This is a genomic window from Mycobacterium sp. KBS0706, from assembly GCF_005938675.2.
Lineage (GTDB): Bacteria > Pseudomonadota > Alphaproteobacteria > DSM-16000 > Inquilinaceae > Inquilinus.
On record NZ_VCCH02000054.1, the window covers coordinates 1 to 54,403 of the forward strand.

57 protein-coding genes (1 of these 57 cut by a window edge) are annotated in these 54,403 nt (G+C 70.2%); 25 read left to right on the forward strand and 32 right to left on the reverse strand.

Annotated features, from left to right (window positions below):
• The 8 genes from FFK22_RS25630 to FFK22_RS25665 form a co-directional block, all read left to right on the forward strand.
• The coding region (locus tag FFK22_RS25630; protein WP_143956872.1) for an AtpZ/AtpI family protein at positions 1-213 on the forward strand (213 nt) is incomplete at its 5' end.
• Positions 210-506 (forward strand): ATP synthase subunit I, encoded by a 297-nt coding sequence (locus FFK22_RS25635; protein ID WP_186002641.1) that lies wholly within the window; start codon positions 210-212, stop codon positions 504-506. The genes FFK22_RS25630 and FFK22_RS25635, both read left to right, overlap by 4 nt.
• Positions 503-1,207, forward strand: a complete 705-nt coding sequence (locus FFK22_RS25640; RefSeq protein ID WP_186002642.1) for a F0F1 ATP synthase subunit A — start codon at positions 503-505, stop codon at positions 1,205-1,207. The genes FFK22_RS25635 and FFK22_RS25640 overlap by 4 nt, the downstream gene beginning before the upstream one ends.
• Positions 1,194-1,439 (forward strand): F0F1 ATP synthase subunit C, encoded by a 246-nt coding sequence (locus FFK22_RS25645; RefSeq protein WP_138888293.1) that lies wholly within the window; start codon positions 1,194-1,196, stop codon positions 1,437-1,439. The genes FFK22_RS25640 and FFK22_RS25645 overlap by 14 nt, the downstream gene beginning before the upstream one ends.
• A gap of 4 nt (positions 1,440-1,443) precedes the next feature.
• Positions 1,444-2,202: a F0F1 ATP synthase subunit delta gene (locus FFK22_RS25650; RefSeq protein WP_138888292.1), complete on the forward strand. Its 759-nt coding sequence runs from the start codon at positions 1,444-1,446 to the stop codon at positions 2,200-2,202.
• The gene (locus FFK22_RS25655) at positions 2,177-3,724 is read left to right on the forward strand and encodes a F0F1 ATP synthase subunit alpha (RefSeq protein ID WP_138888291.1); all 1,548 of its coding nucleotides are present in this window, start codon (positions 2,177-2,179) and stop codon (positions 3,722-3,724) included. The genes FFK22_RS25650 and FFK22_RS25655 overlap by 26 nt, the downstream gene beginning before the upstream one ends.
• Complete coding sequence (locus FFK22_RS25660) at positions 3,724-4,575, forward strand: F0F1 ATP synthase subunit gamma (protein ID WP_138888290.1); 852 nt, start codon at positions 3,724-3,726, stop codon at positions 4,573-4,575. The genes FFK22_RS25655 and FFK22_RS25660 overlap by 1 nt, the downstream gene beginning before the upstream one ends.
• A 149-nt stretch (positions 4,576-4,724) precedes the next feature.
• Entirely contained in the window at positions 4,725-5,087 is a 363-nt protein-coding gene (locus FFK22_RS25665) for an SHOCT domain-containing protein (RefSeq protein ID WP_138888289.1), read from the forward strand.
• A 267-nt stretch (positions 5,088-5,354) separates the two neighbouring features.
• On the opposite strand, the gene FFK22_RS25670 is transcribed toward FFK22_RS25665, so the two are convergent.
• The 13 genes from FFK22_RS25670 to FFK22_RS25730 are packed head-to-tail and all read right to left on the reverse strand — an operon-like array spanning position 5,355 to position 14,766.
• A complete protein-coding gene (locus tag FFK22_RS25670; RefSeq protein WP_138888288.1) occupies positions 5,355-5,771 on the reverse strand; it encodes a DOPA 4,5-dioxygenase family protein in 417 nt (138 codons plus the stop codon).
• Between the two features lie 58 nt (positions 5,772-5,829).
• Positions 5,830-6,840, reverse strand: a complete 1,011-nt coding sequence (locus tag FFK22_RS25675) for an EscU/YscU/HrcU family type III secretion system export apparatus switch protein (protein WP_138888287.1) — start codon at positions 6,838-6,840, stop codon at positions 5,830-5,832.
• Positions 6,837-7,640, reverse strand: coding sequence for a type III secretion system export apparatus subunit SctT (gene sctT, locus FFK22_RS25680; protein WP_138888286.1), 804 nt, complete (start codon positions 7,638-7,640; stop codon positions 6,837-6,839). Before sctT ends, FFK22_RS25675 begins: the two co-directional genes overlap by 4 nt.
• Complete coding sequence (gene sctS / locus FFK22_RS25685; RefSeq protein ID WP_138888285.1) at positions 7,640-7,939, reverse strand: type III secretion system export apparatus subunit SctS; 300 nt, start codon at positions 7,937-7,939, stop codon at positions 7,640-7,642. The genes sctT and sctS overlap by 1 nt, the downstream gene beginning before the upstream one ends.
• Positions 7,940-7,946: 7 nt before the next feature.
• Positions 7,947-8,603, reverse strand: a complete 657-nt coding sequence (gene sctR / locus FFK22_RS25690) for a type III secretion system export apparatus subunit SctR (protein WP_138888284.1) — start codon at positions 8,601-8,603, stop codon at positions 7,947-7,949.
• Positions 8,596-9,666, reverse strand: a complete 1,071-nt coding sequence (gene sctQ, locus FFK22_RS25695) for a type III secretion system cytoplasmic ring protein SctQ (protein WP_138888283.1) — start codon at positions 9,664-9,666, stop codon at positions 8,596-8,598. The genes sctR and sctQ overlap by 8 nt, the downstream gene beginning before the upstream one ends.
• On the reverse strand, positions 9,663-10,151 hold the full coding sequence (locus FFK22_RS25700; RefSeq protein ID WP_138888282.1) for a YscO family type III secretion system apparatus protein: 489 nt from the start codon (positions 10,149-10,151) through the stop codon (positions 9,663-9,665). Before FFK22_RS25700 ends, sctQ begins: the two co-directional genes overlap by 4 nt.
• On the reverse strand, positions 10,148-11,509 hold the full coding sequence (locus FFK22_RS25705; RefSeq protein ID WP_306770166.1) for a FliI/YscN family ATPase: 1,362 nt from the start codon (positions 11,507-11,509) through the stop codon (positions 10,148-10,150). Before FFK22_RS25705 ends, FFK22_RS25700 begins: the two co-directional genes overlap by 4 nt.
• A complete protein-coding gene (gene sctL, locus FFK22_RS25710) occupies positions 11,506-12,111 on the reverse strand; it encodes a type III secretion system stator protein SctL (RefSeq protein WP_138888281.1) in 606 nt (201 codons plus the stop codon). Before sctL ends, FFK22_RS25705 begins: the two co-directional genes overlap by 4 nt.
• Positions 12,104-12,733, reverse strand: coding sequence for a SctK family type III secretion system sorting platform protein (locus FFK22_RS25715; protein ID WP_138888280.1), 630 nt, complete (start codon positions 12,731-12,733; stop codon positions 12,104-12,106). The genes sctL and FFK22_RS25715 overlap by 8 nt, the downstream gene beginning before the upstream one ends.
• Complete coding sequence (gene sctJ / locus FFK22_RS25720) at positions 12,730-13,488, reverse strand: type III secretion system inner membrane ring lipoprotein SctJ (protein ID WP_138888279.1); 759 nt, start codon at positions 13,486-13,488, stop codon at positions 12,730-12,732. The genes FFK22_RS25715 and sctJ overlap by 4 nt, the downstream gene beginning before the upstream one ends.
• Positions 13,489-13,542: 54 nt before the next feature.
• On the reverse strand, positions 13,543-14,064 hold the full coding sequence (locus tag FFK22_RS25725) for a hypothetical protein (RefSeq protein WP_138888278.1): 522 nt from the start codon (positions 14,062-14,064) through the stop codon (positions 13,543-13,545).
• Between the two features lie 57 nt (positions 14,065-14,121).
• A complete protein-coding gene (locus FFK22_RS25730) occupies positions 14,122-14,766 on the reverse strand; it encodes a secretin N-terminal domain-containing protein (protein WP_138888277.1) in 645 nt (214 codons plus the stop codon).
• A 542-nt stretch (positions 14,767-15,308) separates the two neighbouring features.
• Between FFK22_RS25730 and FFK22_RS43195 the strand changes: the two genes are divergently transcribed.
• The 7 genes from FFK22_RS43195 (at position 15,309) to FFK22_RS25760 (ending at position 21,731) form a co-directional block, all read left to right on the forward strand.
• Positions 15,309-15,476 carry a hypothetical protein gene (locus tag FFK22_RS43195; RefSeq protein WP_186002643.1) on the forward strand — a complete coding sequence of 56 codons (168 nt, stop codon included), beginning with the start codon at positions 15,309-15,311 and terminating at the stop codon, positions 15,474-15,476.
• Between the two features lie 111 nt (positions 15,477-15,587).
• Positions 15,588-16,574, forward strand: coding sequence for an FHA domain-containing protein (locus FFK22_RS25735; RefSeq protein WP_138888276.1), 987 nt, complete (start codon positions 15,588-15,590; stop codon positions 16,572-16,574).
• A gap of 25 nt (positions 16,575-16,599) precedes the next feature.
• Positions 16,600-16,971 carry a hypothetical protein gene (locus tag FFK22_RS25740; protein WP_138888275.1) on the forward strand — a complete coding sequence of 124 codons (372 nt, stop codon included), beginning with the start codon at positions 16,600-16,602 and terminating at the stop codon, positions 16,969-16,971.
• Between the two features lie 5 nt (positions 16,972-16,976).
• On the forward strand, positions 16,977-17,312 hold the full coding sequence (locus tag FFK22_RS25745) for a tetratricopeptide repeat protein (protein WP_186002644.1): 336 nt from the start codon (positions 16,977-16,979) through the stop codon (positions 17,310-17,312).
• Positions 17,309-19,426: a type III secretion system export apparatus subunit SctV gene (gene sctV / locus FFK22_RS25750; RefSeq protein WP_138888273.1), complete on the forward strand. Its 2,118-nt coding sequence runs from the start codon at positions 17,309-17,311 to the stop codon at positions 19,424-19,426. The genes FFK22_RS25745 and sctV overlap by 4 nt, the downstream gene beginning before the upstream one ends.
• Before the next feature lie 8 nt (positions 19,427-19,434).
• Positions 19,435-21,039 carry a type II and III secretion system protein family protein gene (locus FFK22_RS25755; protein WP_138888272.1) on the forward strand — a complete coding sequence of 535 codons (1,605 nt, stop codon included), beginning with the start codon at positions 19,435-19,437 and terminating at the stop codon, positions 21,037-21,039.
• An 8-nt stretch (positions 21,040-21,047) separates the two neighbouring features.
• Positions 21,048-21,731, forward strand: a complete 684-nt coding sequence (locus FFK22_RS25760) for a CpaD family pilus assembly lipoprotein (protein ID WP_138888271.1) — start codon at positions 21,048-21,050, stop codon at positions 21,729-21,731.
• Positions 21,732-21,762: 31 nt separating this feature from the next.
• On the opposite strand, the gene FFK22_RS25765 is transcribed toward FFK22_RS25760, so the two are convergent.
• Together FFK22_RS25765 and FFK22_RS25770 are read right to left on the reverse strand one after the other, a co-directional pair.
• Positions 21,763-22,530, reverse strand: coding sequence for a tetratricopeptide repeat protein (locus tag FFK22_RS25765; RefSeq protein ID WP_138888270.1), 768 nt, complete (start codon positions 22,528-22,530; stop codon positions 21,763-21,765).
• A gap of 139 nt (positions 22,531-22,669) precedes the next feature.
• Positions 22,670-23,266 (reverse strand): DUF882 domain-containing protein, encoded by a 597-nt coding sequence (locus FFK22_RS25770; RefSeq protein ID WP_186002645.1) that lies wholly within the window; start codon positions 23,264-23,266, stop codon positions 22,670-22,672.
• A gap of 211 nt (positions 23,267-23,477) precedes the next feature.
• Here FFK22_RS25770 and FFK22_RS25775 point away from each other — a divergent pair, with 211 nt between their 5' ends.
• Positions 23,478-24,080, forward strand: a complete 603-nt coding sequence (locus tag FFK22_RS25775) for a CDP-alcohol phosphatidyltransferase family protein (protein WP_138888268.1) — start codon at positions 23,478-23,480, stop codon at positions 24,078-24,080.
• Here FFK22_RS25775 and FFK22_RS25780 read toward each other — a convergent pair.
• From FFK22_RS25780 to aepX, 5 genes are all read right to left on the reverse strand, one after another.
• Positions 24,071-24,493, reverse strand: a complete 423-nt coding sequence (locus FFK22_RS25780; RefSeq protein ID WP_138888267.1) for a DUF2141 domain-containing protein — start codon at positions 24,491-24,493, stop codon at positions 24,071-24,073. The genes FFK22_RS25775 and FFK22_RS25780 overlap by 10 nt on opposite strands.
• Positions 24,490-25,596: a 2-aminoethylphosphonate--pyruvate transaminase gene (locus FFK22_RS25785; RefSeq protein ID WP_138888266.1), complete on the reverse strand. Its 1,107-nt coding sequence runs from the start codon at positions 25,594-25,596 to the stop codon at positions 24,490-24,492. Before FFK22_RS25785 ends, FFK22_RS25780 begins: the two co-directional genes overlap by 4 nt.
• On the reverse strand, positions 25,596-26,591 hold the full coding sequence (locus tag FFK22_RS25790) for a lysylphosphatidylglycerol synthase domain-containing protein (protein WP_138888265.1): 996 nt from the start codon (positions 26,589-26,591) through the stop codon (positions 25,596-25,598). The genes FFK22_RS25785 and FFK22_RS25790 overlap by 1 nt, the downstream gene beginning before the upstream one ends.
• Positions 26,588-27,760 (reverse strand): phosphonopyruvate decarboxylase, encoded by a 1,173-nt coding sequence (gene aepY / locus FFK22_RS25795; RefSeq protein ID WP_138888264.1) that lies wholly within the window; start codon positions 27,758-27,760, stop codon positions 26,588-26,590. Before aepY ends, FFK22_RS25790 begins: the two co-directional genes overlap by 4 nt.
• Before the next feature lie 78 nt (positions 27,761-27,838).
• The gene (gene aepX, locus FFK22_RS25800; RefSeq protein WP_306770167.1) at positions 27,839-29,509 is read right to left on the reverse strand and encodes a phosphoenolpyruvate mutase; all 1,671 of its coding nucleotides are present in this window, start codon (positions 29,507-29,509) and stop codon (positions 27,839-27,841) included.
• Between aepX and FFK22_RS25805 the strand changes: the two genes are divergently transcribed.
• The 4 genes from FFK22_RS25805 to FFK22_RS25820 all read left to right on the forward strand — a co-directional run bounded on the left by FFK22_RS25805 (position 29,469) and on the right by FFK22_RS25820 (position 32,807).
• Positions 29,469-30,404: a phosphocholine cytidylyltransferase family protein gene (locus FFK22_RS25805; protein WP_306770168.1), complete on the forward strand. Its 936-nt coding sequence runs from the start codon at positions 29,469-29,471 to the stop codon at positions 30,402-30,404. The two genes, aepX and FFK22_RS25805, sit on opposite strands and share 41 nt — an antisense overlap.
• A gap of 2 nt (positions 30,405-30,406) precedes the next feature.
• Entirely contained in the window at positions 30,407-31,198 is a 792-nt protein-coding gene (locus tag FFK22_RS25810; protein WP_138888262.1) for a phytanoyl-CoA dioxygenase family protein, read from the forward strand.
• Between the two features lie 168 nt (positions 31,199-31,366).
• Positions 31,367-31,669 (forward strand): pyrophosphatase, encoded by a 303-nt coding sequence (locus tag FFK22_RS25815; protein ID WP_138888261.1) that lies wholly within the window; start codon positions 31,367-31,369, stop codon positions 31,667-31,669.
• Positions 31,670-31,772: 103 nt separating this feature from the next.
• The gene (locus tag FFK22_RS25820) at positions 31,773-32,807 is read left to right on the forward strand and encodes an LLM class flavin-dependent oxidoreductase (protein WP_138888260.1); all 1,035 of its coding nucleotides are present in this window, start codon (positions 31,773-31,775) and stop codon (positions 32,805-32,807) included.
• On the opposite strand, the gene hpnE is transcribed toward FFK22_RS25820, so the two are convergent.
• Both hpnE and FFK22_RS25830 read right to left on the reverse strand, forming a co-directional pair.
• Entirely contained in the window at positions 32,776-34,077 is a 1,302-nt protein-coding gene (gene hpnE / locus FFK22_RS25825; protein WP_138888259.1) for a hydroxysqualene dehydroxylase HpnE, read from the reverse strand. The two genes, FFK22_RS25820 and hpnE, sit on opposite strands and share 32 nt — an antisense overlap.
• Positions 34,074-35,819, reverse strand: coding sequence for a squalene/phytoene synthase family protein (locus tag FFK22_RS25830; RefSeq protein ID WP_138888258.1), 1,746 nt, complete (start codon positions 35,817-35,819; stop codon positions 34,074-34,076). The genes hpnE and FFK22_RS25830 overlap by 4 nt, the downstream gene beginning before the upstream one ends.
• 253 nt (positions 35,820-36,072) lie before the next feature.
• Between FFK22_RS25830 and hpnA the strand changes: the two genes are divergently transcribed.
• From hpnA to FFK22_RS25850, 4 genes are all read left to right on the forward strand, one after another.
• Positions 36,073-37,068, forward strand: coding sequence for a hopanoid-associated sugar epimerase (gene hpnA, locus FFK22_RS25835; RefSeq protein ID WP_138888257.1), 996 nt, complete (start codon positions 36,073-36,075; stop codon positions 37,066-37,068).
• Positions 37,065-38,246, forward strand: coding sequence for a glycosyltransferase (locus tag FFK22_RS25840; protein ID WP_138888256.1), 1,182 nt, complete (start codon positions 37,065-37,067; stop codon positions 38,244-38,246). Before hpnA ends, FFK22_RS25840 begins: the two co-directional genes overlap by 4 nt.
• Positions 38,243-40,198, forward strand: a complete 1,956-nt coding sequence (gene shc, locus FFK22_RS25845) for a squalene--hopene cyclase (protein WP_138888255.1) — start codon at positions 38,243-38,245, stop codon at positions 40,196-40,198. The genes FFK22_RS25840 and shc overlap by 4 nt, the downstream gene beginning before the upstream one ends.
• Before the next feature lie 271 nt (positions 40,199-40,469).
• Complete coding sequence (locus tag FFK22_RS25850; RefSeq protein WP_186002646.1) at positions 40,470-41,129, forward strand: nucleoside phosphorylase; 660 nt, start codon at positions 40,470-40,472, stop codon at positions 41,127-41,129.
• Here FFK22_RS25850 and hpnH read toward each other — a convergent pair.
• Both hpnH and ispH read right to left on the reverse strand, forming a co-directional pair.
• On the reverse strand, positions 41,079-42,230 hold the full coding sequence (hpnH, locus tag FFK22_RS25855) for an adenosyl-hopene transferase HpnH (protein WP_138888253.1): 1,152 nt from the start codon (positions 42,228-42,230) through the stop codon (positions 41,079-41,081). The genes FFK22_RS25850 and hpnH overlap by 51 nt on opposite strands.
• Before the next feature lie 49 nt (positions 42,231-42,279).
• The gene (gene ispH, locus FFK22_RS25860) at positions 42,280-43,218 is read right to left on the reverse strand and encodes a 4-hydroxy-3-methylbut-2-enyl diphosphate reductase (protein ID WP_138888252.1); all 939 of its coding nucleotides are present in this window, start codon (positions 43,216-43,218) and stop codon (positions 42,280-42,282) included.
• 307 nt (positions 43,219-43,525) lie between these two features.
• Here ispH and FFK22_RS25865 point away from each other — a divergent pair, with 307 nt between their 5' ends.
• Positions 43,526-44,143 (forward strand): ABC transporter substrate-binding protein, encoded by a 618-nt coding sequence (locus FFK22_RS25865; protein ID WP_186002647.1) that lies wholly within the window; start codon positions 43,526-43,528, stop codon positions 44,141-44,143.
• A 42-nt stretch (positions 44,144-44,185) separates the two neighbouring features.
• Here FFK22_RS25865 and FFK22_RS25870 read toward each other — a convergent pair whose 3' ends face one another.
• The 8 genes from FFK22_RS25870 to FFK22_RS25905 all read right to left on the reverse strand — a co-directional run.
• Positions 44,186-44,995, reverse strand: coding sequence for a VacJ family lipoprotein (locus FFK22_RS25870; RefSeq protein ID WP_221938853.1), 810 nt, complete (start codon positions 44,993-44,995; stop codon positions 44,186-44,188).
• A gap of 341 nt (positions 44,996-45,336) precedes the next feature.
• Complete coding sequence (locus tag FFK22_RS25875; protein ID WP_186002648.1) at positions 45,337-47,958, reverse strand: MMPL family transporter; 2,622 nt, start codon at positions 47,956-47,958, stop codon at positions 45,337-45,339.
• Positions 47,959-48,054: 96 nt separating this feature from the next.
• Complete coding sequence (locus FFK22_RS25880) at positions 48,055-49,224, reverse strand: MFS transporter (RefSeq protein WP_186002649.1); 1,170 nt, start codon at positions 49,222-49,224, stop codon at positions 48,055-48,057.
• 10 nt (positions 49,225-49,234) lie between these two features.
• Complete coding sequence (locus FFK22_RS25885; protein ID WP_138888247.1) at positions 49,235-50,509, reverse strand: Gfo/Idh/MocA family protein; 1,275 nt, start codon at positions 50,507-50,509, stop codon at positions 49,235-49,237.
• A gap of 41 nt (positions 50,510-50,550) precedes the next feature.
• Entirely contained in the window at positions 50,551-51,387 is an 837-nt protein-coding gene (locus FFK22_RS25890) for a carbohydrate ABC transporter permease (RefSeq protein WP_138888246.1), read from the reverse strand.
• Positions 51,384-52,307, reverse strand: coding sequence for a carbohydrate ABC transporter permease (locus FFK22_RS25895; protein WP_138888245.1), 924 nt, complete (start codon positions 52,305-52,307; stop codon positions 51,384-51,386). The genes FFK22_RS25890 and FFK22_RS25895 overlap by 4 nt, the downstream gene beginning before the upstream one ends.
• Positions 52,308-52,311: 4 nt before the next feature.
• The gene (locus FFK22_RS25900; RefSeq protein ID WP_138888244.1) at positions 52,312-53,556 is read right to left on the reverse strand and encodes a sugar ABC transporter substrate-binding protein; all 1,245 of its coding nucleotides are present in this window, start codon (positions 53,554-53,556) and stop codon (positions 52,312-52,314) included.
• Between the two features lie 59 nt (positions 53,557-53,615).
• On the reverse strand, positions 53,616-54,403 hold the 3' portion of the coding sequence (locus FFK22_RS25905; RefSeq protein WP_186002650.1) for an ROK family transcriptional regulator. Its footprint extends 358 nt past the window's final position; 788 of the gene's 1,146 nt are visible here — the last part of the coding sequence; the start codon falls outside the window, past its right edge — the gene reads right to left on this strand; it ends in the stop codon at positions 53,616-53,618.

The following is a 54,403-nucleotide window of genomic DNA, read 5'->3' on the forward strand; positions in this document are numbered from 1 at the left end:
TGGCGCAGGGAGGGCGAACCGTCGGTGATGCGGTTCGTCGGCCAGATCGGAGTGCTCGGCTGGATCATCGTCGCGCCGACCCTGGTCGGCCTCTTCCTTGGGCGATGGCTCGACCATCGGTTCGGGACCGGCCTCTTCTGGAGCGCGCCGCTCCTGATCGTCGGCGTGGCGGTGGGCTTCTGGTCCGGATGGCGATGGATGCACCGACAATGAACATTCCCCTGACCGCCCACGGCATGTTGGCCTTTGCCCTTCACGCTGGCCTGTGGCTTCTGGCCGGAGCCTCGCTCGGCTCGCTTTACTTCCTGTCGCTGCGCTGGACCGTCCGGATGGTGGCGGGGGGGCGGGCCCTCCCGGCGCTGGCGCTCCAAGTTCTTCGCCTCGCCCTGATGGCGGCTGCGCTGACGACCGTCGTGCGCTCGCTCGGCGCCATGGCGCTGCTGGCCGCAACCCTCGGGCTGCTCGCGGCCCGGTCGGCCGTGCTCCGCCGGGAGGCGCGGCCATGATCGACTCCCCGCTCCTCGCCAAGGTCGTCTTCACGATAGGGCCGGTCCCCATCACCGAGCCCGTCGTGGTAACCTGGGGCCTGATCGCCGTGCTTTCGCTCGTCGGCTGGCTCGCCACCCGCCGCCTGTCGCTGAAACCGACGCCACGACAGACGGTGCTCGAACTGATCGTCGGCGTCATCGAAGACCAGGTCCAGGGGACGATGCGCGTCGCGCCGGCCCCCTACGTTCCGATGATCGGCACGCTGTTCCTCTTCATCCTGGCGGCGAACTGGTCGTCGTTGGTGCCGGGGATCGAGCCTCCGACGGCCCATATCGAGACCGATGCGGCGCTCGGCCTGATCGTGCTCGTCGCGATCCTCTATTTCGGCATCCGCGCGCGGGGGCTTGGCGGCTACCTCAGAACCTTTGCCGAACCGAGCCTGATCATGATCCCGCTGAACGTCGTGGAGACGTTCACCCGCACTTTTTCGCTGATCGTGCGCCTGTTCGGCAATGTGATGAGCGGCGTCTTCGTTATCGGCATCGTCCTGTCACTGGCCGGTCTCCTTGTGCCCGTTCCGCTGATGGCGCTCGACCTGCTCACTGGCGCGGTCCAGGCCTACATCTTCACGATTCTGGCCATGGTTTTCATCGGCAACGGGCTGACCGAGGGCCGCCCGGCGGAGCCCCGAAAAGGAAAAGACCATGAACTGGACTGAGATCGTCAGCATCCTCGCCGCCGCGGTGGCCGTCTCCTTCGGCGCGGTCGGGCCGGCGCTCGGCGAAGGTCGTGCCGTCGCCGCCGCCATGGACGCCATCGCCCGCCAGCCCGAAGCTGCCGGCACCATTTCGCGCACGCTGTTCGTCGGCCTCGCGATGATCGAGACCATGGCGATCTACTGCCTGGTCATCGCGCTCCTGGTGCTGTTCGCCAATCCGTTCCTCCGCTGAGCCGATGCGCATCGACTGGTGGACGCTGGCACTCCAGACAGTCAACGTCCTGATCCTCGTCTGGATCCTGGGCCGGTTCTTCTTCCGTCCGGTGGCCGGCATCGTGGCCAGGCGGCGGGAGGAGATAGACAAGCTTCTGGCCGACGCGGCAGCCGCCCGCCAGGATGCCGCGACGCTGAAGACCGAGGCGGAGGCGGCGCGCAGCGCGATCGATGCGGAACGCGACCGGCTGATGGCCGAAGCCCGCCAGGAGGCTCAGGCTGAGAAAGCCGGCCTGCTCGCGCAATCCGCCGACGATATTGCGAGACGGCGCAGCGAAGCCCAATCGATGATCGCCCGGGATCGGGCCACCGCGGCACGTGCGATCCTCGACCACGCCAGCGACCTCTCCGTCCAGATCGCGCGCCGGCTGCTGCTTCGACTTCCCGCCGACGCTTCCTCTGCCGCCTTTCTCGAAGGGCTTTGCGGCGAGTTGCGCGCGCTGTCGCCCGATCTGCGGCAGGCTCTGGCGTCCGCGGATCCGGACCATCCCGTGACGATGGTGTCGGCCGTCCCCTTGACCGAGGATCAGGCGAATCTGGTGCGCGAGACGCTGCGCGCGGCGATCGGTGTCGAGCCGCCCCTCTCCTTTCACACCGACCAGGACCTGATCGCCGGCTTCGAGATCCATGCCCGCAACACGGTCCTGCACAACGACTGGCGTTCGGATCTCGCCAGGATCCGAGAGGAACTGGACCATGACCGACTTCTCGGCCGATCTTGACCGGTGGCTCCGCGACGCCAGGGCCCGCATCGGCGCGGCTCCTCTGGCGCCGTCCGCCGAAACAATCGGCCGCGTGGAGTCGGTCGCGGACGGCATCGCGCTGGTCTCGGGCCTGGCCGATGTCCGCCTGGACGAGCTCCTTCGCTTCGAGCGTGGCCAGGTCGGCTTCGCCGCGACGCTCGACCGGGACCTGATCGGATGCGTGCTCCTGGACGACTCGGACAAGGTTGAAGCCGGTCATCGGGTGCACGGCACGGGCGAGGTCGTGCGCGTGCCGGTGGGGTCCTCGCTGCTCGGCCGCATCGTCGATCCGCTGGGTCGTCCGCTGGATCGCGACGGCGAGATCGAAGCGGCGGACCACCAGCCCATCGAGCGGCCCGCCCCCGCGATCATCGATCGCGATTTCGTCACGGAACCTGTGCAGACGGGGCTTCTCGTCCTCGATTCGATGTTCGCGCTCGGCCGCGGCCAGCGCGAGCTGATCATCGGCGACCGCGCCATCGGCAAGACCGCGTTGGCGGTCGACTGCATCATCAATCAGAAAGCCAGCGACATCGTCTGCGTCTATGTCGCCGTCGGGCAGAAGTCGTCGACGGTCAGGCGCGTGATCGATGCGGTGCGCCGCCACGGCGCGCCCGAGCGCTGCATCTTCGTGATTGCCAGTGCATCGGCCTCGCCCGGCCTGCAATGGATCGCACCCTTCGCCGGCTTCACCATGGCCGAGTACTTTCGCGACCGCGGCCGGCACGCGCTGGTCGTGATCGACGACATGACGAAGCATGCCGCCACCCATCGGGAGATCGCGTTGCTGACACGCCAGCCGCCGGGCCGCGAGGCCTATCCCGGCGACGTGTTCTACGTTCATGCGCGGCTCCTCGAACGCGCGGCCAAGTTGTCCGAGGTGGCCGGCGGGGGATCCCTGACCGCGCTGCCGATCGCCGAACTCGATGCCGGCAACCTGAGCGCCTATATCCCTACCAACCTCATCTCCATCACCGACGGCCAGATCGTCCTCGACTCCCGGCTGTTCCATGAAGGCCACAAGCCGGCGGTCGATGTCGGCACCAGCGTCAGCCGCGTCGGAGGCAAGACGCAGGCGCCGGCCCTGCGCGAGGCCGCGCACTCGCTGCGTCTCGATTACGCGCAGTTCCTGGAGCTCGAGATGTTCACGCGTTTCGGCGGCGTGACCGACGCCCAGGTCAAGGACAGGATCGCGCGCGGCAGGCGCATGCGCACCGTGCTGGCGCAGCCGCAATATGCGCCCATGCGGCTCGCGGACGAGGTGGCGCTGGTGACGGCGCTGCAGGACGGAACACTCGACCGCATCCCGCCCGACTGCATCGGCGGGTTCCGGACGGAGCTGCCGGCCTGGCTCGACCGCACGGCAAAGGACGTGGTCGACGCCATCGAGCGGACCGGGCGGCTCGACGACACGCAGCACGCAAGCCTGAAGGCCGCGCTCGCGGCGCTCGCGTCCCGGATCGCCCCGCCCGAGGTCGGACCTGGACCGGAGGCGGGCTGATGGCCGAGCGGCTCGCCGATATCGTCGCCCAGATCCAGAACGTCCGGCAGCTCGGCGCGGTGGTCACCGCCATGCGCGGGATAGCGGCGTCCCGAGCCCAGCGCGGGCGGTCGCAGCTTGCCGGCATCGACGCCTATACCGAGGTGGTGTCCCGCGCCATCGGCCATGCGCTCGGCCTACTGCCGGCTGACGGGGTGTCGGTGCCATCGATCCGGGCCGGGAAAGCCGGCTTCGTGCTGTTCTGCGCCGAACAGGGTTTCGCGGGAGCCTTCAGCGAGCGCGTCCTCGACACGGCAATGGCCAACCGCGCGGGCGGCGCGGTCCTGATCGTCGGGACCCATGGCCTGACAGTGGCCGAAGAACGGGGCCTGACGCCGATCTGGTCGGCATCGATGGCCACTCACGTCGACGCCATTTCTTCGCTCGCGAACCGGCTGGCCGACGAACTTTACGAGATGATCGCGGCAGGGGCCGTGTCGACGGTCGATATCGTGTTCTCGCGCTCGGTCTCTGGGTCAGGCATCCGCATCGATCGACACTCGCTGCTGCCGCTGGATTTCGGGCGCTTCGCCATGCCCGGCGGGACCCGAGAGCCTCTTACCACCCTGCGCCCTCGAGTCCTGCTCGAGCGACTGGCCGTGGAATACGTCTACGCGCAGCTCTGCGAAGCGGCGATGCACGCCTTCGTGGCCGAGAACGATGCACGCACGATCGCCATGACCTCGGCCAAGACCAACATCGACGCCAAGCTCTCGTCGCTCTCTCAACGGGAGCGCCAGCTCCGGCAGGAGGAGATCACCTCCGAAATCATCGAGCTGGCGGCCGGGGCGGCGGCGTTGCGCTCTGCCTGAGCGAGATTTTTGGTCCCACGTCATCGACCAAGCCGAGGGCATTTGATCGAGATCAACGTGCCCGGCGGCGACGGGCGCATTCTTGCCTGCGGAACGCCGGTGCCGATGCAAGGCACGGTACCGGGAGACGGCTCTCGGGGAGCAACGACATGGTCAGGCTCTCGATCCCGACCATCACCGCCGGAGCGGCCGCTACCGCGCTCGGGCTGCCGATGGCATGGGCGCAGACGTCATCCGACGCCGACAGATACGCCTACGGCCCGCACATGATGTGGTGGGGCGGAGGTTGGGGTGGCATGATCTTCGGCCCGCTGATCATGATCCTCGTGCTCGCGTTGGCGATCGCTGTCGCGGTTCTCCTGCTCCGCTGGGTTGCAGGCCTGTGGCGAGAAGAGGCACCGACCGCCCGCACGCCGGGCTGCACGCCGATCGATATCCTCAAAGAGCGGTTCGCTCGGGGCGAGATTGACAAGGCCGAATTCGAGGAGCGACGACGCGTCCTCGGCGATTGAGCCCTAGCTAGCCCGGATATCTCACCCCCCCTGCGTCCTGCGCCGGTTCAAAATGCCGACGGGGCAGGAGAGCGGCGCAGCGCGATGCTCATGCATCGGGCAAGCCGTTCGACGCACCCTGTCGGCATTTTCAACCGGCCCGAAGGGTCGTCTTGCGACGGCCGCCTGCGGGGGCGGGCCGCTCAACCGTATGTCCCTATACGCTTTTTCGCGTCCCACCCCCGCATCCGACTCGCCGCAAGACGTAGGGGGTGTGAGATATCCGGGCTAGGCCGGCCGGTCCGGGTCGGTGTTCGGCTCCAGCGGGCCTTCGGCCTCCTCCTCCTCGGGCAGCATGTCGCCATGCACCGGCAGTGGCGCCCCGATCCAGACCGGGTCGACCAGATGGTCCCGGCGCGGATTGCTGGTGTTGGGATGGACCAGGATGCTCAAGCCCCCATGGTTCAGCATCAGCCAGGGCACCAGCGTCGCGAACAGCTCCGCGGCGAAGGAGACCTGGAACATCGCCTGGTCGTGCGGCCCGACCCTGACCTCGTGCCAGCGGCCGAGGCGGACGCGGAAGCGCTCGCCGATCCAGCCGCGCAACCGCTCCGCCCGGTCGCGGGTCGCCGCCGGGTCGAAATAGACATGGGCGTGGTAGCTGGCGATCTCCGCCACCGGCCGCGGTGCTTCCTTCGAGTCCATGGTGCGTCTCCCGCTCTCGTCGCCCGACTGTAGCGCAGGACGGGCGAAAGCGGGGGCGTCACACCGCGCCGATCCGCAGCAGGATCCGGGCCAGGGCGTCGAAATGCTCGGCCGGGATGGCCTCGCCGATCTTGCCGTCGGCCTGCAACTGCCGCGCCAGCAGGGGCGCCGTCTCCATCGGCACGCTGGCCATGCCGCCCTTGAACGACTTGCTGACCAGGATCGGCACCGAGGTCTCGCCGGCGACGAAGCGGATGCCGACGGTGGTCTCGCCGTCGGTGACGAACAGCGTCGGTGCGGAGGACTGGCCTTCGCCGCGGGCCAGGCCGCGATGCAGCTGCCGCCGGGTGCTGCGGATGAACGGATCGCCGTCCTGCTCCTTGCGCTCACGCTTCATCTCGCTGCGGGTCATCCGCTGGTCGCGCTGGAACAGCCAGCGCTGCAGCATCATGTCGATCAGGGCGAAGACCAGCAGCACCGCGATGATGCCGATCAGCACCGGCTTCAGCGTCGCCACCAGCACCAGGCCGATGCAGTCGCGGCCGCATTGCGGCGTCACCAGCACCGCCCGCAGCGCCGCGAGGGCCAGCAGCCCGATCACCCCGATCAGGGTGCAGGCCTTCACCACCGCCTTGATGAATTCCAGCAGGTTGCGCAGGCTGAACAGGCGCTGGAAGCCGGCCACCGGGTTGATCTTGTCGCCGCGCGGCACCAGCGGGTCGATCGAGAACGGGATGCCGCGCAGGAAGCCGACATTGGCGAGGACGCTGGCGACGACGATCACCAGCACCAGCGGCGCGACGATCCTGGCCGCCAGCGCCAGCAGCGTCGGCATGATGGTGTAGCTCTGGTCGAACGGCTTGGCCGTCAGGGCGATCGGCTCGGTCAGGATGGCGCGGAACGCCTCCATGATCGCCGGCCCCTCGACCCCGAGATAGAGGAAGCCGGCGACCAGGGCGACCACCGTGACCAGGTCGCGGCTGTGCGCCACCTGGCCCTTGCGCCGGGCATCCGCCAGCTTTTTGGTGCTGGCGGGAAGGCTCTTGTCTTCGCTGGTCTGCTGGCTCACGGCAGCACCGTGCGGGCGAGGTCGAGCACGCCGCGGAGCGAGCCCAGGCTGTCGTTGAAATAGGGCACCAGGAAGATGGCGTAGATCGGCAGCACCAGCACCAGCGCCGCCGACTTCACCGACAGCGACAGGTCGAAGACGTTGAGCTGCGGCGCCATCCGGCCGATCACCGCCAGCGCGATGTCGGCCAGCAGCATCACGATCACCAGCGGCACGGCGAGCAGCAGGCCGAGCCGGACCACGTGGTCGAGCAGGCCGAGCAGCAGCGTCGGCGTCTCGCCGGTGAAGGGCGGCAGCAGCTCGGTGACCGGCCACAGGGCATAGCTGCTGTAGAGAGCCTCGGCCAGCACGCCGAGGCCGTTGCCGGCGAAGAACAGGGCCAGCAGCACCAGCACGAACAGCGTGCCCACAGGCGAGGCCTGGCCCGAGGCGTTGGGGTCGAGCAGATAGGCGCCGTTGACGCCGCGCTGCATGTCGATCAGCTCGCCCGCCGCCTCCACCGCCCAGAAGGGCAGGCCGAACAGCAGGCCGAGCAGGATGCCGATCACCGCCTCCTTGGCCACCAGCATCAGCACCTGCGCGGGCTGCAGTGGTGTCAGCACCGCCAGCTCCGACGTCACCTGCGACACCACCGGCAGCGCGATCGCGATCATCACCGCGTTGCGCAGGATGCCGGTGAGGCCGAGCCAGGAGAACATCGGCAGCACCGCGGCCAGGGCGATGGCGCGGGCGATGGCGATCGAGATCGCGGTGACATAGGGGCCGACCAGCTCGGCCAGGAGCCGGAAGGATTCGATCATCAGGGCGGCCCGGCATCGGCCGGGATGGCGCCGCGCGTGATCGCCGGGAAGTCGGTGAAGATCCGGTCGGTGAAGCGGACCAGAGGGCTGGCCAGCATCGGGCCCAGCAGCACCAGGGCCAGCACCACGGCGATCACCTTGACCGCCATCGGCAGGGTCTGGTCCTGGATCTGCGTCACGGCCTGGAACAGGCCGACCAGCAGGCCGACCGCGGCGGCGATGGCGAGCGCCGGCAGCGACAGCAGCAGCGTCAGGGTCAGCGCCTCCTGCAGCAGATGCGAGATCGTCGCCTGGTTCATCGCCGCCTCAGCTGCTGTAGCTCAGGATCAGGCCGTGCAGCAGGCGCGACCAGCCGTCGACCATGACGAACAGGAACAGCTTGAACGGCACCGAGATGGCCAGCGGCGAGACCATCATCATGCCCATCGCCATCAGGATCGCCGAGACGATCAGGTCGATGACGATGAAGGGCAGGTACAAGAGGAAGCCGATCTCGAAGGCCCGGGTCAGCTCGGAGATGACGAAGGACGGGATCAAGATGACCATGTCGTTCGGCGTCGCTGCGGCGCTGGCCTCCGGCGGCCACACCCGGGCGGTGGCGGAGAGCAGGAAGTCGCGCTCCGCCGGGTCGGTGAAGCGCATCAGATAGGCGCGCACCGGCTCGATCGCCGACTGGATCACCGCCTGCCAGTCCTGGATGCTGCGCAGCCGCAGCGCCGGGTCGCTGACCCGGGCGTAGACCTCGGCGATCACCGGCCCGGTGATGTAGACCGTCAGCATCAGGGCGATGCCGTACAGCACCATGTTCGGCGGCGTCTGCTGGATGCCGAGCGCGTTGCGCAGCAGCAGCATCACCACCGAGATCTTCAGGAAGGCCGTCAGGGTAACGATCAGGAACGGTACCAGCCCGACCAGCGTGACGACGCCGAGAAGCGGCAGGACATCCGGCGGCGCCTCATTCATCGCCGAACAGCCGCACCACGCGCACGCCCAGCTCGCCCTCGATCCGCACGATCTCGCCGCGGCCGACGCGCCGCCCATTGGCGACGATGTCGACCGCCTCGCCCGGGTCGCGGCCGAGCGGGATGACCGCGCCGGGCGCCAGGCCCTGCACCGCGGCCAGCGGCAGCTCGCTGCGCCCCAGCTCGAACACCAGCGTCACCGGAAGCTCGTCCAGCCGCTCCGCCGGCGGCACCGCGGCGCCGCTGTCGGGATCCGCCATCCATCCTCCTCCATCCTGCAGGGCCAGGGGCCGCCGCGGCCCCGCGACCGTGACCGTCGCGCGGTCGTGCTTCGCCGCATGCGACCAGCCCTCGCCATAGACCACCAGCGCTTCGCCGCGCGGGCAGGCGACATCGGCAAAGACGACGTCGCCGGGCTCGATCCCCTTGAGCTCGGCCAGGCTCAGCCGCACCGCGCCGACACGGATGGCCAGCGGCACCGGCAGGCCGGCGCAGGGCGCGGGCAGCGCCGGCGCGGCGTCGATCAGGCGGCGCAGGGCCGGCCGGGCGGCGGCATCGGCGGCGAGATGCAGCGCCGTCTCGGCGAACGCGTGGCGGATGGCGACGGCACAGCGGAAGGCGGGCGCAATGGCCGGTGCTGCCGGGCCGACGCTCTCGATCGCGATCGCCACCCCGGCTGCCGCTTCCAGCGCCGGCAGCAAGTCCGACGCCACGGCCTCGATCAGCAGCGCCGCCAGCTCCGGCTCCAGCTCGGCGGCCGGCAGCCCGGCGGTGTCCGCCAGCGCCTGCTCGACCAGCAGCGCCGGCACCAGCAGCACCAGGCGTCCCGGGCCGAGACGGAGGGTGATGGCGACGCCGTCGGCGTCGGGCGGGGCCAGGGTCGGGGTGATGGCGAGCGGCGCCTCGATCTCCAGCCCGCCGATCCGGACCGTCACGGGCGCGCAGCGCCGGGCGATGGCATTGGCGTCGCCGGCCTGCTCGAAGGTCATTCGTGGCGGATCGTAGGGGCGGGCGGCGGGATCGGAGGGATCCGCCGCGCGGATCCACGGCGCGGCGGCGGTCATGATCGGCCTCCCGGCGGGGTCAGGCTGGCCTCGTCCTCGGCGGCGACGTCGTCGCGGATCTCGGCGGCCTTGCGCCGGGCGGTGCCGCGGCGCTCGGCCAGCCGGTCCAGCCGGTCGGCATCCCGCCGCCGCTGCCGCCAGGCCTCGCGTGCCGTGGCGGTGTCGGCCTCGGCCCGGCTGGTCTCGGCCTGCCGCTCCCGCACCACGGCGGCCTGGTGCCGGGATCCGGCGGCGAGCTCCGACACCCGGTCGCCCAGCCGCTCCAGCGAATCGACCAGGACCGGCTTCTCCAGCGCCGCGGCGTAGAGCCGGGCCTCTTGAACGGTGCGCTGCTCCTCATAGGCGGCGCGGTCGGCCTCGGCCTGACGCTCCCGCGTCTCGGCGGCGGTCAGGGCGGTGCGCTCGCGGCCCAGGCTCTCGGCCGCCAACTTTTCCCGGTCATGTCGCAGCTTGCGCAGCTTGTCGAGGGCGTCCGGCTTCTTCATCGGCTCAGCCGCTCCAGCTGCTCGCGGGTCTGGGCGAAGGGCGTCGCCTCCTCGAAATCCTGCTGCAGGAAGCGGCGGATGTCGCCGATCTTGGCCACCGCCTCGTCGGCCAGCGTGTCGGCGCCGGCCCGGTATTCGCCGACCTGCAGCAGCAGCTCGATATCGGCATGCTTGGCCATCAGCCGGCGCATCTGCACCGCGGCGCGGCGATGCCCGGTGTCGATCACCGCCTCCATCACCCGGCTGCGGCTGGCCAGCACGTCGATCGCCGGGAAATGCCCGGCGCTGGCCAGGGCCTGCGACAGCACGACGTGCCCGTCCAGCAGGCCGCGGGTCTCGTCGGCGATCGGGTCGGTCTCGGCGTCGCCCTCAACCAGCACGGTATAGAAGCCGGTGATCGACCCCGTCGCCGCCGGCCCGGCCCGCTCCAAGAGGCGCGGCAGCATGGCGAAGAAGGAGGGCGGGAAGCCGCGCCGGGTCGGCGGCTCGCCGGCGGCCAGGCCGATCTCGCGCACGGCGCGAGCGAATCGGGTGATGCTGTCCATCAGCAGGGCGACGCGCTTCCCCTGGTCGCGGAAATACTCGGCGATGGCGGTGGCGACGAAGGCGGCTTTCACGCGCTCGATCGCCGGCCGGTCGGAGGTGGCGGTGACGATCACCGCCCGGCGCAGCGCCTGCGGGCCGAGATGGCGGTCGATGAACTCGCGCACCTCGCGGCCGCGCTCGCCGATCAGGCCGATGACGATGGCGTCGGCGTCGGCGCCTTTGACGATCTGCGCCAGCAGCGAGGATTTGCCAGTGCCGGGCGACCCGTAGATGCCGATGCGCTGGCCCTCGCCGCAGGTCAGCAGCCCGTCGATCGCCCGGATGCCGAGCGGCATCGGCCGGCTGATCAGGGGGCGCAGCAGCGCCGGCGGCGCCTCGGCATGCAGCGGATAGGTGGTGGTGGTGTCGAGCGGCCCGCGCTCGGCGGTGTCGAGCGGCCGGCCCAGGCTGTCCAGCACCCGGCCCAGCAGGGCAGGGCCGACGCCGAGCCGCAGGGCGCGGCCGGTCGGGATCGCCTCGGTCCGGGTCGACAGGCCCTGCAGGCTGCCGATCGGCGTCAGCACCGCGGCGCCGTCGACCAGCCCGACCACCTCGGCCAGGATGCTGTGGCCGGTCTGCGGGTCGCGCAGCTCGCAGATCTCGCCGAGCCGGGCGTCGTTGATCTCGGCATGGACGGTGACGCCGATCGCCTTCACCACCCGGCCTTTGACCGGACGCGGATCGGCCTCCTCCAGCCGCCGGCGCAGCGCCTGCAGCGGGTCGGCCCGCAGCTGCAGGCCGGGCACGGGCCGGGGCAGGGCGTCCGGGCTCACGGCGCCGTCTCGCCCGGGCGGGTGCGGCGCAGCGCGTCGCGCAGGGCGCGCAGCTGGGCGTCGATGCCAAGCTCGACATGGCCGTATTTGGTCACCATCACGCAGGTGTCGGCGGCCAGGCCGGGGTCGGATTCGACCGTCACCCGGCGGCCGATATCGGCCAGCGCCGGGTCCGCCAGCCGGCCGCGCAGCGCCTCGACCATGTCCGGCGCCACCCGCAGCGTCGCCGCATGGTCCAGCCGGGACTGGCGCAGCGCGTGGTCGACCGCCTGCAGCAGCAGCTCGCGCCGGTCGAAGCGGCCGAGGATGCGCTCGATCGTCTCCTGCACCAGGTCGGCCAGGGTCTGGTCCAGCCCGGCGAGGTATCGGTCGATCTGCAGCCCGGTCGCGGCCACCAGCGCCGCGGCCTCCTCGCGGGCGGCGGCCAGCCCCTCGGCGTGGCCGCGCTCGCGCCCGGCGGTGAAGGCGGCGTCGGCCTCGGCCCGCAGGTGGTCGGCATGGGCCTCGGCCTCGGCCAAATAGCGCCGCGCATCCCGCCACTGGCCGAGCGCCTCGGCCTTCAAGACCGGGCCGCCGCGGCGGAAGGCCGGGGCCTCAGCCATGGGGCGCCACCGCCCGGGACGCGGCCGCAAACAGGGCGGCGGCGCGGGGCCGCTCGGCCGGCGGCAGTCCGCCCTCGGGCCAGCGCTCCGGCGCCAGCCGCAGGCGCAGCCTTTCGCCGACCGCCGGACCCGCCTCGCCGCACCAGGCCGCGAGGCACAGCAGGCCGGCGCGGTCGATCGCGTCCTCGACCGGCACCGCGTCCAGCCTGGCCAGCACCGGGGCCGGGCCCTTATGGCCGAGGCCGAAGGCGTAGGCGTCGGCCCCGATCAGGCCGGTGACGCGGCGGATCTCGGCGCCGAGCACGATGGTGCGCAGCCGCGCCGCCAGCGCCGCAGCGCCGGCATGGCAGACGGCGCGGTCGAGATCGGCCGCCGCCAGGCCGGCCGCGCGGGCGACATCGCCCTGCCAGGCTGCCGCGTCGCAGGGCGCGAGGTCGAGGCGCCGGCGCAGCAGCTCCGACAGGCGGGGCCGGAGCCGCGGCGTGTCGAGCAATAGCCCTGCCGCCGCCTCGGCCAGGCCCGGGAAGGCCCGGCCGAGCTGCGCCGGATGGGGGCGCAGCGCCACCGCCCGGTCGAAGCGCCGGAGGGCCAGCCGGTCCGCGATCTCCGGAGGCATGGTCATTCAGCCGCTTGCGGGGCGGCGCCGCGGCGCCAGATCCTCCAACCGACGGTGCCGCCGACGGCCACCACCGCGATGGCGACCAGGGCCAGCAGCCCCTGCAGCCAGGGCGCGCTGGAGCGGTGCACCCAGAAGCCGGCGACATTGGTCAGGGGGTCGGTGATCGGCGGCATCGCCGCCTCCGGATCGGTCGGCAGGAACACCACCGAGACGTTCTCGTACAGCAGGCCCTTGATGCCGTTCGCCACCAGCATCTTGATCTCGGGCGTCAGCTTCGACAGGTCGACATCGGCGCGGTGGCGGATGACCACCGAGGCGGAGGAGGGGCTGGACGCCGTCTTCAGCCCCTCGTTGTCCGGCAGCACGACATGGACGCGGGCGGAATAGACCCCGTCGATCTCCGAGATCGTGCTCGACAGCTCCTGGCTCAGCGCATAGATCAGCCGCGCCTGCTCCTCCACCGGCGACGAGACCAGGCCCTCGCCCTTGAACAGGTCGGGGATCTTGGCATAGCGCTCGCGCGGGTAGCCATTGCGGCGCAACACGTCGACGGCGTCGGCGAAGCGATCCTCCTCGACCGAGACGACCAGGCCGCGGTCCTTGATCACCTCGCGCTCGGCCGGGATGCCCTGGTGCAGCAGGATCGCGACCATCTCGTTGGCCTCGCGCTCCTCGAGGCCGCTGTAGAGTTCGACCTTGCAGGCGGCGAGCAGCAGCAGCGCGGCCAAAGCGAGGGGCTTGACCCAGGGGTTGAGCAATTCCGGTCGACCTTTCTGAGATCCTGTCGAAACCCGCTGGGGCGGCCGGCGCGGCTATCCGCGCAGCAGGGTTTCCGGAACGTTGCCGAGCTGCTTGGAGGCGGTGGTGACCAGCGTGGTCCGCAGCACGCCGTTGTTGAACTCCCGCGTCGCCTGCCGCATCTCGCGCATCTCCGCCCGGAAGTCGGTCTCCGCGCCCTGCTGCGCCGGCCGTGCCGAGGCGGGCCCCGGCTGCACGCCCGGCTTGGCCGTCCCCGGAATCGTCGCCGATGCCGATGCCTGCATCGTCGTGGCGGGCCGCGGCTCGGTGAGCCTGGTGCCTAGGGACGTCGTGTCCTTGTGGAACTGCTGCAGCGAGTTGAGCAGCTGGTCGCCCATCGCCGCCGGATTCGCCAGCAGCCGGGCCTTCAGGCTCGGCGCGTAGTCGGCGACCGATTTGTGCGCCTGCTGCAGCGGCAGGGCGTAGTCGAAGACATTGGCCGCCTTCTGATCCAGCGGCAGGGCGACGGGCGTGAGCGCGGCCTTGGGTTCGATCAGCGCCGGCGCCTGCAGAACGGAGGGCGAGATGACAACCATGGGATCAGCCTCGGCTCATGGAACGGGTCTGGGCTAGGGGACTGCGTGGCGGCCGGCTCATGATCCGGGCTTTCCGGTGCGGCCGCGCACGATCGTGGTCTGGAACTGATAGGCCTGCTGCAGCGCCTGCATGGTCTCCTTGACCAGGGCGACGTAGCGGGGCGGCCCCGACACCAGCGCGACATTGGCGCTGGCCAAAGGCCGCGGCGGGAAGCGGGGGTCGTCGAGCTGCAGGCTGGCCAGCGACGCCTGCAGCTCCTCGAATCGGATCGCGCCGAGGGGCAGCATCTCCGACACCGCCTCCTCGACCGTGGTCACATACAGCACTTGGCCGTCATAATACCATTGCAGGCCGAAGCTGGCGGCGAGCTGGTCGAGCAGCTTCTGCGGCGTCAGCTCCGGCAGCCGGCCGCGCACCCGGCCGGAGACCTTGTCGCTAACCTTGACCGGGATATCGAGGTTGCTGCCGAAGGCCCCCAGCACGTCGCGCACATCCTGATCCAGGACGACATAGGGGTAAGGCTTGTCGGGCCAGGGCAGGGTGCGACGGCCCTGGGTGGCGGCGAGATCGGCCGGAAGCGGCGTCGCGGCAACGGGCGGGGCCGGGGCGGCGGGCACCGTCACGATGGCCGGAGGGGCGGCCTGCTGCTGCGCCGCCACCGGTCCGGCCGAAAGCGTGATCAGAATGGCGGATGCGAGCATGGCAGGACGTCGCCGAAACTTGTCGGACAATACTCCTGACAGCCCTGTGGTCCTGATCGCCATCCACACCCGCATCAAGACATCCCGCCGATAAGCTCGCGACTGTCGACCCGCCTGGTCTTTATAACGCCGCATAGCCGGAGGTGCAAAAGCCAATCCAAACACCCGGCTCGCTTGAAACGGCCAGCGGATCGCCCAGACGTCGGGCAGACCTAAACGCTTAGACCGCCAGCAGGGTTCCAGGGTTTTTGTTAAAGTTCTGTTGAACAGGCCGGTAGTTGAAATCTGAATGCACTGAGACATTGAAGTGCTTGACCTGACGGCGGTTTGCCGCATAGTCGAGTAGTAGTTTTGAGGGGTGGGCAGGCCTTGGTGTCGAACCGACGTTCCGGTCGAGTTGGCCAAGGTGGTGGGTCTAGGATTGTTTGGCCCAGACGCTGGCGAATGATTCGGCGAATCGGTGTGTCAGACCAGGGCTTCGGACCTGCATTCCACTGTGTTTGGTGTTGTAACTCTCAGAATCGCACTAGGAGGAATGGGTTATGGCTTCGACTTCCGGCAACGGCAACGTCTCCGATATCCAGCAGGAGATGGCCAAGATCCGCGAGCAGAACAAGCAGGACACGATCGACACCGCTCGGGAAACCCAGAAGAACCAGCAGTTGGACAAGTGGGCCCAGGCGCTGTCGGACGCGGCCCGCAAGGGCTGAGCCCGGATCTCGTTCCGGTTCCTGAGCTTTATCGCTGTCAGTATGGCGAGCGCGGTCGGCCCCGGCCGCGCTCGCTTTCGCCACTGATCGAGGCGCCTCGTGGGGTGGGCCATGCTCTCGAAATTCAAGGCGTTCCTGTCTGACAGCCCCCTCCAGGGGCAGATCCAGCGATTCTTCCCACAGCCGCACTCGGTCACGCTGTTCGTGCTCGAAGGGCCGAATGCCGGCACCGTCCAGAAGCTGGCGCCCGCCGCCTACCGGGTCGGCAGCGGCCTCGATTCCGACATCGTCCTGGCCGACGAGACCCTGGCCCCGGTCCATGCCCTGATCGACATCGCCCGCCATCGTGTGCGGGTGGAGCCCCTGGCCGGCGCCGTTTGCGTGCCGGGCCGGGCCGGGACGACCGAACCCGGCGGGGCCCTGACCCTGCCGCTGCCGGCCGAACTGACGCTGGGATCCTCGCGCATCGTGCTGCGCAGCCCGGTCGAGGCGTCCGCCGGCGGTCCGCATCTTCGCGCCGTCACCGTGACCATCGCGCTGCTGGTGATCCTCGGCGGCCTGTCCGGGATCGCCCTGTCGTCTGGTGGATCGGGCGGCGGCTCCGACACGCCGGCGGCCGGCCAGGCCGCGGCGCCCGAGGCCGGCAAGCCGGTGCAGACCGCCGCGCTGGCGCCGGTCGTGCCGCGGCAGCAGACTCCGCAGGAGGCGCTGCAGGACCGCATCGACGCGGCGCAGCTCCAGGGGGTGACCCTCTCGGCCAAGGGCAGCCGCATCGTCGCCTCGGGCCGGCTGTCGCCGGACGACATGGCGAAGTGGCGCGAGATCCAGGCCTGGTTCGACCGCACCTTCGCCTCCTCGGCCCTGCTGTCGTCGGAGGTTGCGACCGGGGCGGGCAGCGGTGCGCCGGAGCTCGTGATCCAGGCGGTCTGGACCGGCGACAACCCCTATCTGATCACCCACACCGGCTCGAAATACTTCGAAGGCGCGGATCTCGGCGGGGGCTGGTCGGTCGACAGGATCCGGGCCGACGCCGTCACCCTGCGCAGCCGGGCCGGGCAGACCTTCGTGATGGTCCTGGCCGACCCCGGCAAGCCATAGGGACGCCGGGGAAGGGGGAATCGAGATGACGACGATCCAGCCACGCACCGAGCCGCTCGACGGTGTCCGGCCCGGCCAGCAGCCGGACGGCATCGCCGGGCGCCCGGTCACCGCCGCCGGCGCGCCGGTGCAGCGCCGGGCCGGGTCGGTGCGCGGCCGGCGCGACAAGGCCTCGCGGCTGCGCGAAGAGCTGCTGGACTATATCCGCCCCGCCACGGCCGGAACGATCCATGCCACCCCCGGCGGCCAGGCCGAGACCCTGGCCGACATCCTGGACCTGCTGCAGGCGGAGGCGCCGGATGATCGGCTGGCCCGCTGGGGCAGCGCCGTGCTGCTGCAGGAGCTGCGCAAGCACGACCTGCTGCGCGCCCGGCTGAACGACCTGATCGGCGGATGATGCGGATGACGCAGATCCAGCGCGACACCCTGCACCGCCTCGTCTTCGACTATCTGCGGCACGGCCAGAACCGGCGGGCGCTGGCCCTGGCGATGCTGCTGGCCTCGCGCGACGACGAGGTCGATCCGGCGGCGCTGCGCGCGCTCGCCGTCGCCCTGCTCGCGGTCGGCCGGCCGGATCAGGCGATCGAGGTTCTCGACCGGCTCGACCGCGAGGAGCCGCCGGCCGCGGCGCGGCACCTGCTGCGCAGCCGGGCGCTGCACCAGCTCGGCGAGATCGAGGCGGCGCGCCGCGCCTTCCGCGACTATCTCGACGCCCCCGACCGGCGGGTGGCGGCATGACCGGCACGACGAATCCGCGGGCGAACCGCTGGCAATCGGCCCTGGCCGCCGCGACGGGGCGGCAGGACCTGATGATCGTGGCCCTGCTGGTCGCGACCATCCTCCTGATGATCCTGCCGCTGCCGACGCTGCTGGTCGACGCGCTGATCGCCTGCAACATTACCTTCGCGGTCCTGCTGCTGATGGTGGCGGTCTATCTGCGCAGCCCGCTCGAGCTGTCGGTGCTGCCGTCGGTGATCCTGATCACCACGGTGTTCCGCCTGGCGCTGTCGATCGGCGTCACCCGCCTGATCCTGATGGACGCCGATGCCGGCGCCATCATCCAGACCTTCGGCGAGTTCGTCATCGGCGGCAGCCTGGCCATCGGCCTGGTGATTTTCCTGATCATCACCGTGGTCCAGTTCGTGGTGGTGGTGAAGGGCGCCGAGCGCGTGGCCGAGGTGGCGGCCCGCTTCACCCTCGACGCCCTGCCCGGGAAGCAGATGAGCATCGACGGCGAACTGCGCTCGGGCGACATCGACCTGGCCGAGGCGACGCGCCGGCGCCAGACGCTGGAGAAGGAAAGCCAGCTCTACGGCGCCATGGACGGCGCCATGAAGTTCGTGAAGGGCGACGCCATCGCCGGCCTGCTGATCGTCGCGGTCAACCTGATCGGCGGCCTCGCCGTCGGCATGCTGCAGCATGGCATGTCGCTGGGCCAGGCGATGCATGTCTATTCGCTGCTGACCATCGGCGACGGGCTGGTGTCGCAGATCCCGGCGCTGTTCGTCGCCATCACCTCCGGCACCATCGTCACCCGGGTCACGACGTCCGAGAGCCGCAACCTGGGCGCCGACATCGCCCACCAGATCGGCGCCAACCCGACGGCGCTGCTGATGGCGGCTGGCGTGGTGGCGCTGCTCGGCTTCATCCCAGGGTTCCCGACCCTGATCTTCCTGGCCATCGCCGGGCTCATGGCCGGCGGCGTGCTGCTGCGCCGGCGTCGCGCCCTGCGTGAGGCCGGGGCCGCCGCGGCGCTGGAGGAGGCCGCCTCCGACACGGCGGCGACGGCGGACGAGACGGTGACGCTGCATTTCGGCGCCGATCTGGCGGCCGGTCTGGGCCGTGCCAATGTCGAGCGGCTGGCGCGGGACGTGGCGGAGGATCTGGGGCAGGCGCTGGGCGTGCCGTTCCCGGCCGGCCGCGTCGGGCCCGGCGGGACGCTGCCGCCGGACGGCTTCCGCATCGACATCGATGGGGTCCCGGTCGAGGCCGGGACGGCGCGGCCGGGCCGGATCCTGCTGCGCGACGACCCGATGCATCTCGACCTTCTGGGCCTGGCCGCCGACACCGGCGAGGGCCCCGGCGGCGCGGTCCAGCATTGGATCGACGCCCGGCAGGAGGCGACGCTGGCCGAGGCCGGCATCGGCCATGCCACGGCGGAGGAGATCGTGGCCGAGGCGCTGACCCGGGCGCTGCGCCGCTACGCCCCGCATTTCCTCGGCATCCAGGAGACCCAGGCCTTCCTCAAGGGCATCGAGGCGACGCGCGGCGATCTGGTGCGCGAGGCGCAGCGCCACCTCTCGGTCAACCAGGTCGCCGACGTGTTCCGCCGGCTGCTGGAGGAGGGCATCTCGCTGCGCAACCACCGGCTGGTGCTGGAGACGCTGGCCGAATGGGGACAGAAGGAGCAGGACGTGATCCTGCTGACCGAATATGTCCGCGGCGGGCTGAAGCGGCAGATCTGCCACGCCCATGCCGACGACCGGAAGGTGATCCACGCGCTGATCCTGGACCGCGGCGCCGAGGAGGTGCTGCGCCAGTCGATCCGGCAGACCACGGTCGGCGCCTATCTCGCCTTGCCCGAGGGCCAGGCCGAGGAACTGGTCGACACCATTCGCGGCCATCTCGGCCGGGTCGTCGCCGGCGGCCGGCCGCCGGTGATCCTGACCGCGCTCGACACCCGCCGCTTCCTGCGCCAGACGCTGGCCCGCAACCACGTCGAGGCGGCGGTGCTGTCCTATGCCGAGATCGCGTCGGACTACACGGTGCAGCCGGTGGCTGTGGTGCGGCTGACCGGCCGCCGGCCACGCCAGGATGCCGGGGCCGGGCTCGACCGGGCCGCCGCGGAGTGAGGGGGAAGATGAACCAGCCGCGATCTCGATTGCGTCACGCACTCGCCGCCACGGTGGTTCTGGCCGCAGCCCTTGCCGCCGGCATTCCGCTCGCCCAGGCCCAGGCCGATCCGCCGGGCATGACGGTGCAGCCGTTGCCGCCGCAGGCCCAGGCGGGGCCGGCGGCGCCGGCGGCGCCCGGCGCGACCGTGACCCCGACCGAGGACATCACCGCGATGCGGGCGCCTGCCACGGCGCCGAAGATCGTCACCCTGCCGCCGGGTGCGCCGGCCGACCCGCCGCCGGGGGCGACGCCGGCGATGCAGCCGCCGCCATCGCTGCAGCCGGGCCAGCCGACGATGCAGGTGTCGCCGGCGCCGCCGCGGCAGCCGGCTCAGCCGGCGCTGACGCCCAGCCGCTCGATGATCGAGATGAAGGTCGGGCAGGGCAACCTGCTGACCTTCGCCCTGCCGGTGCAGACCGTGCTGGTGGCCAATCCGAACGTGCTCGACGTCGAGATGGTGTCCGCCCGCTCGGCCTATATCTACGGCGTGTCCTCTGGCACCACCAACCTGTTCGCGCTCAGCAGCGCCGACCAGGTGGTGGCGGCCGCCAATGTCCGGGTCAGCCAGGACGCGGCGGCGGCGCAGCGCGAGATGATGCAGGTGGCCCCGGCCGCCGGCGGCCAGATGGGCTACATCCAGGACCGGCCGGTCACCACCGGGACGGTGGCCGATCTCGGCAGCGCGATGAAGCTCGACGCCCTGGCCCAGCAGCTCGGCACCAACTCCGGCGGGGCGATGAACCTGAACACGCTGCGCGGCTCGCAGCAGGTCGGCATCCGCGTCCGCTTCGCCGAGGTCCAGCGCAACGCGGTGGAGAATCTCGGCGTCAACTGGCAGGCGATGTTCGACATCGGCAAGTTCAACATCGGCCTGGTCAGCGGCGGCTTCCCCGCGGTCGTCGGCGGGCGCGGCACCGCCTTCGCCGGCTACCACAGCGGCGGCAACAATGTCGACGCGGTGATCGACGCGCTGCAGCGGGAGGGGCTGGTCAGCATCCTGGCCGAGCCGACCCTGACCGCGGTCAGCGGCGAGACCGCAAACTTCCTGGCCGGCGGCGAGTTCCCGATCCCGGTGCCGCAGGGCAACGAGACGGTGACGATCGAATACAAGCAGTTCGGCGTGTCGCTGTCCTTCGTCCCGACCGTGCTGCCGGGCGACCGCATCGCCATGCGGGTGAAGCCGGAGGTCAGCGAGCTCAGCGACGACGCCCGGGTCGAGAGCGAGGGCGTCTCGGTGCCGTCGCTGATCGTGCGCCGGGCCGAGACCACGATCGAGCTGGCCTCGGGCCAGACCTTTGCGCTGGCGGGCATGTTCCAGCGCAACATGTCGAATTCCGCTGACAAGATCCCGGTGCTCGGCGACGTGCCGATCCTCGGCAAGCTGTTCCAGTCGAGCCGGTACAAGCGCAACGAGACCGAGCTGGTGATCCTGATCACCCCGTACCTGATGCAGCCGGCGGACACGCCCAAGGCGATGGCGGTGCCGGCGCAGCGCACCGAGCCGACCGTGCGGCGGGTGCGCCAATCCCCCTCCATGACCGGCGGCAGCGCCGGCTTCGTGCTCGAATAGGACGTGCCATGAGGTTCCCGATCCAGCATCTCGCGGTCCTGGCCCTGGCCGGCGTCCTCGCCGCCTGCGAACACAAGATCCCGGACTGGCCCGAGGACGGCTACACCACCCTGTCGACCCCGATGGCCCATCCGGTGATGTTCGCGCCCCAGGCGTCGAGCCTGAGCGCGACCGAGCGCACCCGGCTGGTCGAGTTCGTCCGCGGCGCCGGCCTGACGCCCGGTTCATCGGTCACCGTCGCCGCCGGCGGCCCGAAGGCGGCGGCGCGGCAGGAGGCGGTCGCGGCGGCGGTGCGCAGCGCCGGGCCCTACAGCGTCTCGCTGGTCAACGATCCGTCCGCCTCCGACACGGTGCAGGTGGCGGCGGCCGGCCGGCCGGTGCTGTGGCCGAAGCGCTGCATGAACGCGGACGGCTCATTGCCGGAGGACCTGCCGCTCGGCTGCGCCAGCGACCTCAACCTGGCGCAGCAGGTCGAGCGCAAGAGCGACCTGTTCCAGGGGCGCCAGATGGGGCCGGCCTTCGCCAACCCCTCGGTCCGCGCGGCCGAGCGCTATCTGCAGCTCGACGGCAACGGCCGGACCGGTGCCGGGACCGATTCCCGGGACAATGGCAGCCAGGCGGGCATGGTCCTGCCACCGCCGCCGGCCGGGACCGGGTCCGATACCACCGACGTCTCCGGCACCACCCAATAGCTCGGGGGGCGGCGTCGCCGCCGCGCTGGGCTCAGCCGATCGTGCCGATCGCCTGGGCCCGCCGCACCGGGTCCTTCATGCCGCTGATCCGGCGCGCCGCGTTGACCAGGTTGCGCGCCTCCTTCGCCGGCAGGACCGCATCGGCCACCTTGCGCGCCTCCTGGGTCTTGCCGTCCATGGCCAGGACCAGTGCCAGGTTGCGCTGCTGCACCGCGGTGGCGTCCGGCGCCGCGGCCGCCTCGCGCATCACCCGCACCGCCTCGCCGGTGTTGCCGGCCAGGGCATAGGACAGCGCCAGGTTGGTCTTCAGGCTGACATTGGCGGGGGCCTTGGCCAGCGCCTTCTGATACAGCCCCTGCGCCTCCTGCGGCCGGCCCAGCAGGGCGAGGGCCGTGCCCTTGGCCAGCACGGTCGACGGGTCGTCCGGCTTGCGGGCCAGTGCCTGGTCCAGCACGGCGATCGCCTCCTGCGGCTTGCCCTGGGCCAGCTGCACCTTGCCCAGGCCGCGCAGCGCATCGGCGTTGGTCGGCTCGATCGCCAGGGCGGCGTGATAGTAGCTGGCGGCCCGCACCGGGTCTCCGGCCTGGAGAGTCGCATCGCCCAGCTTGATCATCGGCTGGGGATTGTCGGGGTCCTCGGTCGCGGCGCGCTGGTAGAAGGTGACCGCGGTGTCCGGGTCGCCCGCGGCACGGATGCTGTCGCCCATCCGCAGCAGCGAGGTCGTCGACGATTCGCCGCAACCCGCGACGATTAGGGCGAGGCCGAACGCGGCGACGGTCCTGGTGAATGGGAACGGCATGGCGGCGGGCTCTCCCCTCGAAACAGCGAGTCCGGGGCGCCTCTGACGGGCGCGCCCCCACGGTCACGCATGGCTGGGTCATGGATAGAACGATCGCGTCGTCGCGTCGACCCCGCGATTGGGACTCTTGTCCCTGGTCTCAGCCCTGCCAGGTGCGCAGGTTGCCCGAATCGATATGGGTGAAGCCGGGATACTGGCCGACGCCGCCGATCTGCAGCGCCAGGGCGCAGCCGACGAGCTGGCTCGGCGGCACCTTCTCGAAGGTCAGGTCGACGGCCCGGCCCGCCATGTGCAGGGAGTTGCGGGCCGTCCCTTCGAGCGAGGAGTTGGTCTTCAGCGTGCGATAGCCCGAATTGACCGTCGCCTTGCCGCTGAAGCCGGCCCGCTGGGTCACGGCGCGGATCACCGCCAGCGCCCAGAACAGCCGCGGATCCATCTGCACGATCGCGGCCTGCCGCCAGTCGCGCAGGAACCAGTCGAGCTTCTGCAGCTCGGCGACGTCATAGCCGGCGGCGCCGTAGAACCGGCCGGTATAGGTCTCGCCGGTGTGGGCGTGGCCGAGTTCGAGATAGGGCTCGACCCGGTTGTGCACCTCGTCCAGCAGCGAACCGGGCCGGGCCGCCGGGGGCAGGGCATAGGCGGCCGGCCCGGCCAGGGCAATGCCGCCGACGACGCCGAGCGCAGCGCGGCGAGTCAGAGTCGGGCCCAGGGGCCGGGAGGGTATGGACGCAGACATGCTAAGACAGCCTCGGCAGGCAGCGGAACCCAGCGCGACGTCTATATCATTTCGCAGGACCGGCGACGGATTGCAATCGCCTCGGCGTGTGTGGACGCATCGCCGGTTCGATACCTTGGCATAGCCGGGCCCGTTGCCTTGCTTTCGGCGTGATGGTTTAGAAGTCTTGAGAGGGCGCCTCCGGGACGGGCGCGGAGACGGCAGACCTAGGATGAGCCACGACACCCTGATCCACCGCATCGTCCGGCCGGTCGTCCGGCGGATCGCGCCGATCGGCGTCACCCCGAACCAGCTCACCAGCGTGCGGCTGGTGACCGGCGTGGCGGCGGCGGTGGCCTTCGCCTGCGGCGGGATCTGGGCCGATCTCGGCGGGGTCGTGTTCCTGCTGTCGATGCTGTTCGACCGGGCCGACGGCGAGCTGGCCCGCCAGACCGGGCAGATGAGCCCGGAGGGCCACCGCTACGATCTGTGCGTCGACTGCCTGTGCGACGCGATCGCCTTCATCGGCATCGGCATCGGGCTGGCCCTGGCCGGTCTCGGTGTCGCCCCGGTCCTGCTCGGCGCCGTGGCCGGGATCGGCATCGGCGTGCTGTTCTGGCAGCTCAACGTCACCAAGGTGATCGAGCTGTCGCGCTATGCCATGCGCCATCGCGGCGTGGTGGTGGACCCGGACGACGCCCTGGCCCTGGTGCCGGTCTTCGTCTGGCTCGGCCTGGCCTGGCCGATGCTGATCGCGGCGGCGGTGATCACCCCGGCGGGCGCGCTCTGGCTCGGGGTGCTGGCGCGACGGCCGAAGCCCGCGGTTCAGAAGTAGCGCAGGTGGAGGTTGATCAGCGCCTCGCGCGGGCCGACCGTGAAAGCGGCGTCCTTGAAGTCCGGCGGCGCGAAGAAATAGGAGGGGTCGCGCGAGAAGGCGACGCCTTCCTCCGGCACGCCCAGCAGGGTGCGGTCGATCTTGTGGTTGTCATTGACGTCCTGATAGCCCTGGGCGGCGTAGACGCCCGGGGCGACGTTCTGGATCACCACGGTCGCCTGAGGAACCCTGGCCGGCGCGGTGCCGCTGTAGGGGCAGTCATCCCCCAGGAACTTGTCCTGCGGGCACAGCGACATCCGGATCGTGCCCTTGGCTTCCTTGATGTTGGCCACGACGATCTCGACCGTCGCCGCCGAGGCGGTGGCGGCGCCGAGGCCGAACCAGGCGGAGGCGAGGAGCAGGGGGATCTTCATCGGCGCATCTCCGACAACGCTTCCTCGATGGCAACGAGCAGAGCCCGGAAATCGTTGCGGTCGAGGGCCCCGATGCAGCCGATGCGGAAGCTGTCGGCCTGGGTCAGCTTCCCTGGATAGATCAGGAAGCCGCGCGCGGCCAGCGCCTCGTAGAAACGGTCGAAGGCGAAGCGCGGATCGTCCAGCGGGTGGAAGGTGGCGATGATCGGCGTCTGCACCGCCGGGTCGAGGAACAGTCGGAAGCCCAGCCGGGCCATGCCGGCGGCCAGCGTGGCGAAATTGTCCTGGTAGCGGCGCAGCCGCGCGGCCTGGCCGCCCTCCGCCTCCAGCAGGCGCAGCGCCTCGACCAGCGCCGCCACGACCTGCACCGGCGGGGTGAAGCGCCACTGGCCGTTGCCCTCGAAGCCACGCCACTGGTCGTGCAGGTCGAGGCTGATCGACGGGCTGTTGCCCTTCGCCGCCGCGATCGCCTGCCGTTCCACCAGGGCGAAGCCGAGGCCGGGCACGCCTTCCAGCCCCTTGTTGCTGGAGGCCAGCACCGCGATCGCCGGCGTGGCGGACAGGTCGATCGGCAGCGCGCCGAAGCTGCTCATCGCGTCCAGGATCAGCGCCCGGCCGCGGCCGGCGACGATTTCGGCCACCGTCTCGAACGGGTTCAGGATGCCCGAGGTGGTCTCGCAGTGGACCAGGGCGACATGGCTGATGGACGGATCGGTGGCCAATGCCTGGTCGACCCGCTCCGGCTCGACCGGCCGGTCCTCCGGCCAGCGCAGCGCCTCGACCTGCCGACCGAGGCGATTGGCGATGGCGACCATGCGCTCGCCATAGGCGCCGTTGGCCAGAACCAACAGCTTGCCCGCCGGCGGCAGCAGCGTGGCAATCGCGGCTTCGACGATGAAGGTGCCGCTGCCCTGCAGCGGGATCGCGACATGGCTGGCCTCGCCTCCGGCGACGGCCAGCAGCCGCTGCCGCAGCTCCGCGGTCAGGGCGATGAAGGCGCGGTCGCGCGAGCCCCAGTCGCGCAGCATGGCCCGGCGGGTCTCGATCCGGGTGGTCAGCGGCCCTGGCGTCAGCAGGGCCGGATCTTCGGCGGACCAGGGCATCACGAGGCCTCCGAGGCGCGGGCGCGGCGGCGCCGGGCCAGGTGCCGGCCTTCCATCACCTGCCAGGCCATCAGCCCGGGCACGCCAAGCGCGATTTCGCGGATGCGCCGGATCAGGGCCATGGCCACGGCGCTGTGCGGCGGGATGCCCAGCAGGCCGCAGATGACGATGAAGCCGCCCTCCTGCACGCCCAGCGCGCCGGGCACCAGCACACCGGCGATGCGGACCGCCTGGGCCAGGCTCTCGATGATTACCGCGTCGCGCAGGCTGGGCTCGAGGCCGAGCGCCCAAAGCGTCACCCAGATCTCCAGGCAGCCCAGCAGCCAGGACACCAGGTGGTGACCGCCGGAGGTCCAGACCCGGCGGGCATGATCGCCATACAGCGACACGATCGAATCGTGCAGGCCGGAAACCTCGCCCAGCGACTCCCAGCCGAACTTGTCGGCCAAGCGGATCAGGCCGCGCTCCAGCACCTTGAACATGCCGAAGCGCTGGGCGCCGACGAACAGCACCACCAGAACGAAGCCGACGCCGGCGCCGGCGATGATCCAGGGCGTCATCGCGCCGTCATGGGCGCCAAGGAAAAGCAGCACCAGGCCGAAGACGGTGAACACCACCTGGCTGGCCATCTGCGTGGTCAGGTCGACGACGATGGCGGCGCCGGACCGGTTCAGCGGCACGCCGCGCATTGCCAGCAGGCGCGCGGTGATCAGCTCGCCGCCGATCTGCGCCACCGGCAGCAGCGAATTGATCGCCTCGCGGATCCACCGCAGCCGGATGAAGAAGCTCAGGGGCGGCACCGGCCGCTCCGGCACCAGCACGCGCCAGCCGAGCGAGGAGAACAGGAATTGCGGGAAGTGCAGGGCGATGACGGCCAGGATGCCCCAGCCGGCGCCAGCCAGCGCCGCCCAGATCTCGGCCGCGCCGGTCAGCCAGACCAGCACGACCGCGACCGCCAGGCCGACGGCGATTCCGATGCAGGCGGGCCATTTCATGATACGGAACCGGCACCGGTTGCCGCCGGGCGCAGGCCGGCGAGGAAGGCTTTGAACCGGCGGGCGACGTCGGCCGGGCCGACCGTCGGCCGCCCCAGCTTGTCCATCGAGCCCGGCGCGATGCGGACATGGATCAGGGCGGGCCGCGGCGCCTCGGAGGCGGCGCGGAACGCAGCCTCGAACCCGTCCAGGCTGGCGCAGGAGGCGGCGAACTGATAGCCGCACGCCAGCGCCACCGCGGCGAAGTCGACCGAGGCGGAGACGGTGGCCTGACCGCCGGTCGAGTCATGCACGCCGTTGTCGAGCAGGATGTGGATCAGGTTGTCGGGCGCCTGAGCACCGATGGTGGCGAAGGTGCCCAGCTTCATCAGCGCGGCGCCGTCGCCGTCCAGCACCACGACCGGCGCCGGGGTGTTGAGCGCCACGCCCAGCGCCATGCCGGAGGCGCCGCCCATCGACCCGACCTGGTAGATGTGCTGCGGTCGGTCAGCCAGGGTGAACAGCTCGCGCCCGGCCTTGCCGGTGGTGGCGACCACGGCGGTGCGGTCGTCGGCCAGGGCCAGGAAACGCTCCAGCACGGCGGCCCGGGTCGGGCGCGGCCCGGCCTCCGGCCAGTCGGCGCGGCGGCCGGGACGGGGCAGGGAAAGGGGCGCGGCCTGCAGATCCTCGTCGCGGACGTCGCCCTTCTTCATGACGAAGGCATAGGGCAGGCCGGTTTCGTCCATCCGGGCCGCGGCCTGGTCCAGCGCCGGACCCAGCGCCTCGGTCGCGGCCGGAAATTGCGCCTGCGGCAGCTCGATCAACTCAAGCAGGTCCTGGGTGATGCGGCCCATCACCTCGTGCTGCGGCTCGTCCGGTTGGCCGGGCTGGCCGCGCCAGGTGGTGACGAACAGGGTCGGGATGCGGAACGGCGCGTTCAGCGAGGTCAGCGGGTTGACCGCGTTGCCCAGGCCGGAGTTCTGGCACATGACGACCGTCCTGCGCCCGGCCAGCCAGGCACCGGCGGCGATCGCCACCGCCTCGCCCTCGCTGGCGGCGCCGACATAGGTCAGGGCCCGGCTCGACAGCACGCCGTTGATCAGCGGGGTCAGGAAGCTGCACGGGACCCCGGTGTAGAAGTCGTGGCCGCGCGCCTTCGCCGCTGCGATGAACTCGTCTGCGGTGATCATGCGGGACGTTCTAGAGCGCGATGGCGCTGGAGGGAAGCGGCGCACGGACGCATGGCAGGGTCGCGCGCCGCGGCTCCATTACGTAAAATTGCGCGCGTCGGCCAAGTCGCTCAGCGTGTCGACGTCCAGCCAATGGGCGGTGAAGTACTGCACAGCCACCGGATGGCGGGCGGCCAGCCGGGTCAGCAGCAGCGGCAGGTCCGCTGTCTCCAGCAGCCCCTCTGCCTCGATCCGGTCGATCTCCTCGCGCAGCCAGACCGCCCCCTGGGCGCTGAACCGGGCCAGGCCGATCCATTCGCCGCTGACCTCGCCGGCCGGGATCGATTCCGACATCGCCTTCAGATGCACCGGCGTGTCGTCCAGGTAGCTGCCGGAATAGGGCCGGTCGGCCGCGACCAGGTCGCGCAGGGTCTTCTTCGGCTGCTTGACCGACAGGCTCATGGCGTCGACCGCCAGGACGATGTCGCCCTCGCTGGACATCAGCCCGTCCAGGATGTAGCGGCGGAACAGCACGTCGCCATAGGCCACCACCGTCTCGCCATCCAGCGCCTTGCGCGCCTGGGCCAGGGACCAGACCTCGCCGGTCTCGTCATAGCGATCGTTGTCGACCGTCTTGATGCCCGGCACCACCACCGCTTCCTTGCGGTAGCCGCGGACCACGGTGACGTCCTTCAAGCCGCTGTCGCCCAGGGTCGACACCAGGCGCTGCAGCAGCGACTGGCCGCGGACGTCGATCATGCATTTCGGCTGGTCGCGGGTCAGCTCGTCGCCCAGGTCGCCGCGCGATGCGGCCAGCACCACGGCCTTCGGCGCCGCCTTGCCGGGCAGGTAGCGCCGCTCCGCCGCCTCCAGCTCGGCATTGCCGACGATGGCGAAGATGTCGCGGACGCTGGCCACCCGGCCCTCGACCTCGCGCAGCGACTGGTCCTCGAAGATCTGCTTGGCCGTCTCGCGCATCGCGGTGATCGAGGAGCGCAGCAGATGGTTGGCCCAGATCACCGTCGAGATGCCGGCCTGGCGGAACAGGTCGGTCGAGGTCGCGTAGTACATGGTCGGCACGATCACCACCGGCGACCGGTTGGCCCAGCGCTCGGTGAACTCAAAGATCTCGTTGGCGGTCGACTTCTTGGAATGGATCAGCACGGCATCGGCGCCGGCGGCGTGATAGGCCTCGGCCCGGCGCAGCGCCTCTTCCATGCCTCGGCCGGAGATCAGCGCCTCGATCCGCGCCACCAGCACGAAATCATCGTCGGTCTGGCTGTCCTTGCCCGCCTTGATGCGGCCGCAGAACTCGTCGATATCGGCCAGCGGCTGGGCCTCGCCGATGAAGGAGTTGGTCTTCGGGAACAGCTTGTCCTCGATGCAGACCCCGGCGATCCGCCGCTCGCCCAGCTTACGCACCAGGCGGCGGACATTGTTGAAGTTGCCGTAGCCGGTGTCGCCGTCGACCAGGATCGGCAGCGTGGTCGCGTCGGCCATGTATTCGAGCACGTCCAGCACCTGGGTCCAGGACGCCTCGTTGCTGTCGCGCAGGCCCAGGCTGGCCGAATTGGTCAGGCCCGAAGCCCAGATGCCGCGGAACCCGGCTTCCTCGACGATCTTGGCGGAGAGGCCGTTATGCGCCTCCATCAGGAAGGAGAGGGTGGGGGAGAAGATCTCCTGGCGCAGCGCCGCGAACACCGTCTTCGGGCGGTCGGCCTTGGCCGAGGTGCCGCTGCCGGACCGGCCCGCCGGAGCGGTGTCTTCCAAGGCCTTCATCGCTTCTTCACTCATGAATCCGGATGTCCGGGTTGCGGAATCTCGGCCGCCCGACTGCTTGCCGGGCCGGCAATTCGGCCTGTATCTTCGTTCGACTTCAGAAAAATGCAACCGGAGCATCACGGACTTGTCATCCTCCGATACGCGGACGGCCGCCGCGATCATCCTCGCGGCCGGAGTCGGCCGGCGCCTGGGAACGGCCGTGGACGGCCCGAAGATCCTGCTCCGATTCGGCGGAAAGTCGCTGCTGGAACGGCATATTGCCGCGCTCCACGCGAACGGTGTCGAAGACATCTCGATCACCATCGGCCATGAGGGCGACTCGATCCGGCGCGAGATCGACCGGCTCGGCCTCGGCGGCCGCATCGGCTTTGTCGAGAACCCGCGCTACCGCGAGGGCAGCCTGGTCTCGCTCTGGGTCCAGCGCGAGCGGCTCGCTGTCGGCGCGCCGGTCGTGCTGATGGATGGCGACGTGCTGTATCCCGAGCCGATGATCGGCCGTTTGCTGGACGCGACACCGGAGAACGCGCTGCTGCTCGACCGCGAGATCGAGCCGGGCGACGAGCCGGTGAAGATCTGCTTCCGCGGCGACACCATCGTCGATTTCCGCAAGAAGCCCGAGCATGCACATGACTGGCATGGCGAGTCGGTCGGCTTCTTCCGTTTTTCGCCCGACATGGCCCGTGCGCTCGGCGACCGCACCGACTGGTATGTCCGCCAGGGCATCACCACTGTTGAGTATGAGGAAGCGATCCGCGACCTGATCCTGGCGCAGCCGCACCGGTTCGGTGTCGAGGACATCAGCGACCTGCCCTGGACCGAGATCGATTTCGACGTGGATGTGGCCCGCGCGCAGCGGGAGATCCTGCCGCAGCTGGAGCATTGAGAATGCCCGACTCCGTGACCCCCGCCGACGCCAAGGCCGGCCCGCTTTCGGCGGAAGACTTGGCGGCCTATGCGCGCACCGGCTGGGTCGCCGCCCGCGGCTTCTTCGACGCTGCCGAGACCGCGGCGATCACGCGCTGGACCGAGGAGCTCAGCGCCATGCCCGAGGAGCCGGGCAAGCACATGGTCTATTACGAGCCGAGCCTGCTCGACCCGAGCAAGCGGGTGGTGCAGCGGATCGAGAATTTCTGCCCTTACCATGCCCAGTTCGACGGGCTGGTCCGGTACGGCCGGCTGTTCCAGGCGGTGGAGCAGCTGCTGGAGGCTCCGTCCTGCCTCTACAAGGAGAAGATCAACTTCAAGATGGCGGGCGGCGCCGGCTTCGAGCCGCACCAGGACCAGCAGGCCGGCTGGTCGCGCTATGCGCCGATCTTCCTGACCGTGATGGTCTCGGTCGACCGCGCCACGGTCGAGAATGGCTGCCTGGAGATGGCCGACATGCCGCGCCTGACCGGGCTGATCGGCGAGGAATGGAAGCCGCTGACCGACGAGCAGATGGCCAGCTTCAAGCTGGTGCCGGTGCCGACCGAGCCGGGCGACGTGCTGTTCTTCGACAGCTACGCCCCGCATGCGTCGAAGCCGAACCTGACCGATGCGGCGCGGCGGATCCTGTACCTGACCTACAACCGCTTGGCCGATGGCGACCACCGTGAGCGCTACTTCGCCGAGAAGCGCGCCAACTTCCCGCCCGACATCGAGCGGCAGCCGGGCAAGGAGTACAAGTTCCGGGTGTGATGCCCGTCCCGGCTTCCCTGTTCTGTCATTGCCGGGCTTGACCCGGCAATCCAGAGAGCGTCGATATTTTCTGGATGCCCGGGTCAAGCCCGGGCATGACAATGAGGGGGATTCGAGCGCTGAGGCAGGCCCCCAAGTCGCCGCACAAATCTCCGCCCGAGGTTCCCCATGCTCGATCGCCTGAAGGATCAGTTCGAGGACGCGTCCTGCCGCTATGCCGAGGCCAACGGGCTGCGGCGCGACCCCGACTGGTTCCTGCTCAAGCTGCAGGAGGAGCTGGGCGAGCTGACCCAGGTCTCGAACAAGCTGACCGGCCGCGGCCGGACGCATGGCCGGTCCGAGGTGGAGCTGCGGCAGGCGCTGGCCGACGAGACCGCCGACATGCTCGGTCACATCCTGCTGTTCGCGCGGGCGAACGGGATCGACCTGGCTGCGGCGGTCGAACGGAAATGGCGCTTCCGGCCGGACTGAAGGGTTCCGCTGATAGGACAGTCTGTTTCCCATCAGGGACGTTGATCGTCCGAGGGTGGTGGCCATCTCTGCGATGACCTCACTTCGCGATCCAGAGACCATCATGGCCCAGCCTCTCGAATTCGGACTCGACACCTTCGGCGACGTGACCACCGGGCCGGACGGCGCCCCGCTGCCGCACGCCCAGGTGCTGCGGAACGTGGTCGAGGAAGCCGTGCTGGCCGACCAGCTCGGCATCGGCTTCTTTGGCGTCGGCGAGCATCACCGCGCCGATTTCGCGGTCTCCGCGCCCGAGGTGCTGCTGGCGGCGATCGCCGGCCGCACGACGCAGATCCATCTCGGCTCGGCCGTCACCGTGCTCAGCTCCGACGACCCGATCCGCGTGTTCCAGCGCTTCTCGACCTTGGACGCAGCGTCGAAGGGCCGGGCGGAGGTGATCCTCGGCCGCGGCTCCTTCACCGAATCCTTCCCGCTGTTCGGCTTTGAGCTCAGCGACTACGAGACGCTGTTCGAGGAGAAGCTGGACCTGTTCGCGGCGCTGCTGAAGCAGGAGCCGGTGAGCTGGCAGGGCAGCACCCGGCCGCCGCTGCGCAACCAGAGCGTCTTCCCGCCGGTCGAGGGCGAGCGCCGGCTGAAGACCTGGATCGGCGTCGGCGGCAGCCCGGAATCGGTGGTCCGCGCCGCGCGCTACGACCTGCCGTTGATGCTGGCCATCATCGGCGGCGACCCGAAGCGCTTCCGCCCCTATGTCGACCTCTACCACCGTGCCTTCGAACAGCTGGGCCGGCCGGTGCTTCCGATCGGCGTCCATTCGCCGGGCTATGTCGCTGACACCGACGCCCAGGCGCACGAGGAGCTGTTCGCCGATTACAAGCGGATGCGCGACAAGATCGGGGCAGAGCGCGGCTGGCCGCCGATGGGGCAGGGCGAGTTCGAGCGCGAGGCCGAGCACGGCTCGCTTTATGTCGGGTCGCCCGAGACCGTGGCGCGCAAGATCGCCTCCACCGTCACCGCGCTCGGCGCCGCGCGCTTCCAGATGAAGTACAGCGCCGGGCCGCTGCCGCACGACAAGCTGATGCGCAGCATCGAGCTCTACGGCAGCAAGGTCATGCCGCTCGTCCGCGAGATGCTGGCTTGACCTTGCCTTTCCGCGCCGGCCCAGGGGATGCCCCGGCGGCGCGGACATGGTCGGCGGCGCGGAAGCCGGACAAGAGGCTGCCCTCGATCGTCGCCGGCAGCCCGGTCGCGGTCCAGTCGCCGGCCAGCCAGAGATTGGGGTAGGGCGTCGGGCAGCCCGGCCGCCGGGCCTCGTCGGCCGGGCTCTGGCGGATCGTCGCCCGCTTCTCCTTGATGATGCGATAGGCGGGCAGGGGGCCGGCCAGGTCCGGGAAGGCCCGGACCACATCGGCCCACAGCAGCGACGCCAGCTCCTCCGCCGGCGCGTCGACCAGGCCGCGGGCGGCGCTGACCGTGGTGCTGGCGATGCCAGGGCGGCGGAACACCCAATGGGCGGTGCCGCCGACGATGCCGGCGATGTCGTGCGGCTCCTCGGCGAGAGGGATGGCGAAGTGGCCGTTGACGATCGGCTCGTCCGTCTCCGGCGGCGTCAACCCCGGTACCAGCCGCGCCGCGATCGCCGGCGGCACCGCCAGGATGATCTGGTCATCCGGCGCCAGGGGCAGGGTGCCCTGGTCCAGCTCCAGCGCGATGATGCGGCCTTCCTCGAACTCCAGCGCCTTGACCCGCATGCCGGTCCGGACCGTCACGCGGTGCCGGTGCAGGAAGTCCAGCGCCGGGTTGATGAAGGTGTCGGCCAGGTCGGTGCGGGCGATCAGCGGGATGGTCTGGGCGCCGCCCTTGGCCAGGGTCTGCTCCACCACCGCCCACAGGCCGCGGGCCGAGGCCTCGTCGGCCGGGGTGTTGAGGGCGGAGACGGCCAGAGGCTCGATCAGGCAGCGATACAGCTCGCCCGGCGGCACCATGCCGGCCACGGTGTCCTCCGGCCCGGCCTTGGACAGCCGGCGCAGCGCCAGGTAGTCGCGCGGGCGCGTGCCGGGCACTCGGCGCCGGGCCAGCAGCACCCACCAGGGCAGCCGGCCGCGGTTCGGCCGCACGGTGAATTCGCGGTTACGCTCCAGGTCGACGAAGCGGAAGCCGGGCCGGGCCGGTGCCGCCAGCCGGTCACGGGCGCCGATCAGGTCGAGATAGCGCCGGACATTGCGATTGCCCGACAGCACCAGGTGGTTGCCGTTGTCGATCACCCGGTCCAGCGCCGGCTCGTGGAAGGCGCGGCAGCGGCCGCCGGGCCGGGGCGTGGCCTCGTACACCACCGCCGGGACGCCGGTGCGGGCAAGTTCGACCGCGGCGGCGAGGCCGGCCAGCCCGCCGCCGATGACATGGACGGTCATTTCAGCAGGACCGAGAGCAGGATGCCGATCTTCTCACGCTTCGACAGGCGCGGCCGCACCGACCGGTCGGCATAGCCGCGGGCCTGCAGCATCTCGAAGATCCGGCGATAGCTGCGCTGCATGATCAGCGCCGCCTTCATCCGCTTCTCCGTCCCGGCCGGCATCAGCCCGGGCAGGGCGGCGTAGAGCGGCTGGATCTCGGCCGCCAGCCGGGCGCAGACCGTGGCGATGCGCGGGTCGGCGGCGATGGCCGGGATCGGCGCGTCGGTCGGGATCCCGGCCTCGCGCAGCCAGCTCTCCGGCAGGTACAGTCGGCCCAGCCCGGCATCCTCGTCGACGTCGCGCAGGATGTTGGTCAGCTGCAGCGCCTCGCCCTGGGCCACGGCGAAGGCCTCGCTGGCCTGGTCCGGGCAGCCGAAGATCTTGACCGCCATGACGCCGACGGTGCCGGCGACGCAGCGGGCGTAATGCGCCAGCCCGGCGCGATCGGCGATCCGCACCTCGGCGGCGGCGTCGATGGTCATGCCGTCCAGCATGCCGTCGAACTCGGCGCGCGGCAGGCCGAAGCGGCGGATCGCCCAGATCAGCTCGCGGTCCAGCGGGTCACCGCCCCCATTGGCGCCCTGGGGCCCGGCGAAGATCCGGTCCAGCCGCTCCCGCCACGCCTGCAGGTCGGCGGTCTTCTCCGCCGCCGACGCACTGGAATCGGCGATGTCGTCGACCTGCCGGCAGAAGCCGTAGACGGCGTAGATGGCGCGGCGGCCATCGGCCGGCAGGATGCGCATGCCGGACGCGAAGGAGGATTTGGCGCGGAACACCGCCATCCGCACCAGCGCCGCATCGTCCAGCGGCCTGGCGCCGAAGGCCATGACGGAGAGGCCGGGGCGAAGCGCGCAGGCGAAATCCGGCTTGCTCAGCGCCACCCGGGCCAGGATCGGGTCGCCCTGGCGCAGCCGGCCCGCCAGGCGTCGGGCCAGCCACAGCATGACGCTGACCTCCGCCGCCAGCGGCCGCGAGGTCAGCTGGCCGGGCAGGGTGCTGGCGGTGTCGAGCATGGCGTCGACCAGGTCGAGGCAACGGTCGAGCACCGGCCGGCGCAGCGCGGCCTGGTCCGGGGTGAAGAAGCGGTCGACGCCGCCGGCCGCCTCGATCCAGTCGATCGGCACATAGATCCGGCGCAGCTTGCGCCAATCGTCGCCGCAATCCTGCAGGTGGTTCAGGATCTGCAGCACCGTGCACAGCGCGTCGCCGGCCGGGAAGGTCGATTCGGCCTGGCCGTGCAGCCGCAGCAGGTAGCGCCCGACCGGGTTGGCCGAATAGCGGCAATAGTCGATCAGGTCGTCCCACGTCCGGCAACTGCGGTTCTCGGAATCGCGGCGGAAGGCGACCAGCAGGTCGCGGCAGTCGACCAGGCCGACGCCGGTGGCGGCGATCGAGGCGCGCATCCGGTCGGCAGCCTCCGGCCCCCCGTGGAGCAGCCCTGCCTCTAGCGCGTCTAGCCGGGCGAGCTTTTCGGCCGTCGGCAGGGCAGGGTCGTCGCCGATATCGTCGGCGGCGCGGGCGAAGCGGTAGAAGGTGGCGATGTGCGGCCGGTGGCGTTTCGGCAGCAGCCACGACCCGACCGGGAAGTTCTCCTGGCCCGAGGTCTTCGACGCCGGCAGCTCGACGGCGTCCGCGCGGGAGGACGGGGCGCCGGCGGGCGGGGAAGAGTCGACGATGGCTCGGTCGGCCGGCACGGTCATGATCGCCTGTCTTGCCTCGGCCAGGGCGCTCGGAAACGGGGGTTCGGCGGCGGTTCCGCCGCACGGCCCTGGACGGGGCCACCAGACCGCAGAGCCCCCTGAATTGTCAAGGCAAACGCCGATGACGAAGGGCCGCACGCAGGGGTGACTTACGGCTTTTTCGGTTGCGGTCGCCGGTCCGGTTCGACAGTGTCGCCGCCATGATGACAATGCCGCGACAGGCCAAGCTTCCGGCAGATCCCCGCGGGGACGAATGAGCGAGATCGCCCTCGTCACCGGGGCCACCGGCTTCGTCGGCTCGGCCGTGGCCCGCGCGCTGCTGGCCGAAGGCCATCGGGTCAAGGCGCTGGTGCGCCCGAACAGCGATCGCCGCAACCTGGCCGGGCTCGACGCCGAGCCGGTGACCGGCGACCTCGACGACCCGGCCTCGCTGGCGCCGGCGCTGAAGGGCTGCACCGCGCTGTTCCATGTCGCGGCCGACTATCGGCTGTGGGTCCGGAACCCGAAGGCGATGCTGCGCACCAATGTCGCGGGCACTGCGGCGATCCTGCGCGCCGCCGCTATGGCTGGAGTTGGCCGCGCCGTCTACACCTCGAGCGTCGCGACGCTCGGCCATCACGCCGATGGCCGGCCGGCGGACGAGACCACGATCGCGACCGAAGGCCAGATGATCGGTCTCTACAAGCGCTCCAAATTCCTGGCCGAGGATGCGGCGCGCGAGGCGGCGGCCGCGACTGGGCTGCCGGTGGTGATCGTCAACCCCTCCACCCCGATCGGGCCGCGCGACGTCAAGCCGACCCCGACCGGGCGGATCATCGTCGAAGCCGCGACCGGCCGCATCCCGGCCTTCGTCGACACCGGGCTGAACCTGGTCCATGTCGACGATGTCGCCCAGGGTCACCTCTCCGCCTTCGCCCGCGGCGTGCCGGGCGAGCGCTACATCCTGGGCGGCGAGGATTTCGCGCTCTCCGCCATCCTGGCCGAGATCGCCGGCCTGGTCGGCCGCAAGGCGCCGAAGATCCGGCTGCCGCTGGGGCCGATCTGGCCGGTGGCGCTGGCGGCGGAGACGGTGTCGCGCTTCACCGGCAAGGAACCGATGGTGACGCGCGACGCGCTGCGCATGGCGCGCAAGACCATGTACTTCTCCTCGGACAAGGCCCGGGGCGCGCTGGACTACCGGCCGCGGCCGGCACGGCAGGCCCTGGTCGATGCGCTCGACTGGTTCCGGGCCAATGGCTACCTGACATGATCGGCCTGATCCTCGCTTTCGCGAGTCTCGCCGCGTGGCTCAAGCTGTGGCTGGCCCAGGGCCGGTTCTGGGAGACCGCGACCGCACCCGCCGCGCCGCCGCCGGCCGAATGGCCCGGCGTGGTCGTGGTGATCCCGGCGCGCAACGAGGCCGAGGGCATCGGCGCCGCGGTCGGCTCGCATCTGCGCCAGGCCTATCCGGGGCGGCTGCAGGTGGTGGTGGTCGACGACCAGTCGACCGACGGCACTGCCGATCTCGCCCGGGCCGCGGCGGAGGCGGCGGGCGCGCCCGACCGCCTGACCGTGATCTCCGGCGCGCCGCTGCCGCCCGGCTGGGTCGGCAAGATGTGGGCGGTGTCGCAGGGCATCGCGGCGGCGGAGCGGGCCGACCCCGAGGCGCGCTGGATCCTGCTGACCGACGGCGACATCGTCCACCGGCCGGCCAACGTGGCGCAGCTGGTGGCGCGCGGCGAGGCCGATGGGCTCGAGCTGGTGTCGCTGATGGTGCGGCTGCGCTGCCTCGACTTCGCCGAGCGCTGGCTGGTGCCGCCCTTCGTCTTCTTCTTCAAGATGCTGTACCCCTTCGCCTGGGTGAACCGGTCGGACAAGGCCACCGCGGGCGCGGCCGGCGGCTGCATGCTGGTGCGGCGCGAGGCCCTGGCTCGGATCGGCGGCATCGCCGCCATCCGCGACGCGCTGATCGACGACTGCACCCTGGCGGCGGCGCTCAAGCGCGACGGCCGGATCCGGCTCGACCTCACCGACGAGGCGGAGAGCCTGCGCGTCTATGGCGATGTCGGCGAGATCTGGCGCATGGTCGCCCGCACCGCCTACACCCAGCTGCGCTATTCGCCCTGGCTGCTGCTCGGCACCGTCGCCGGCCTGATCGTCACCTATGTCGCGCCGCCGGCCCTGACGATCCTGGGGGAGGGGGCGGCGCGCTATGTCGCCCTGGCCGCCTGGGCGATCATGATCGGCATCTACGTGCCGATGCTGCGCTTCTACCGGCGCTCGCCGCTGTGGGCGCCCTTCCTGCCGCTTGCCGCGGTGGTGTATCTCGGCGCCACCATCGATTCGGCGCGGCGCCACTGGGCCGGTGTCGGCGGGGCCTGGAAGGGCCGCGTCTACGACCAGCCCGGCGCCTCCCTGTCCCGTCAGCCGTCAGATCCGTCCCCATGACCATCTCCAGCCCTTCCTTCCAGAGCGAAGACCTCGCCGGGCCTACCCGCGCCAGCCTCGACGATGCGATCGGCCGCGGCGTCGGCGGGCTGCTCGGCCTGCAGCGTGAGGACGGCCACTGGGCCTTCATCCTGGAGGCCGACGCCACCATCCCGGCCGAGTACATCCTGCTGAAGCACTTCCTCGGCGTGGTCGACCGGGAGAAGGAGGCGCTGCTGGCAACCTATATCCGCAGCATCCAGTCGAAGGTGCATGACGGCTGGCCGCTATGGCATGACGGCCCGCTCAACATCAGCGCCAGCGTGAAGGCCTATTTCGCGCTGAAGGCGGCGGGCGACGACCCGGACGCGCCACATATGGCCCGCGCCCGCGCCGCCATTCTGGCCGCCGGCGGCGCCGCGCGCTCCAACGTCTTCACCCGCATCCTGTTGGCGCTGTTCGAGCAGGTGCCGTGGCGCGCCGTGCCGGTGATGCCGGTGCAGATCATGGTGCTGCCGTCCTGGTTCCCGTTCCAGCTCAACAAGGTGTCGTATTGGAGCCGCACGGTGATCGTGCCGCTCTTGGTGATCATGGCGAAGAAGCCGCGTCCGGTGAATCCCGGGGCGCTGTCGATCCAGGAGCTGATGGTCGAGCCGCCGGAGCAGGTGAAGAACTGGCATGTCCATGTCGACGGCACTTTCTGGGGCCGGTTCTTCCGTCGCCTGGATGGCGTGCTGCGGCCGATCGAGCTGTTCTTCCCGCGCCGGCAGAAATCGATTGAGAAGGCGGTCGCTTTCGTCACCGAGAGGCTGAACGGCGAGGACGGGCTGGGCGCGATCTACCCGGCCATGGCCAATTCCGTGATGATGTTCAAATGCCTCGGCTATGCAGACGACCATCCGGACCTGAAGATCGCCTGGGCCTCGGTGGAAAAGCTGGTCGACACGGTCGACGGCGTGACTTACGCGCAGCCCTGCCTGTCGCCGGTCTGGGACACGGCGCTGACCGCGCATGCGCTGCTGGAATCCGACGACCCTGAGGCGGTGGCCCGGGCGAAGCGGGGGCTCGACTGGCTGGTGCCGCGCCAGGTGCTGGACGTCAAGGGCGACTGGGCCGAGCGCCGGCCCGACGTGCGGCCGGGCGGCTGGGCCTTCCAGTACAACAACGCGCATTATCCGGACCTCGACGACACTGCGGTCGTGGTCATGGCCATGCACCGGGCCGACCCGGAGCGCTATCGCGAGGCGATCGACCGCGGCGTCGAATGGCTGCTCGGACTGCAGAGCAAGAATGGCGGCTGGGCGGCCTTCGAGGTCGACAACACCTATCACTACCTCAACCACATTCCCTTCGCCGACCATGGCGCGCTCTTGGACCCGCCGACCTCCGACGTGACGGCGCGCTGCCTCAGCATGCTGGGCCAGCTCGGCCGGCGCATCGACGACCCGGCGGTGGCGCGCGGCGTGGAGTTCCTGCGCCAGGAGCAGGAGCGTGACGGTTCCTGGTTCGGGCGCTGGGGCACCAACTACATCTACGGCACCTGGTCGGTGCTATGCGCCTTGAATGCGATCGCGATGGACCCGCAGGACCCGATGATCCGCCGGGCCGTCGACTGGCTCGCGGCGCAGCAGCGCGAGGATGGCGGCTGGGGCGAAAGCGGCGACAGCTATTACGAGGGTAAGCCGGAGATGACGCCGGCCACCTCGACCGCGTCGCAGACCGCCTGGGCAGTGCTGGGGCTGATGGCAGTGGGCGAGGCGGGGCATCCGGCGGTCGAACGCGGCGTCGCCTGGCTGTCGGCGCATCAGCGCGCGGACGGGCTGTGGGACGAGCCGAGCTTCACCGCAGTCGGCTTCCCGCGCGTGTTCTACCTGCGCTACCACGGCTACCCGGCCTTCTTCCCGACCTGGGCCCTGTCCCGCTATCGCCGCCTGCGCGACAGCAACAGCGGCCGGGTCGAGGTCGGGATGTGAGAGACCACCCGGAATCGCGCCGGCGCGGCCACCTGACGGCTGGCGGGCTGTCTCTTCTGCAAGCAACTCAGCCCTCTTTAGTCCCCCCTCCCCTTGCGGGAGGGGGGCAGGGGGAGGGGGTTGTCGATCGAAAGGCGCCCACGCCTGAGCGGCGGAACGGATTATCTTTTGGGGCAGAATGCGCCGGTCTGCTTTGGCGGCACGAACCCCCTCCCCCTACCCCCCTCCCGCGAGGGGAGGGGGGACACACAAAAGAAACTGGGCCGTTCGCATGCTCGGCATCCTGACCGGACTGGCGCGGGAGGCGGAGATCGCGCGGCGGATCTCGCCGCTGGTCGCCTGCGCGGCCAGCGATCCGGCCCGGGCAGAGCAGCTGGCGCGAGACCTCGTCGGCAGCGGCGCCACAGCGCTGCTCAGCTTCGGCATCGCCGGCGGGTTGGCGCCGGAGCTGGCGACCGGGGCTTTGGTGATCGGCACAGCCGTGGCGACGGGCGCAGTGGCCTATCCTTGCGATCCGGACCTGGCGGCGCGGCTCGCAGCGGCCCTGCCGGGCGCCACTCGTGGGGATGTCTGGGGCGGCGACCTCATCGTCGACACCGCCGCGGCCAAGGCCCGGCTGTACCGCGATAGCGGCGCCGTCATCGTCGATCTGGAAAGCGCCGCGGTCGCGCAGGCCGCTACGGAAGCGGGGTTGCCCTTCGGCGTGCTGCGGGCCGTGGCCGACCCGGCGGCGCATGGCTTGCCGCCGGCGGCTCTGGTCGGCCTCGACAGCGAGGGACGCCCGGCGATCGGGCCGGTGCTGCGGGCTCTGGCCCGCAGCCCTGGTCAGCTGCCGGCGCTGATCCGCCTGGGGCGGCAGAGCAGCGCGGCGATGGCGGCGCTACTTGCCGCCGCCGGCGCCCTTGGCCGCGACCTTCGGGGTGTGCCGTAGCTTCTCCAGCGCCTTCTGGACGTGGGAGGAGAACACGAACTCGGCCGGGCGCTGCCGCTCAAGCGAGATCTCCGGCGCCATCGGCCCTTCGGTGCGGATGCCGCGCATGCCGACAATGAAGGCCTTCAGCGGGTTGCGGAACATGTCCTTCACCGCGCTGGCCTCATAGCCCGAATGCACCATGCAGTTGGCGCACTTCTCATAATTGCCGGTGCCGTACTTGTCCCAGTCCGTCTCCTCCATCAGCTCCTTGTAGGTCTGGGCGTAGCCCTCGCCGAGGAGGTAGCAGGGACGCTGCCAGCCGAAATAGGTGCGGGTCGGGTTGCCCCAGGGCGTGCAGTGGTACGTCTGGTTGCCGGCCAGGAAGTCGAGGAACATCGACGACTGGCTGAACGACCAGCGCTTGCCGCTGTCGCCGCGCTTGAAGATGTCGCGGAACAGCTGCTTGGTGGTCTGGCGGTTCAGGAAGTGCTGCTGGTCCGGCGCCCGCTCATAGGCGTAGCCGGGCGACACGGTGATGGCATCGACGCCCATCGCCTTGACGTCGTCGAAGAAGTTCGCGACGCGCTCGGGATCGGCGTTGTTGAACAGGGTGCAGTTGATGTTGACGCGGAAGCCGCGGGCCTTGGCGGCCTTGATCGCCTTCACCGCTCGGTCGTAGACGCCGTCCTGGCACACCGACCGGTCGTGGTCCTCGCGGTCGCCGTCGAGATGCACCGACCAGATCAGGAACGGGCTCGGCTTGTACTGATCGAGCTTCTTCTCCATCAGCAGCGCGTTGGTGCACAGATAGACGTATTTCTTGCGGTCGATGATGCCCTGCACCACCTCCGCCATCTCCTTGTGCAGCAGCGGCTCGCCGCCGGCGATCGAGACCACCGGCACCCCCGAATCATCCACCGCCTGCAGGCAGTCGGCCACCGACAGGCGCTGGTTCAGGATCTCGTCCGGGTAGTCGATCTTGCCGCAGCCGGCGCAGGCTAGGTTGCAGCGGAACAGCGGTTCCAGCATCAGAACCATCGGGTACCGCTTGGTGCCCATCAGGTGGTTCTTCAGAAGGTAAGCGCCGATACGGATCTGCTGTTGAAGCGGGATACCCATGGGGACCTTCGCAAAACTGTCGGCTGAAACCCGAGCCAAGCGACACTGCCTACTCGGCAGGCACCGGTGCGGTCAATTGGGATGGCAGGCGGAAACGGATATTCTCATCGACGCCCTGCAGCGTCGAGACCTCGACTTCGCCATAACGTCGCAGGGTCTCGACCAGCTCCTGCACCAGGCTGTCGGGGGCGGAGGCGCCGGCGGTGATGCCCACGGCCTCCTTGCCCGCCAGCCAGGCCGGATCCAGCGCCGAGGCGTCGTCGATCAGATAGCTCGGCACGCCGAGCTCGGCCCCGATCTCGCGCAGGCGGTTCGAGTTCGAGCTGTTGCGGGCGCCGATCACCAGCAGCACGTCGACCATTTGCGCCAGCTCGCGCACCGCCCCCTGGCGGTTCTGGGTGGCGTAGCAGATGTCCTTGGTGTCCGGCCCGACGATCGCCGGGAACTTCGCCGTCAGCGCGTCGATCACCGCCTTGGTATCGTCGACGCTGAGCGTGGTCTGGGTGATGTAGGAGACCCGCTCCGGATCCGGCACCTCGAGCGCCGCGACCTCCTCGACTGTCGAGATCAGGGTGACGCCGCCGGGGATCTGCCCGGTGGTGCCCTCGACCTCGGCATGGCCGGCATGGCCGATCAGGATGACGGTGCGGTCCTGCGCCGCGTATTTGCGGCCTTCGATATGCACCTTCGACACCAGCGGGCAGGTCGCATCGATCACCTGCAGCCCACGCTGTGCCGCATCGTTCTCCACCGATCGGGCGACGCCATGCGCGCTGAAGATCGTGATGCTGCCGGCCGGCACCTCGTCCAGCTCGTCGACGAAGCGGGCGCCCTTCGCCCGCAGGCTCTCGACCACGTGCCGGTTGTGCACGATCTCGTGCCGGACATAGACAGGCTGGCCATAGATCTCCAGCGCGCGCTCGACGATCTCGATCGCGCGCTCGACGCCGGCGCAAAAGCCTCGCGGCTGGGCCAAGATGATCCGCATTCCGCACCTTGATGTTCTGGCTGGGGCTAGGGATTCGCCAGAGTGAATCGCTCTCAATTTGGACCATACTACGCGCCAACTTTGCGTGTCACTAACGTGACCACGGCCGGGACGTGCAATAGGTTTCGATTGATCTTTATCAAAATGGCCGCATCGGCCGATGTGCTGGCCGTCACAGCCGAATTCCGACGCCGCGGCGGTCGGAACTTCTCGGCAAAGGAGCGGGTTGAGGACATCATGGGCCATTGTGCCGCGTCGCAAGCCGGTTGGCGGCGGACCCCAATGTTCCGAATCGGAAGAGACAACCATGCGCTCGCCTGACCTTCCCCGCCGTTTTGCCCTGGCCTTCGCACTGCTGTTGCCGTTGCCCTTCGTGGCGCCGGCGGCACAGGCCGCGGAGCCGCGCCAAGTGATCGAGACTCTCGACAGCGCCCTGCTCGATGTCATGAAGAACGCCGCCTCGCTGGGCTTCCAAGGGCGCTACCAGAAGCTCGCGCCGGTGCTCGACCAGACCTTCAACCTGCCGCTGATGGCGCGAATCTCCGTGGGTCCGGACTGGTCGACCCTGAGCGCGGCCCAGCAGCAGAAGGTGACGGACGCCTTCCGCCGCTTCAGCATCACCACCTATGCCGCCCGCTTCAACGGCTACAGCGGCGAGAGCTTCCAGGCCGAGGACGCCAAGCCGGTCAGCGGCGGCGACCAGGTGGTCAACACCAAGCTGGTGCGGCCGAATGCGGATCCGGTGCCACTGAACTATCGGCTGCGGGGGCCGAACTGGCAGATCATCGACATCTACCTGAACGGCACGATCAGCCAGCTCGCCAACTACCGGTCGGAATTCGGAGCAACCCTTCGCAGCGGCGGCGGTGACGCGCTGATCAAGCTGATCGAAGGCAAGATCGCCGAGCTGACGCCGAAGAAATAGGCTTCGATCGGGGCGGGAGCGCTGCTCCCGCCCGCCTGTCGATCAAGGAATATCCGGCAGCTGCGAGGCTGGGACGGCGCCGGCCGCAGCCGGGGCAGCCGCACCGCCGGCCGCCGCTGCTCCGGCGGGGTCGGTGTAGAGGTCGCCGCCCGACGGCGCCTGACCGCCGTCGAGCTCGGCCTGCCGGTACTGGCGGAACACGCTGCGCAGCGTCGCGTAGTAATCGACCGAGTTGCGCTCCAGTTCGTCCGTGGCGTCTACCGTGCGCGACCGCACATCGACCCCCTTGAACACGAACTGGCCGATGCTCGCCTCGGTCGGGATGTTGACGATGTAGCCCCAGGGGCTGCTGACCGAATCAACCGCGAAGCCGACGGCATCGCGCGGGTTGGAGGGGCCGAGCAGGGGCAGCATCAGGTATGGGCCGTCGCCGATGCCCCATTTGTACAGCGTGGCGCCGAAATCGCCGGCCTGCTGCCGGACCACGCCGCGCGGCGTGGCGACGTCGAAGAAGCCGCCGAGGCCGAAGGTCGAGTTCGCCATGAAGCGCAGCAACGTCTTGATGGCGGCGATCGGCTCGCCCTGCAGCACCTTGTTGAGGAAGACCACCGGCTCGCCGAAATTCTGCAGCGCGTTGTGCAGCCCGTCGCGGGCGAATTCCGGCACCGTGTCGCGATAGGCGATCGCCACCGGCCGGATGGCGTTCTTGTCGAGCGCCTGGTTGAAGTCGAAGATCGCCCGGTTCATCGGCTCGAGCGGATCGTTGATCCGGTCGAACTCCGCCCGCTGCGCCGGGTCGGTCGGCGGCGTGGCGCAGCCGCTCAGGGCGGTGGCGGCGATGAGCACGGCCATGCCGAGGGCGACAGGGCGAGAGGATGAGCGCAACGGCATGTCCGGTCCGATCCCGTAAGCAAACCGAAAGTCGGTGATCTAGCTTGGCACATTTCCGTTCGCGGCTCGGATCGACCCAACCCCGCGACGGGGAAGAAAGTTAGAATGCGAACAATATCCTGCGGCCTGTGCGGCAACAACCACCTGACGAAAAACTTTGTTCCCCTTCCGTCAGGCCGCATCTTGTTGGTCGCCGAGACCCGGGGCGCCAGCGGGGCCGCGGGAGCCGCGGCCCGGCGAGATTAGCCGCATCCGGCCGGGCCGTCACCGGTCCTGATCCGCATGCTCGGTGAAGCCTGGCTTCACGGTGGGGCTGGATGATGGCGCCGTGGTGGCGCGGGCGGCCCGAGCAGCGCCGGCATGAACACCAGCACGGAGAACAGGGTGAACAGCAGCTCGATCGTCAGCAGCTCACCCATGCCCGACGTGCCGGGATGGGGCGAGAGCCATAGGCTGCCGAAGGCCGAGGCCGTGGTCAGGGCGCTGAACACGATGGCGCGGGTGGTGCTGGACTGCAGCGGCTCGCCGCGCCGGGCGCGCCAGTTCACCACGAAGTAGATGTCGAAGGCGACGCCGACCCCGAGCAGCAGCGGCAGGGCGATGATGTTGGCGAAGTTGATCGGCATGCCGGTGACGACGGTGGTCGCCAGCGTCAGGAGCCCGGCCAGCAGCAGCGGCGTCAGCGCCAGCAGCACGTCGCGCAGCCGGCGCAGCGCGACCGCGAGCAGCAGCGCGATCATCACGGTCGCCAGGATGCCGGCGGTGATGAAGGCGTCGACGATGGTGCGGCTCGATTCCTGGATCGTCACCGCGGTGCCGGTGGCGTGCGGCGCGACCTTGCGGACGGCGTCGACGAATCGCTCCATGACGGCGTTGTCGACGGCATTGCCCTTGGGAAAGACGGTCAGCTTGGCCCGGCCGTCCGGCGCGACCCAGGTCTCCCTCAGCTCCTTCGGCAGGTCGGCCAAGGTGACCGGGCCGGCCGAGAGCAGCAGCCGCAGCCGGTCCAGCGTCGCCGGCAGCCCACCCAGCATCGCCTCGCCGACCCGCGTCAGCGTGGCGGCATCGGCCTTGGCCAAGCGGTCCAGCCCGTCGGCCAGGCGCCGCTCGGGGCTGTCCGGCTCCGGCCCGATCTCGCGCAGCGCTGCCGCGGTCTTGGTGGCGGCGGCACGGATCGCGGCGTCGGAGGGCGGATCCGCCGCCGCGGGGGTGTCCAGAACCGGGCCGACCAGCAGGGCGAGGTCGGACAGGATCGCCAGCTTGGCCTCCTGGTCGCCGGGCACGAAGCTGTTCAGCGACAGCACGGTATCGACCTCAGGCAGGGCCTGCAGCTTCGGCGTCAGCGCCGCCGCGGCCTCGACCGACGGGGTCAGGATGTCGATGGTGTTCGGAGTGGTCAGCGGATCCCGCATCAGCTCGAGCATCGTCGACGCCGCTTCGGAGCGCGGATCGACCAGGTTCAGCGGGTTGAAGTCGAAGGTCAGCCGCGGCATCAGCGCCAGCGACGCCAGTGCCAGCAGCGCACCGGCGGCCAGCACCCAGCGCCGGTACTTCAGCAGGAAATGATCGACCGGGGCCAGCGCCTGCCACCCGACCTCGCGCGGCTCGGCTCGCACCGGCAGCACCGCCAACAAGGCCGGCAGCAGCGTCAGGTTGAGCGTGACGGCGATCAGCATGCCGACGCCGGCGATCAGCCCGAGCTCGGAGACGCCGCGATAGTCGGTCGGGAGGAAGGCGAAGAAGCCACTGGCGGCGGACAGCGCGGCCAGGAACAGGGCGGCGCCGACGCGGCGGATGGCGGCGTTGGTGGCGGCGAAGATATTGGGGGCGGTGGTGCGCTTGGCTCGCACGGCGATGCAGAGCTGGACGCCGAAATCGACGGCGATGCCGACGAACAGTACAGCGAAAGCGACCGAGATCAGGTTCAGGGCACCCACGGCCAGCGCCGCGAAGGCCGCGGTCAGCAAGAGGCCGACGAACAGCGTGACCATGATCGCCCCGGTCATGGCGAAGGAGCGCAGGGCCAGCAGCAGCAGCCCCAGCACCAGCACCACCGACACCGTGGTCGACACGCCGATGCCTTCGCTGACGCTGGCGAACTGGTCGTCGTTGAGCGGGATGTTGCCGGTCTGCCGCACGGTAACGCCGTAATCCGGGGTCAGGTGCAGCTTCTCCGCCGTGGCGCGGACGAAGTCGGTGGCCTTCGCCCCCGGCTCGAGCGCGCCGTAGTCGAGCACCGGCTGCGCCAGCACGAAGCGCCGCAGCGCCCGCGGCGACGGCGGACCCGACGACAGCAGCGACTGCCAGGACAGCGGCTGCACCACATGCGCCGAGGTCAGGTTGGCATCGATCGTCGCCGCCATCCGGGTGAGCGCCGGCTGCACGCGCGACCGCGGCGCCTGTCCGCTCTCGACGCCTTGCAGAAACAGTTGGACGACGTTGAGCAGTCCGCGCAGCGTCGGGTCGGCCGCCAGGCCGGCGAGCAGCGGCTGGGCGGCGATGATGTCGTCCGCGGTCTGCTGCACCTCCTTCAACGGCAGGAGCAGGATGCCGTTCTTATCGAAGAAGGGCCCGCCATCCGGGCGGCGGACTGTCTTGAACAGCGACGGCTCCGCCGCCAGCGCCTTGGTCAGCTGCGTCGCCGCGGCTTCCGCCAGCTCCGGCGTCTTGCCGTCGATGACGATGGCCAGCAGGTTGGTGTTCTGCGGAAACGCCTTGTCGAGCGCGGCGTTGTCCTGCTGCCAGGGCAGGTCGGGGTCGATCAGCTTGCCGGTGTCGGTGTTGATCGACAGGCGGTGCATCACCACCAGCACGGCACAGACCGACAAAACCAGCGCGGCGCCGATCACCCACGGCGCGCGGCGCTGGCAGATGGCGCCCAGATAGACCAGGGCGCGGGTCGCGGACAGTTTGGAGGCAGGCACGCGGTCTGCTTTGCGATTATGGGAAGGGCAGGCGGGCGGGCGGAGTTGTATCCTGCTTCGCCGATGGGCGGAAGCGGTCCGGTGACCGCGGCAACACTATGGCGCGGGGCGGGCGACCCGGGTCAGGCCCAGCCAGGCCAGCGCCGCCGCGGCGATCGCGGCCATCAACAGCCAGGGATCGGCGCCGGTGACGCGCATGGCCCAGGGAATCAGCGCGGTGGTCCCGGCCAGGCCGACGAAGGTGGTCAGGAAGGCATAGCCGGCCTGGGCCATGTAGTGCAGCTCCGGCCGGATCCGGGTGCGGATCACGGTCTGTGCGGCCAGATAGGCGCCACCGAAGGTCATGGCGTGGCCGAACTGGCTGAGGATGATCAGCGGCAAAGACGGGTTGGTCGCCAGCAGCAGCCAGCGGCCGATCGCGACCACGCAGCACACCGCCAGCAGCGTCGCCGGCGGGATGGTCTCCAGCCGCCGGGCGGCGTAGCGGTAGACCACGATCTCGGCGGCGACCGCGGCGCCCCAGACGATGCCGGTGCTGCCCTTGGCGACGCCATGGTCGATCCACCAGATCGTGCCGAAGGAATAGTAGAAGGCGTGCGACGCCTGCAGCAGCAGGGCCGGCGCCAGCAGCGGCGCCGCCACCGCCAGGGCAGCGGCGGCGGCGCGCGGGTCGAGGCGCGGCGTCGGCGGCTGCCAGGTCGGGCCCAGCACCGACAGGCACAGGCACAGCAGCAGGCCGGCGGTGATGAAGGGCAGCAGCGCGGCGCCGTGGGGCAGGATCAGCAGCGCGCCCATGCCGACATTGCCGATCATGAAGGCGAAGGACCCCCAGGCCCGCATCCGGCCATAGCCATGGCCGCTGCGCAGGGTGACGGTGTTGGCGAAGCTCTCGATCAGCGGGATCGAGCCGTAGACGAGCCCGACCGCCAGCACCGACAGCAGGCCGATGGTGCCGGGGTCGGCGATCAGCGTGGCCGCGACCAGCACCAGCGCGGCGGCGAGCGCGGCGCCGGCGGCCACGCCGCCGGCCGGCAGCAGCAGGGTCGCGACCATGCCGAAGCCGAGGATGCAGACGGCGCGCAGGGCGAAGCCAGCGGCCATCGTCCAGCCGACCGCGTCGGCCGCGAGGCCGCTGGCCGCCAGCCACACCGGCAGATACGGAGTCAGGATGCCGCTGACCCCGTAATGCGCCGACAGGGCGGCCACGGCGCGCAGCCGGTCGTGATCCGGCCGCGTCCCGGCTCCGCCCGCCGAGCCGTCGCTCAAGATCGGCCCGTCACAGCCGGACCACGGTGCCGGTGCGGCGCGAGCGTTCGGCGGCGAAGGCCATGAAGTGGCTGTCCAGCGATTCTTCCAGCGAGGTCAGGGCGACATTCACCTGGCTGCGGCCGCGGCGCTGGATCTGCCGGCCCAGGAATTCGGCCATCAGCCGGTCGTCGCCGCCGGCATGGCCGCCATCCCCGGTCGCGGTCAGTCGGATGGTGGTGACGTCGTCGGTGCGGAAGTCGATCACCGTGATCTCGTTCTTCTCCAGATGCCCGGCGATCTCGCCATGCGTGCCCATCAGATGCAACGTCCGGGTGTTCTCGGCGGTGAAGGCGCTGACGTTCAGCGTGGCGCTGACGCCGTTGGCGAAGCGCATCGCCACCACCTGGTTGTCGACCACGTCGTTGTCGCAGCGATAGACGCAACGGCCATAGGGGCCTTCATGCAGCGCCGCGCGGATGCCGTCGGGCGAGGTGTCGAGGCTCAGCACCTTGTGCGGCCAGGCATCGGCCGGCTTGAACTTCTCCAGATAGATGCGCTGGGCGGAATAGGGGCAGACGCGCTCGACCTTGCAGCCCTCGTCGCAGCGGTCGGTCGACCCGTCGGGCGCGTTCTCGCGCCGGAAATGCGCCAGCGAGCCGTAGGAGGAGACCTCCTGGCACGGTGCCCCGGCCAGCCAGCGGATGATGTCCAGGTCGTGGCAGGTCTTGGCCAGGATCAGCGGGCTGGACTCCTCCTCGCGCCGCCAGTTGCCGCGCACGAAGCTGTGGGCGAAGTGCCAGTAGCCGATGTGCTCGGTCTGGCGCAGCGTCACCAGCCGGCCGATCACGCCACGGTCCAGGATCTCCTTGATGCGGGAGAAGAAGGCGGTGTAGCGCAGCACATGGGCGACGGTGACGTCGGCGCCGGTCTCCCGGGCCGCCTCGGCCAGGGTGCGGGTCTCCTCCTCGGTCGGCGAGATCGGCTTCTCCAGCAGGATCCCCAGGCCGCGGCGGATCGCGGCCAGCGCCGGCTCGAGATGCAGCGCGTCCGGGGTGGTGATCAGCACCGCATCCAGCTCGGTCTCACGCGCCAGCAGGTCGCGCCAGTCGGTATAGAGATGCTCGGACGCCAGGCCGTGCCGGGCGGCGGCGTCCTGCAGCCGGTCGGCCCGCGGGTCGGCGATGGCGACGATCCGCGCCTGGTCGGGACGGCGGCGGATATAGTCGCCATAGGCCTCGATGCCGCGGTTGCCGGCGCCAATCACGGCGACGCGGATCTGCTGGGATTTCAGGGATTTGGACATCGGTCTTGGCTTTCGGCTCGAACGATGGTTGAGAGCGAGGATTAACCTTTCACCGCGCCGGCGACCATGCCGCGGGTGAAGTGCTTCTGGACCAGGGCGAACAGGATGGCGGCGGGCAGGGTGGTGACGACGCCGGCGGCCATCAGATAGTCCCAGCGGATCACGTTCTCGCCGACGAAGCGGGTCAGGGCCAGGGTGACCGGCCATTTGCCGTCGTCGGTCAGCATCACCAGCGGGAAGATCAGGTCGCTCCAGGCATGAATGAAGGTGTAGATCGCGGTCATCGCCAGCCCCGGCCGCACCACCGGCAAGATGATGTGCCACAGGCTCTTCAGCCGCGAGCAGCCGTCGACCATCGCCGCCTCCTCGAGCTCACGCGGGATGCCCAGCAGGAAGCCGTGCAGCAGCCAGATCGCGATCGGCGTGGCCAAAGCGGTGTTGCACAGGATCACCGAGAGGTAGGTGTCGAGCAGACCGGCCGCGATCATGAATTCATAGAGCGGGAGGACGATGACGACCGGCGACAGCATCTGCGTCGCCAGCACCAGGAACAGCAGCGCGGTGCGGCCGGTGAAGCGGAACCGGGCCAGGCCGTAGGCGCCGAGGAAGCCGAAGCTGGTCGAGATGGCGGCGGCGGCGGCGGCGATGATCAAGCTGTTGCCCAGCGCCTCGATCACGCGGTACTGGCCGAACAGGGCGCGGGCGTAGTTGCCGAAATCCAGGCTGCGCGGCAGGAACTCCGGCGGCCAGACATAGAGCCGGTCATAGGGGGTGAAGGAGGTCTTCAGCATCACCCAGACCGGCAGCAGCAGGAAGCCGAGCAGCACGATCAGCGCACCGTGGCGGCCGATCTCGGGCAGCGTGCGGCGTGCCGTCATTCCTCGCCTCCCTTCAGCACGCGCCAGTACAGCAGCGACACCGACATCAGGATGACGAAGATCACGACGGCCATGGCCGAGGAGGTGCCGAAGTCGAAGCTGCCGAAGGCGGTCTCGTAGATCTGGATCGGCAGGGTGGCGGTGGCGCCAGCCGGGCCGCCCTTGGTCAACGGCCAGATCACCTGGAAGGAGTTGAAGGTCCAGACCGTCGACAGCAGCACGCAGGTCATCAACACCGGCCGCAGCAGCGGCAGGGTGATGCGGCGGAAGATCTGGACCGGGCCGGCGCCATCGATCCGCGCCGCCTCGATGGTGTCGTCGGGGATGCGCTGCAGCCCGGCCATCAGCGTCACCACCATGAACGGGATGCCCAGCCAGGCGTCGACCACCACGGTGGCGACGAAGGCCGTGGTCTCCTGGCCGAGGAACGAGATCGGCTCGCGGATCGCGCCGGTCACCAGCAGCACGGCGTTGATCCAGCCGGACTGGCCGTCCAGCACCCAGCGCCAGGAGATGGCGGCGATCACCGCCGGAGTCACCCAGGGCAGCAGCAACAGGGCCAGATAGACCTTGCGGCCGGGGAAGGGGCGCTGCAGCAGCAGCGCCCCGCCCAGGCCGATCAGCAGCTTCACCCCGACCGAGCAGGCGGTCCACACCACCGTCAGCTGCAGCGTCCGCAGGAAGGCCGGCTCCTGCACCAGCGCCAGGAAGTTCTCGGCACCGACGAAGTCGTTGCCCTCCCAGGGCGCGGTCAGCACCACATGGTGCACCGACTGCCAGAAGATGCGCAGGACGGGCAGGCCCAGCAGCGCCGCGATCAGCAGCAGCGGCAGCGCCAGATAGGGCCAGGGCGCCCGGTCCGGCGACCAGGGGCGGGTCCGAGTCGCCCGGCGCGGCGTGGCGGAGGCGAGCGCGACCACGGGGTCAGGCGCGCGGTTCGATGCGGGCCTTGCGGATCTTCTCCGCCGCCGCGTCCAGCGCCTCCTGCGGCGTCGCCTTGCCCAGGATCGCCGATTGCACCGCCTCGACCAGGATCTTCTCGAAGGGCTGCCAGGCCCTCGGCGTCGGCTGGGCGAAGCCGTTGGCCTTCATGGCGATGAAGGTCTGCCAGAACGGCGTCTTGAAGGTGTCCATCTGCTCTTCCTCCGCCAGCAGCGGCACCAGCCCGCTGGTCGCGTCCCACTTGGCGTGGATGTCGGGCTGCAGCAGATAGGCGACGAACTTGCCGGCCGCCTCGGGATGCTCGCTCTTGGCCGAGATGGCGAGGCTGTCGGAGACCAGCTCGCCCTTGCATTCCTTGCCGCAGGGCAGCGGCGCGACGGCGTAGGGGGCGGTCTTGTTGTCCGGGTCCAGGCCCATGATCGCCTTGCCCCAGGGGCCGCTGACCATCATCGCGATCTTGCCCTGGGCGAACAGCGGCGGGTGCTGCTCGCGGTTCAGCTCCAGCGGGTTGGGCACGACCTTGTCCTTCTGGAACAGGTCGACATAGAACTGCAGCGCGCCCACCGCCTCCGGGCTGTTGATCTTGGTCTCGCCTGACGAATCAAAGGCTTCGCCGCCGTTCTGGTAGACGAAGTTCAGGAACTGGCTGACCAGGGTGACATGCGCGGCCGCGGCGGTGGCGTAGCCATACATGCCGGGGTTCTTCTCGGTCACCGCCTTGGCCGTCGCCACCAGCTCGTCCCAGGTCTTGGGCGGGGTCGGGATCAGGTCGGTGCGGTAGTAGAGGGCCTGGGTCGAGAAGGCCATCGGGACGGCCATCTGCTTGCCGCCGAACTGGGCCGCGACGCGCACTGGCTCGGGGATCCGGCCCAGGGTCTCGGCGTCGACCAGCCCGTCCACCGGCTGGATCGCACCCATCATCGAGAACTCGGCGACGTTGCGGGTGCCGATATAGGCGACGTCGGCGGCACGGCCGGCGATGAAGTCGGTCGACAGCTTCTGGAACGCCTCGTCCCAGCCCACGCCCTCGACCTTCACGGTGATGTCCGGGTTCTTCTCCTGGAAGCCGGCGACGATCTCGCCCAGCAGCTTCTGGTTCCGCTCCTCGCTGGCGCCGGGGATGAAGAAGCGGATCTCGGTGGTCTCGGCCAGGGCCGGCCCGGCGAGGCCGGCGGCAATGGCGAGGACACAAAGGCTCGGCCCGAGCCGCATGCTGCGCAGGTTCATGTCTCACCTCCCGTGGCTGGCTGGTGTTGCTTGGCTTCGGACGCCCCGATACCGGAGGATCAGGGCGGGCGTCTCATCCCGCCCTGGCGCAAGAGAAGATCCAGGGCCAGGCCGACCGCGCCGCGCAGATAGCCGTCGCCCTCGTCGGGGCTGATGACGATCCCGGTGCGGCATTCGTCGAAATTGTAGCCATGGGCGCGGAAGCTCTCGTTCAGCGCCTTCAGCAGGTAGATGTTCAGCGCCGGCTGCGGCGCCCGGAACACGATCGCCTCCAGGTCGAACAGGTTGGCGACCTGGGCCAGGGCCTGGCCGATCCAGCGCCCGGCGCAGTCGAAGATCTCGATCGCCTCCGGGTCGCCCTGCGACGCGATATGGGCCAGGACGGCGATGTCGTCGGACAGGCCGCGCTTCAGCGCCTGGCGCGAGATGGCGGAGAGCGAGGCGAGAGAGGCCAGGCAGCCGCATTTGCCGCAGCGGCAGGCGGCGCCGGAATAAGGCGCCAGCGACAGGTGGCCGATCTCGCCGGCCTGGCCCTTGCCGCGATAGACGTCGCCATTGATCGAGATGCCGGAGCCGATCTCGTTCTGCAGGCTCACGACAGCGTAGTTCTCATAGGCCCGGGCCAGGCCCAGCATGCGCTCGGCGACGACGATGGCGTTGGACGGGGTCTCGGCCGCGACACCGATGCCGAAGGCATCCTGCAGCGCCGCTGTCAGGCGCTGGCCGGCGCCGATCACCTCGGCCCGGCGCGGCCCGACCTCGCCCAGCACCACGCCGCCGGCGGCCAGCGCGTCCCAGCCGGGGCCGCCCTTACGGCGCAGGCGGTCGAGCGCGTCGACCAGCGGTG

What these genes read in the sequence shown, in the direction of transcription:
- FFK22_RS25635 (WP_186002641.1), top strand. Translation starts at nt 210, where the DNA reads ATGAACATTCCCCTGACCGCCCACGGCATGTTGGCCTTTGCCCTTCAC.
- FFK22_RS25640 (WP_186002642.1), top strand. Translation starts at nt 503, where the DNA reads ATGATCGACTCCCCGCTCCTCGCCAAGGTCGTCTTCACGATAGGGCCG.
- FFK22_RS25645 (WP_138888293.1), top strand. Translation starts at nt 1,194, where the DNA reads ATGAACTGGACTGAGATCGTCAGCATCCTCGCCGCCGCGGTGGCCGTC.
- FFK22_RS25650 (WP_138888292.1), top strand. Translation starts at nt 1,444, where the DNA reads ATGCGCATCGACTGGTGGACGCTGGCACTCCAGACAGTCAACGTCCTG.
- FFK22_RS25655 (WP_138888291.1), top strand. Translation starts at nt 2,177, where the DNA reads ATGACCGACTTCTCGGCCGATCTTGACCGGTGGCTCCGCGACGCCAGG.
- FFK22_RS25660 (WP_138888290.1), top strand. Translation starts at nt 3,724, where the DNA reads ATGGCCGAGCGGCTCGCCGATATCGTCGCCCAGATCCAGAACGTCCGG.
- FFK22_RS25665 (WP_138888289.1), top strand. Translation starts at nt 4,725, where the DNA reads ATGGTCAGGCTCTCGATCCCGACCATCACCGCCGGAGCGGCCGCTACC.
- FFK22_RS25670 (WP_138888288.1), bottom strand. Translation starts at nt 5,771, where the DNA reads ATGGACTCGAAGGAAGCACCGCGGCCGGTGGCGGAGATCGCCAGCTAC.
- sctT (WP_138888286.1), bottom strand. Translation starts at nt 7,640, where the DNA reads ATGATCGAATCCTTCCGGCTCCTGGCCGAGCTGGTCGGCCCCTATGTC.
- sctS (WP_138888285.1), bottom strand. Translation starts at nt 7,939, where the DNA reads ATGAACCAGGCGACGATCTCGCATCTGCTGCAGGAGGCGCTGACCCTG.
- sctR (WP_138888284.1), bottom strand. Translation starts at nt 8,603, where the DNA reads ATGAATGAGGCGCCGCCGGATGTCCTGCCGCTTCTCGGCGTCGTCACG.
- sctQ (WP_138888283.1), bottom strand. Translation starts at nt 9,666, where the DNA reads ATGACCGCCGCCGCGCCGTGGATCCGCGCGGCGGATCCCTCCGATCCC.
- FFK22_RS25700 (WP_138888282.1), bottom strand. Translation starts at nt 10,151, where the DNA reads ATGAAGAAGCCGGACGCCCTCGACAAGCTGCGCAAGCTGCGACATGAC.
- sctL (WP_138888281.1), bottom strand. Translation starts at nt 12,111, where the DNA reads ATGGCTGAGGCCCCGGCCTTCCGCCGCGGCGGCCCGGTCTTGAAGGCC.
- FFK22_RS25715 (WP_138888280.1), bottom strand. Translation starts at nt 12,733, where the DNA reads ATGACCATGCCTCCGGAGATCGCGGACCGGCTGGCCCTCCGGCGCTTC.
- FFK22_RS25725 (WP_138888278.1), bottom strand. Translation starts at nt 14,064, where the DNA reads ATGGTTGTCATCTCGCCCTCCGTTCTGCAGGCGCCGGCGCTGATCGAA.
- FFK22_RS25730 (WP_138888277.1), bottom strand. Translation starts at nt 14,766, where the DNA reads ATGCTCGCATCCGCCATTCTGATCACGCTTTCGGCCGGACCGGTGGCG.
- FFK22_RS43195 (WP_186002643.1), top strand. Translation starts at nt 15,309, where the DNA reads ATGGCTTCGACTTCCGGCAACGGCAACGTCTCCGATATCCAGCAGGAG.
- FFK22_RS25735 (WP_138888276.1), top strand. Translation starts at nt 15,588, where the DNA reads ATGCTCTCGAAATTCAAGGCGTTCCTGTCTGACAGCCCCCTCCAGGGG.
- FFK22_RS25740 (WP_138888275.1), top strand. Translation starts at nt 16,600, where the DNA reads ATGACGACGATCCAGCCACGCACCGAGCCGCTCGACGGTGTCCGGCCC.
- FFK22_RS25745 (WP_186002644.1), top strand. Translation starts at nt 16,977, where the DNA reads ATGACGCAGATCCAGCGCGACACCCTGCACCGCCTCGTCTTCGACTAT.
- sctV (WP_138888273.1), top strand. Translation starts at nt 17,309, where the DNA reads ATGACCGGCACGACGAATCCGCGGGCGAACCGCTGGCAATCGGCCCTG.
- FFK22_RS25755 (WP_138888272.1), top strand. Translation starts at nt 19,435, where the DNA reads ATGAACCAGCCGCGATCTCGATTGCGTCACGCACTCGCCGCCACGGTG.
- FFK22_RS25760 (WP_138888271.1), top strand. Translation starts at nt 21,048, where the DNA reads ATGAGGTTCCCGATCCAGCATCTCGCGGTCCTGGCCCTGGCCGGCGTC.
- FFK22_RS25765 (WP_138888270.1), bottom strand. Translation starts at nt 22,530, where the DNA reads ATGCCGTTCCCATTCACCAGGACCGTCGCCGCGTTCGGCCTCGCCCTA.
- FFK22_RS25770 (WP_186002645.1), bottom strand. Translation starts at nt 23,266, where the DNA reads ATGTCTGCGTCCATACCCTCCCGGCCCCTGGGCCCGACTCTGACTCGC.
- FFK22_RS25775 (WP_138888268.1), top strand. Translation starts at nt 23,478, where the DNA reads ATGAGCCACGACACCCTGATCCACCGCATCGTCCGGCCGGTCGTCCGG.
- FFK22_RS25780 (WP_138888267.1), bottom strand. Translation starts at nt 24,493, where the DNA reads ATGAAGATCCCCCTGCTCCTCGCCTCCGCCTGGTTCGGCCTCGGCGCC.
- FFK22_RS25785 (WP_138888266.1), bottom strand. Translation starts at nt 25,596, where the DNA reads ATGCCCTGGTCCGCCGAAGATCCGGCCCTGCTGACGCCAGGGCCGCTG.
- FFK22_RS25790 (WP_138888265.1), bottom strand. Translation starts at nt 26,591, where the DNA reads ATGAAATGGCCCGCCTGCATCGGAATCGCCGTCGGCCTGGCGGTCGCG.
- aepY (WP_138888264.1), bottom strand. Translation starts at nt 27,760, where the DNA reads ATGATCACCGCAGACGAGTTCATCGCAGCGGCGAAGGCGCGCGGCCAC.
- FFK22_RS25810 (WP_138888262.1), top strand. Translation starts at nt 30,407, where the DNA reads ATGCCCGACTCCGTGACCCCCGCCGACGCCAAGGCCGGCCCGCTTTCG.
- FFK22_RS25815 (WP_138888261.1), top strand. Translation starts at nt 31,367, where the DNA reads ATGCTCGATCGCCTGAAGGATCAGTTCGAGGACGCGTCCTGCCGCTAT.
- FFK22_RS25820 (WP_138888260.1), top strand. Translation starts at nt 31,773, where the DNA reads ATGGCCCAGCCTCTCGAATTCGGACTCGACACCTTCGGCGACGTGACC.
- hpnE (WP_138888259.1), bottom strand. Translation starts at nt 34,077, where the DNA reads ATGACCGTCCATGTCATCGGCGGCGGGCTGGCCGGCCTCGCCGCCGCG.
- FFK22_RS25830 (WP_138888258.1), bottom strand. Translation starts at nt 35,819, where the DNA reads ATGACCGTGCCGGCCGACCGAGCCATCGTCGACTCTTCCCCGCCCGCC.
- hpnA (WP_138888257.1), top strand. Translation starts at nt 36,073, where the DNA reads ATGAGCGAGATCGCCCTCGTCACCGGGGCCACCGGCTTCGTCGGCTCG.
- FFK22_RS25840 (WP_138888256.1), top strand. Translation starts at nt 37,065, where the DNA reads ATGATCGGCCTGATCCTCGCTTTCGCGAGTCTCGCCGCGTGGCTCAAG.
- shc (WP_138888255.1), top strand. Translation starts at nt 38,243, where the DNA reads ATGACCATCTCCAGCCCTTCCTTCCAGAGCGAAGACCTCGCCGGGCCT.
- FFK22_RS25850 (WP_186002646.1), top strand. Translation starts at nt 40,470, where the DNA reads ATGCTCGGCATCCTGACCGGACTGGCGCGGGAGGCGGAGATCGCGCGG.
- hpnH (WP_138888253.1), bottom strand. Translation starts at nt 42,230, where the DNA reads ATGGGTATCCCGCTTCAACAGCAGATCCGTATCGGCGCTTACCTTCTG.
- ispH (WP_138888252.1), bottom strand. Translation starts at nt 43,218, where the DNA reads ATGCGGATCATCTTGGCCCAGCCGCGAGGCTTTTGCGCCGGCGTCGAG.
- FFK22_RS25865 (WP_186002647.1), top strand. Translation starts at nt 43,526, where the DNA reads ATGCGCTCGCCTGACCTTCCCCGCCGTTTTGCCCTGGCCTTCGCACTG.
- FFK22_RS25870 (WP_221938853.1), bottom strand. Translation starts at nt 44,995, where the DNA reads ATGGCCGTGCTCATCGCCGCCACCGCCCTGAGCGGCTGCGCCACGCCG.
- FFK22_RS25885 (WP_138888247.1), bottom strand. Translation starts at nt 50,509, where the DNA reads ATGTCCAAATCCCTGAAATCCCAGCAGATCCGCGTCGCCGTGATTGGC.
- FFK22_RS25890 (WP_138888246.1), bottom strand. Translation starts at nt 51,387, where the DNA reads ATGACGGCACGCCGCACGCTGCCCGAGATCGGCCGCCACGGTGCGCTG.
- FFK22_RS25900 (WP_138888244.1), bottom strand. Translation starts at nt 53,556, where the DNA reads ATGAACCTGCGCAGCATGCGGCTCGGGCCGAGCCTTTGTGTCCTCGCC.